The organism is Erwinia billingiae Eb661 (genome assembly GCF_000196615.1).
Classification (GTDB): Bacteria; Pseudomonadota; Gammaproteobacteria; order Enterobacterales; family Enterobacteriaceae; genus Erwinia; species Erwinia billingiae.
The window spans coordinates 2176362-2234032 of record NC_014306.1; the positions used below are offsets into that span (position 1 = coordinate 2176362).

The 57671-nt window shown below is 56.6% G+C and carries 51 protein-coding genes and 1 pseudogene (2 of these 52 cut by a window edge); 26 read left to right on the forward strand and 26 right to left on the reverse strand.

What is annotated here, in order from left to right:
* From EBC_RS11450 to EBC_RS11460, 3 genes and pseudogenes are all read right to left on the reverse strand, one after another.
* Positions 1–1988 (reverse strand): annotated as a pseudogene (locus EBC_RS11450) (FUSC family protein); it reaches 30 nt to the left of the window's first position.
* The gene (locus tag EBC_RS11455; RefSeq protein ID WP_013201947.1) at positions 1985–2842 is read right to left on the reverse strand and encodes an efflux RND transporter periplasmic adaptor subunit; all 858 of its coding nucleotides are present in this window, start codon (positions 2840–2842) and stop codon (positions 1985–1987) included. The pseudogene EBC_RS11450 and the gene EBC_RS11455 overlap by 4 nt, the downstream one beginning before the upstream one ends.
* Before the next feature lie 4 nt (positions 2843–2846).
* A complete protein-coding gene (locus tag EBC_RS11460; protein ID WP_013201948.1) occupies positions 2847–3083 on the reverse strand; it encodes a DUF1656 domain-containing protein in 237 nt (78 codons plus the stop codon).
* Between the two features lie 146 nt (positions 3084–3229).
* Between EBC_RS11460 and slyA the strand changes: the two genes are divergently transcribed.
* Positions 3230–3667, forward strand: a complete 438-nt coding sequence (gene slyA, locus EBC_RS11465; protein ID WP_041692287.1) for a transcriptional regulator SlyA — start codon at positions 3230–3232, stop codon at positions 3665–3667.
* Positions 3668–3699: 32 nt separating this feature from the next.
* Here slyA and slyB read toward each other — a convergent pair whose 3' ends face one another.
* Positions 3700–4167, reverse strand: coding sequence for an outer membrane lipoprotein SlyB (slyB, locus tag EBC_RS11470; protein WP_013201950.1), 468 nt, complete (start codon positions 4165–4167; stop codon positions 3700–3702).
* Between the two features lie 278 nt (positions 4168–4445).
* Between slyB and anmK the strand changes: the two genes are divergently transcribed.
* The 5 genes from anmK (at position 4446) to pdxY (ending at position 8957) form a co-directional block, all read left to right on the forward strand.
* Entirely contained in the window at positions 4446–5567 is a 1122-nt protein-coding gene (gene anmK, locus EBC_RS11475; RefSeq protein ID WP_013201951.1) for an anhydro-N-acetylmuramic acid kinase, read from the forward strand.
* Between the two features lie 21 nt (positions 5568–5588).
* Positions 5589–5900: an MliC family protein gene (locus EBC_RS11480; RefSeq protein ID WP_013201952.1), complete on the forward strand. Its 312-nt coding sequence runs from the start codon at positions 5589–5591 to the stop codon at positions 5898–5900.
* Between the two features lie 65 nt (positions 5901–5965).
* Entirely contained in the window at positions 5966–6622 is a 657-nt protein-coding gene (pdxH, locus tag EBC_RS11485; RefSeq protein WP_013201953.1) for a pyridoxamine 5'-phosphate oxidase, read from the forward strand.
* A 136-nt stretch (positions 6623–6758) separates the two neighbouring features.
* The gene (tyrS, locus tag EBC_RS11490) at positions 6759–8033 is read left to right on the forward strand and encodes a tyrosine--tRNA ligase (protein ID WP_013201954.1); all 1275 of its coding nucleotides are present in this window, start codon (positions 6759–6761) and stop codon (positions 8031–8033) included.
* 63 nt (positions 8034–8096) lie between these two features.
* Complete coding sequence (gene pdxY / locus EBC_RS11495; protein WP_013201955.1) at positions 8097–8957, forward strand: pyridoxal kinase PdxY; 861 nt, start codon at positions 8097–8099, stop codon at positions 8955–8957.
* 53 nt (positions 8958–9010) lie between these two features.
* On the opposite strand, the gene gstA is transcribed toward pdxY, so the two are convergent.
* Complete coding sequence (gstA, locus tag EBC_RS11500; RefSeq protein ID WP_013201956.1) at positions 9011–9613, reverse strand: glutathione transferase GstA; 603 nt, start codon at positions 9611–9613, stop codon at positions 9011–9013.
* Between the two features lie 114 nt (positions 9614–9727).
* The gene (locus EBC_RS11505; RefSeq protein ID WP_013201957.1) at positions 9728–10630 is read right to left on the reverse strand and encodes a LysR family transcriptional regulator; all 903 of its coding nucleotides are present in this window, start codon (positions 10628–10630) and stop codon (positions 9728–9730) included.
* A 96-nt stretch (positions 10631–10726) separates the two neighbouring features.
* Here EBC_RS11505 and EBC_RS11510 point away from each other — a divergent pair, with 96 nt between their 5' ends.
* Positions 10727–11344 carry a glutathione S-transferase gene (locus EBC_RS11510; protein WP_013201958.1) on the forward strand — a complete coding sequence of 206 codons (618 nt, stop codon included), beginning with the start codon at positions 10727–10729 and terminating at the stop codon, positions 11342–11344.
* Positions 11345–11346: 2 nt separating this feature from the next.
* Positions 11347–12237: a pyridoxamine 5'-phosphate oxidase family protein gene (locus tag EBC_RS11515; RefSeq protein ID WP_013201959.1), complete on the forward strand. Its 891-nt coding sequence runs from the start codon at positions 11347–11349 to the stop codon at positions 12235–12237.
* Between the two features lie 54 nt (positions 12238–12291).
* Here the strand turns inward: EBC_RS11515 and dtpA are convergent, their stop codons facing one another.
* Positions 12292–13788, reverse strand: coding sequence for a dipeptide/tripeptide permease DtpA (gene dtpA / locus EBC_RS11520; protein WP_013201960.1), 1497 nt, complete (start codon positions 13786–13788; stop codon positions 12292–12294).
* 662 nt (positions 13789–14450) lie between these two features.
* On the opposite strand from dtpA, the gene betI reads away from it, so the two are divergent.
* The 4 genes from betI to EBC_RS11540 all read left to right on the forward strand — a co-directional run bounded on the left by betI (position 14451) and on the right by EBC_RS11540 (position 19802).
* Positions 14451–15047 (forward strand): transcriptional regulator BetI, encoded by a 597-nt coding sequence (gene betI, locus EBC_RS11525; RefSeq protein ID WP_013201961.1) that lies wholly within the window; start codon positions 14451–14453, stop codon positions 15045–15047.
* A gap of 27 nt (positions 15048–15074) precedes the next feature.
* A complete protein-coding gene (gene betB / locus EBC_RS11530; protein WP_081461053.1) occupies positions 15075–16532 on the forward strand; it encodes a betaine-aldehyde dehydrogenase in 1458 nt (485 codons plus the stop codon).
* A gap of 69 nt (positions 16533–16601) precedes the next feature.
* Positions 16602–18284 (forward strand): choline dehydrogenase, encoded by a 1683-nt coding sequence (gene betA, locus EBC_RS11535; RefSeq protein ID WP_013201963.1) that lies wholly within the window; start codon positions 16602–16604, stop codon positions 18282–18284.
* A 144-nt stretch (positions 18285–18428) separates the two neighbouring features.
* Complete coding sequence (locus EBC_RS11540) at positions 18429–19802, forward strand: MFS transporter (RefSeq protein ID WP_013201964.1); 1374 nt, start codon at positions 18429–18431, stop codon at positions 19800–19802.
* An 11-nt stretch (positions 19803–19813) separates the two neighbouring features.
* Here EBC_RS11540 and nth read toward each other — a convergent pair whose 3' ends face one another.
* The 9 genes from nth to ydgT all read right to left on the reverse strand — a co-directional run bounded on the left by nth (position 19814) and on the right by ydgT (position 26993).
* Positions 19814–20449 (reverse strand): endonuclease III, encoded by a 636-nt coding sequence (gene nth, locus EBC_RS11545; RefSeq protein WP_013201965.1) that lies wholly within the window; start codon positions 20447–20449, stop codon positions 19814–19816.
* Positions 20446–21147 carry an electron transport complex subunit E gene (locus EBC_RS11550; RefSeq protein ID WP_013201966.1) on the reverse strand — a complete coding sequence of 234 codons (702 nt, stop codon included), beginning with the start codon at positions 21145–21147 and terminating at the stop codon, positions 20446–20448. The genes nth and EBC_RS11550 overlap by 4 nt, the downstream gene beginning before the upstream one ends.
* Entirely contained in the window at positions 21140–21769 is a 630-nt protein-coding gene (rsxG, locus tag EBC_RS11555; protein WP_013201967.1) for an electron transport complex subunit RsxG, read from the reverse strand. The genes EBC_RS11550 and rsxG overlap by 8 nt, the downstream gene beginning before the upstream one ends.
* Complete coding sequence (gene rsxD / locus EBC_RS11560; protein ID WP_013201968.1) at positions 21769–22830, reverse strand: electron transport complex subunit RsxD; 1062 nt, start codon at positions 22828–22830, stop codon at positions 21769–21771. Before rsxD ends, rsxG begins: the two co-directional genes overlap by 1 nt.
* Positions 22831–24954, reverse strand: coding sequence for an electron transport complex subunit RsxC (gene rsxC / locus EBC_RS11565; protein ID WP_013201969.1), 2124 nt, complete (start codon positions 24952–24954; stop codon positions 22831–22833).
* Complete coding sequence (rsxB, locus tag EBC_RS11570; protein WP_013201970.1) at positions 24947–25522, reverse strand: electron transport complex subunit RsxB; 576 nt, start codon at positions 25520–25522, stop codon at positions 24947–24949. The genes rsxC and rsxB overlap by 8 nt, the downstream gene beginning before the upstream one ends.
* Positions 25522–26103 (reverse strand): electron transport complex subunit RsxA, encoded by a 582-nt coding sequence (gene rsxA / locus EBC_RS11575; protein ID WP_013201971.1) that lies wholly within the window; start codon positions 26101–26103, stop codon positions 25522–25524. Before rsxA ends, rsxB begins: the two co-directional genes overlap by 1 nt.
* 123 nt (positions 26104–26226) lie before the next feature.
* Positions 26227–26667 carry a DUF2569 domain-containing protein gene (locus EBC_RS11580; protein WP_013201972.1) on the reverse strand — a complete coding sequence of 147 codons (441 nt, stop codon included), beginning with the start codon at positions 26665–26667 and terminating at the stop codon, positions 26227–26229.
* 110 nt (positions 26668–26777) lie between these two features.
* Positions 26778–26993, reverse strand: a complete 216-nt coding sequence (gene ydgT, locus EBC_RS11585) for a transcription modulator YdgT (protein ID WP_013201973.1) — start codon at positions 26991–26993, stop codon at positions 26778–26780.
* A gap of 497 nt (positions 26994–27490) precedes the next feature.
* Between ydgT and ytfQ the strand changes: the two genes are divergently transcribed.
* From ytfQ to yjfF, 4 genes are read left to right on the forward strand one after another with little or no spacing between them, the layout of a single operon-like run.
* On the forward strand, positions 27491–28447 hold the full coding sequence (gene ytfQ / locus EBC_RS11590; RefSeq protein ID WP_013201975.1) for a galactofuranose ABC transporter, galactofuranose-binding protein YtfQ: 957 nt from the start codon (positions 27491–27493) through the stop codon (positions 28445–28447).
* Positions 28448–28501: 54 nt separating this feature from the next.
* Positions 28502–30028, forward strand: coding sequence for a galactofuranose ABC transporter, ATP-binding protein YtfR (gene ytfR / locus EBC_RS11595; protein WP_013201976.1), 1527 nt, complete (start codon positions 28502–28504; stop codon positions 30026–30028).
* A complete protein-coding gene (gene ytfT, locus EBC_RS11600) occupies positions 30021–31040 on the forward strand; it encodes a galactofuranose ABC transporter, ATP-binding protein YtfT (protein ID WP_013201977.1) in 1020 nt (339 codons plus the stop codon). The genes ytfR and ytfT overlap by 8 nt, the downstream gene beginning before the upstream one ends.
* Positions 31033–32019, forward strand: a complete 987-nt coding sequence (gene yjfF, locus EBC_RS11605; protein WP_013201978.1) for a galactofuranose ABC transporter, permease protein YjfF — start codon at positions 31033–31035, stop codon at positions 32017–32019. Before ytfT ends, yjfF begins: the two co-directional genes overlap by 8 nt.
* Before the next feature lie 21 nt (positions 32020–32040).
* On the opposite strand, the gene EBC_RS11610 is transcribed toward yjfF, so the two are convergent.
* The gene (locus EBC_RS11610) at positions 32041–33009 is read right to left on the reverse strand and encodes a LysR family transcriptional regulator (RefSeq protein WP_013201979.1); all 969 of its coding nucleotides are present in this window, start codon (positions 33007–33009) and stop codon (positions 32041–32043) included.
* Positions 33010–33170: 161 nt separating this feature from the next.
* On the opposite strand from EBC_RS11610, the gene EBC_RS11615 reads away from it, so the two are divergent.
* Together EBC_RS11615 and EBC_RS11620 are read left to right on the forward strand one after the other, a co-directional pair.
* Entirely contained in the window at positions 33171–34937 is a 1767-nt protein-coding gene (locus tag EBC_RS11615; RefSeq protein ID WP_013201980.1) for an adenine deaminase, read from the forward strand.
* A gap of 33 nt (positions 34938–34970) precedes the next feature.
* Entirely contained in the window at positions 34971–36320 is a 1350-nt protein-coding gene (locus tag EBC_RS11620; RefSeq protein ID WP_013201981.1) for an NCS2 family permease, read from the forward strand.
* 69 nt (positions 36321–36389) lie between these two features.
* Here the strand turns inward: EBC_RS11620 and araA are convergent, their stop codons facing one another.
* Positions 36390–37898 carry an L-arabinose isomerase gene (araA, locus tag EBC_RS11625; RefSeq protein ID WP_013201982.1) on the reverse strand — a complete coding sequence of 503 codons (1509 nt, stop codon included), beginning with the start codon at positions 37896–37898 and terminating at the stop codon, positions 36390–36392.
* A gap of 12 nt (positions 37899–37910) precedes the next feature.
* On the reverse strand, positions 37911–39593 hold the full coding sequence (locus EBC_RS11630) for a ribulokinase (RefSeq protein WP_013201983.1): 1683 nt from the start codon (positions 39591–39593) through the stop codon (positions 37911–37913).
* Positions 39594–39957: 364 nt separating this feature from the next.
* On the opposite strand from EBC_RS11630, the gene EBC_RS11635 reads away from it, so the two are divergent.
* The 5 genes from EBC_RS11635 to EBC_RS11655 all read left to right on the forward strand — a co-directional run bounded on the left by EBC_RS11635 (position 39958) and on the right by EBC_RS11655 (position 45599).
* The gene (locus tag EBC_RS11635; RefSeq protein WP_013201984.1) at positions 39958–40941 is read left to right on the forward strand and encodes an arabinose ABC transporter substrate-binding protein; all 984 of its coding nucleotides are present in this window, start codon (positions 39958–39960) and stop codon (positions 40939–40941) included.
* A gap of 69 nt (positions 40942–41010) precedes the next feature.
* Positions 41011–42534, forward strand: coding sequence for an L-arabinose ABC transporter ATP-binding protein AraG (araG, locus tag EBC_RS11640; RefSeq protein ID WP_013201985.1), 1524 nt, complete (start codon positions 41011–41013; stop codon positions 42532–42534).
* A gap of 17 nt (positions 42535–42551) precedes the next feature.
* Positions 42552–43541, forward strand: a complete 990-nt coding sequence (gene araH, locus EBC_RS11645) for an L-arabinose ABC transporter permease AraH (RefSeq protein WP_013201986.1) — start codon at positions 42552–42554, stop codon at positions 43539–43541.
* Positions 43542–43553: 12 nt separating this feature from the next.
* Positions 43554–44471: an arabinose operon transcriptional regulator AraC gene (araC, locus tag EBC_RS11650; RefSeq protein ID WP_013201987.1), complete on the forward strand. Its 918-nt coding sequence runs from the start codon at positions 43554–43556 to the stop codon at positions 44469–44471.
* Positions 44472–44558: 87 nt separating this feature from the next.
* Entirely contained in the window at positions 44559–45599 is a 1041-nt protein-coding gene (locus tag EBC_RS11655) for an oxidoreductase (RefSeq protein ID WP_013201988.1), read from the forward strand.
* Positions 45600–45725: 126 nt separating this feature from the next.
* On the opposite strand, the gene add is transcribed toward EBC_RS11655, so the two are convergent.
* The 3 genes from add to malX form a co-directional block, all read right to left on the reverse strand.
* The gene (gene add, locus EBC_RS11660; protein ID WP_013201989.1) at positions 45726–46724 is read right to left on the reverse strand and encodes an adenosine deaminase; all 999 of its coding nucleotides are present in this window, start codon (positions 46722–46724) and stop codon (positions 45726–45728) included.
* 147 nt (positions 46725–46871) lie between these two features.
* A complete protein-coding gene (locus tag EBC_RS11665) occupies positions 46872–48044 on the reverse strand; it encodes a MalY/PatB family protein (protein ID WP_013201990.1) in 1173 nt (390 codons plus the stop codon).
* 85 nt (positions 48045–48129) lie between these two features.
* Positions 48130–49716: a maltose/glucose-specific PTS transporter subunit IIBC gene (malX, locus tag EBC_RS11670; RefSeq protein WP_041691997.1), complete on the reverse strand. Its 1587-nt coding sequence runs from the start codon at positions 49714–49716 to the stop codon at positions 48130–48132.
* A 197-nt stretch (positions 49717–49913) separates the two neighbouring features.
* Between malX and EBC_RS11675 the strand changes: the two genes are divergently transcribed.
* Positions 49914–50945 (forward strand): Mal regulon transcriptional regulator MalI, encoded by a 1032-nt coding sequence (locus tag EBC_RS11675; RefSeq protein WP_013201992.1) that lies wholly within the window; start codon positions 49914–49916, stop codon positions 50943–50945.
* Between the two features lie 43 nt (positions 50946–50988).
* On the opposite strand, the gene EBC_RS11680 is transcribed toward EBC_RS11675, so the two are convergent.
* A complete protein-coding gene (locus EBC_RS11680) occupies positions 50989–52491 on the reverse strand; it encodes a YdgA family protein (protein ID WP_013201993.1) in 1503 nt (500 codons plus the stop codon).
* Positions 52492–52633: 142 nt separating this feature from the next.
* Positions 52634–53806: a mannose-6-phosphate isomerase gene (manA, locus tag EBC_RS11685; protein WP_013201994.1), complete on the reverse strand. Its 1173-nt coding sequence runs from the start codon at positions 53804–53806 to the stop codon at positions 52634–52636.
* A gap of 198 nt (positions 53807–54004) precedes the next feature.
* Here manA and fumC point away from each other — a divergent pair, with 198 nt between their 5' ends.
* On the forward strand, positions 54005–55402 hold the full coding sequence (fumC, locus tag EBC_RS11690; protein ID WP_013201995.1) for a class II fumarate hydratase: 1398 nt from the start codon (positions 54005–54007) through the stop codon (positions 55400–55402).
* A gap of 59 nt (positions 55403–55461) precedes the next feature.
* On the opposite strand, the gene tus is transcribed toward fumC, so the two are convergent.
* A complete protein-coding gene (gene tus, locus EBC_RS11695; protein ID WP_013201996.1) occupies positions 55462–56391 on the reverse strand; it encodes a DNA replication terminus site-binding protein in 930 nt (309 codons plus the stop codon).
* Positions 56392–56559: 168 nt separating this feature from the next.
* Positions 56560–56961, reverse strand: coding sequence for an H-NS family histone-like protein (locus EBC_RS11700; RefSeq protein WP_013201997.1), 402 nt, complete (start codon positions 56959–56961; stop codon positions 56560–56562).
* Positions 56962–57608: 647 nt separating this feature from the next.
* Between EBC_RS11700 and EBC_RS11705 the strand changes: the two genes are divergently transcribed.
* Positions 57609–57671: the beginning of an AbrB family transcriptional regulator gene (locus EBC_RS11705; RefSeq protein ID WP_049789601.1), read on the forward strand. 1014 nt of this gene lie beyond the right edge of the window; 63 of the gene's 1077 nt are visible here — the first part of the coding sequence; the start codon lies at positions 57609–57611; the stop codon falls past the right edge of the window.

A 57671-nucleotide genomic window follows, 5' to 3' on the forward strand; every position in this document is an offset into this window, starting at 1 on the left:
CGCCTGCTGAAGTTGCGATAGCGAACAGAACAACCGCCAGATAATCCCCGCCAGCTCCGTTTCCCGTGCTCCGCCTTCCGCCGCTAACGACGTCACCATCGCCTGCAATTCATCCAGCGTTTCGGTCAATGAACTGTGATGAACGCCACGCTCGCTGATGATTTGATGGAGATCGCGCAGGGTGGCATCGCGCATCGTCAGCAATGTCGGGGAATCGGAATCCCATTCCCGCAGTTGCCAGACAATATGCGAACAGTTAAGCAACACCACACCCCAGCGTAACAGCCACAGCCTGGCCTGATCGTCCCGGCTGCTGTTGAGCTGATTGATGCGGTGATAAATCAACGATTCGAAACTGCTCTGGCTGAGGTGGGGACGGCGGCTAAGCTGGTCGAGAAATTCCCGACGCAGTGCGCGGATATGCCGGCGGCTGCGGCGCTTATCAGAACTGGGACGCAGGATCTGGAACGCCAGCCAGGCCAGCATCACGCCGCACACCTTGGCGATATTGTCATTCAGGAAAGACTGATAGTCATAAGTCGGCGGATTGGTCACGGCGAGGAATGAGCCGCCAACACAATCAGCTGTGCCCACAGGCTGGCCCGTTTCTTTTGCTGCAACTTAAACAGCTGCAGCGTAATCAGCAACGGGAACAGGAAAATCAAAAACTGCCACAGCACGCTGACCTGCACCATCAGACCAAATTTGATGATAAAGCTGAACACGGACAACAGCATCAACGTTTTTAACAGTAAGGAAACGCTGTTGGTAGGCGAAGGCACCGACGAGTAAAGCACACAGCTGATCGCCGCTAAGGTGATGGCGGCATCCCCGGAATCCCATTGCGTGGTGATGGTAAACGCGCACCCGAGCATGATGACCACGAAGGTTCGCAAAGCACTCCAGCTGGCTTCAGCGCTGTCGGTATGGCGGGCAAGGGCAGGCACGGCAGGCGGCGACAGGCTGGTGTCGGCATCTGCCCGTTCAAATAAACGCAGCCAGCGGCTGATATTCAGGTACATCCAGCAGAAGTAGCGCAACCGGTGCCAGAAAGCCTGATGGCGGTAATCGCCTTTATCGCCTGGCGCCGCCGCGCTAAGGATCTGCGCGAGTCGGTATTTACTGCAGTCACTTTTTGCCAGCTCGTTAAGCAATTCATGCATTGCGGTAAACAGCACTTCTGGCGGATCGGGCCAGTTCAACAGCATGCGCCGCAGGCTGGAGATCACGCTGGTCATGCGCAGCTGCTGGTGCAGCACGTAATTAAGCACGTTGTTCTGTCGCCGGAAGCGGTAATGGCTCCAGAACGCCTGAATGCGCAGCAAATTCATGGTCAGGATTTGGCTGATAACACTTTCGTGAGCACTGCGCACATTGTCCGTGGTTTCCTTTTGCAGCAGTAATCCGGCATGTTCCAGCAGCCTGGTGTGCATTTCGTTCAACGACTTAATCAGCGCATCGCCGTCTGAGGTGCTGGGCAGCACCATCATCATCAGCCCGCCGCACAAAATGCCGGAGATCACCTCACACACCCTGGCCTGGGTGATATCCCACAGATCGTTGATGTCGGTGATATTCACCGTAGTGAAGGCAATGATGGCGGCGGTGTAGCCCGCCAGCGAGAAGGCATAGGCGACGTTATTCTGATAATGGTTGGCAATCCAGGTACAAAGCGCCAGCCAGGCGGACATCGCCAGCGCGAACAGCCAGGGCTCATTCAAGGTGTGACCGGCAATCAGTAACGCGGCGCTGGCACCCAGCAGGCTGCCGGCAATACGCCCAAGGCTTTTACTGATCACGCCACCGACGGTAGGAAAGCTGACCACCGCGGCGGAGGTCATTGCCCAGTAGGGTTCATCGAGCTGCAGACCATAAGCTATGCTCAGCGCCAGACACATGGCGATGGCGTTACGTAAGGCGTAGCGCCACTGACCACCGGTGGCTTTTATCCACGGCAGATTCTGCCATTCCAGCCAGCTCAGGTTCATGGCTGAACAGAAACGGTGCAGGTGGTGCCAGCGACCAGCGGCAGATCTTTCGGAACGTCAGTCAGGCGGATACGCACCGGCACGCGCTGCGCCAGGCGCACCCAGGGAACGTTAGGTTTGATATCGGGCACCAAGCCGCTGTCTGTCTCCACGCTCTGGTCATAGATTGCGCGACCAATACTTTCGACTTCGCCCTGCAGTTCGCGATCGTCGCTATACAGCCGGATTGAGGCTTTGTAGACCGGACGAATATGACGCAGTTTGGTTTCTTCGAAGTAGCCCATGACATAGAACGAGTGGCTGTCGACCAGCGCAAAGACCGGCGTACCGCTGGTGGCATAATTGCCCGGGCGGATCACCAGATTGCTGATCCAGCCATCTGTCGGCGCGGTAATTTGGGTCTGTGACAGGTTCCAGTTGGCCTGATCCAGCTCTGCCTGAGCGGCTTTGGCTGCGGCATCCATTCCTTTAGCCGTGAGGTTGGCGGCATCCAGGTCTTCGGCGGAAATGACATTGCGCGGCAGACTCTGGCGACGACGGGCCTCATGCTGCGCTTTGACTAAGTCAGATTGCGCCTTTGCTAATTGAGATTGAGCATTTAACACGGCAATACGAAAGGGTTCATCATCCAGCACTAAGAGTTTGGTGCCTTTGGTAACGAACTGGTTATCTTTCACCAGCAGTTGCTCAATGCGGCCAGACACCTGCGGCGTAATGTTCACCAGTTCGGCGCGGACTTTGCCGTCTCGTGTCCAGGGCGACTGCATATAGTAGTTCCACAGCCACCAGCCGGCGAGCAGGGCAGCAGCAAAGAAAATAACCGTGGAAAAATATTTTAACGTGCTGAATTTCATGCGATCACCAGGAGATAAGCAGCCACAGCGAAGCGCTGACGCAGAGAATAAAAAGGGAGAGGTCTAACAGCGTGGGATGCCAGATTTCGCCTGAATAGATCCAGCCTCGCAGCAGCGGATGGAGCAGCAACCAGATGAAAAAGCCCAGCAGCACGGCCTTAAACAGCGGTGGAAAATAGACCGAAGCACCGAACACTAAATCGGTTAGCGGTGATGGAGATGAAAAATGTGCGTTATCCACGGAAGAAATCCTTCTTGCCTGGCCGTTAACGGCGCCGGGTAATCAATACGTTTCATGACGGATGAATTTGTATTTTGTCCTGTAAACTCGCAGAATAGTCTAAAATGAGGCTTAATAGCTAGCAAGCTAATTATAAGGAGATGAAATTGGATACCCCTTTAGGATCAGACCTCTCGCGATTGGTGCGTATCTGGCGGTCATTGATTGACCAACGCCTTAAACCACTGGAACTGACACAGACACACTGGGTAACGCTGCACAACATACACCAGTTGCCACCGGATCAGTCTCAGATCCAACTGGCCAAAGCGATTGGCATCGAGCAACCTTCACTGGTCCGCACGCTGGATCAGCTGGAAGAGAAGGGGCTGATTACCCGCACAACCTGCGCAAGCGACCGTCGTGCGAAGCGTATCAAACTGACGGTAGAAGCAGCGCCGGTTATCACTCAGGTTGAGCATGTAATTGATGCGACCCGTGATGATATTTTGTCTGGCATCTCACAAAGCGAGATAGACAAGATGGTGACGTTGATTGCCCGTCTGGAAAAGAACATTCTCGAACTGCAAAATCGGGATGAATAAAAAAACCGGCAATTGCCGGTTTTTTTTATCACTTAGCGTGGTGAAACGGTGACCTGGCTACCATTTGACGCCATGGTCACGCGCTGACCAACAGCATAACGGCTGGCCGCTTGTTTCTGAACCACCATGATGGTGTTGCCATCATCCTTACGGATTTCCAGCTCCACACCCTGCGATTTATTGACCGCGCCCTGCACGCCCTGACCCGCAACGCCACCGGCAACAGCACCTGCGGCAGTCGCCAGACTGCGACCCGTACCGCCACCCAGCGTATTACCGAGGAAGCCACCGAGCACGGCACCGCCGATTGCGCCGATCACATTACTGTCATCACCGCCCTGGATTTGTACCGGACGTACGGAAACCAGCGTACCGTAAGTGACGTTCTGCACCTGCTTGGCTTCAGAGGCGCTGTAAACATCGCCAGAAAGCGTGTCAGTGTTGGTGCATCCTGCCAAAGTCACGCCGGTCAGTGCCACGATTAATAAGCGTTTTATCATCGTTAAAACTCCTTAGTTATCCATTAGCTGCCGTCAGCTGTGCAGCGATCAATAGGGTAATTATATGTTACGAGCCGAAGATTCGGGGAAAAAAACTGCTGAGGTAAGTGTACCGCAGCACGAATAAACCCCGACTCAATCAGCTGCAAAATTGACTCAACCACACCAGAAAACGCTACAGGCTCCAAAAATGGCTAGTTAATCATAGAATTGCCTGGTTAATTTTGCGAGGCTATAAGCAGGATCCTTTTTACACCTAAAGCAGGTAAGGCGAAACCATGAGATCAGGACGTTATATCGGCGTTATGTCCGGAACCAGCCTGGATGGCATTGACGTGGTGCTGGCGGCGATAGATGAGCGGATGGTGGCGCAGCAGGCCAGCTATTGTCATCCCCTGCCTGCCGCCTTGCGCCAGGCAATTTTATCCATCTGCCAGGGGCAGTCGTTAACCCTGTCACAGCTTGGACAGATCGATACGCAGTTGGGCAGGGTATTTGCCGAAGCGGTTCAAACCCTCATCCAGCGTGAAGGGTTAGAGCGTGAGGACATCACCGCCATTGGTTGCCACGGACAGACCGTCTGGCACGAACCGCAGGGCGAGGCGCCAAACACGCTGCAAATTGGCGATAATAACCAGATTGTTGCCGCCACCGGGATCACCGTGGTGGGCGACTTCCGCCGTCGCGATATGGCCCTAGGCGGACAGGGCGCACCGCTGGTTCCCGCCTTCCACCAGGCGATCCTGATGCATCCCGAAGAGCGTCGGATGGTGCTGAACATTGGCGGTATCGCCAATCTGTCTCTGCTGATCCCCGGCAAGCCCATCGGCGGCTACGATACCGGCCCGGGCAATATGCTGCTTGATGCGTGGATCTGGCGCCATCAGCAAAAAAGCTACGATAAAGACGGCGAATGGGGCGGTCAGGGCAGCGTGGTCATGCCGCTGTTGCAACAGATGCTGGCCGATCCGTGGTTTGCGTTGCCGGCCCCGAAATCCACCGGCCGTGAGTATTTCAATATGAGCTGGGTAGAACAACAGCTCTCACTGTTCCCGGGTCTGCAACCGCAGGATGTTCAGGCCACGCTGGTGGAACTGACGGCCACCACCATTGCCGAACAGGTGATGCTGAGTGGCGGCTGTGAACGCTTGTTGGTCTGCGGCGGCGGCAGCCGCAACCTGTTGCTGATGTCCCGACTGGGATCTCTGCTGCCGGGAACCGAAGTGGGCACCACCGATGAAGCCGGGATCAGCGGCGATGATATGGAAGCACTGGCGTTTGCCTGGCTGGCCTATCGCACGCTTTCAGGTCTGCCCGGCAATTTACCGTCCGTTACGGGTGCCAGAGAAGCCTCGGTGCTTGGGGCGATCTATCCGGCTAATCCAGGCCATTACCGCTAAACACTGTCCACCGGAGAGAAAATGAAACGCATTTTATTAGTCACCACCGCGGCGTTGTTGTCAGGCTGCAGCTATTTCCACGCTGAGCCGGAACAACTGAAAACCCTGCATTACACCTGCGGCACCTTACCGTTAACGGTCAGCCTTGATAATGCCCGCCAGGAGGTTAACCTTATCCTTGACGGCAATCCGCTGACCTTAAAACAGCAGGAGGCCGCTTCCGGCACGCGCTACAGTGACGGGAAATATGTTTTCTGGTCGAAAGGTGACGGCGCATTTATCGAGCGTAACGATAAAATCATTATCAATGACTGTCGCCTGGACGCCAGTTAAGCCGTTGAAACCCATTGGGATCGGGCGCACAATGTGCCATCCCCCTGTCAGCAGAAGCCTGAGCGATGAACGAGAGTGATAACCTGCAGCAGATTGCCCATCTGCGCCGTGAATATACCCGTGGCGGCCTGCGCCGTAACGATCTGCCTGCCGATCCGCTGGCGCTGTTTGAACACTGGCTGGGCCAGGCGGTGGACGCCCAACTGCCGGATCCGACGGCGATGAGCGTGGCCACCGTTGACGAACACGGCCAGCCTTATCAGCGCATCGTGCTGTTAAAGCATTTCGACCCGCGCGGCATGGTGTTCTACACCAACCTCGGCAGTCGGAAAGCGCATCATCTGGAAGCCAATCCGCGCATCAGCCTGCTGTTTCCCTGGCATATGCTGGAGCGGCAGGTGATGGTGCTCGGCACGGTGGAAAAGCTGTCGATGATTGAGGTGTTGAAATACTTCCACAGCCGTCCGCGAGAAAGCCAGATTGGTGCCTGGGTGTCAAAACAGTCCAGCCGCATTTCTGCCCGTGGCGTGCTGGAAGGCAAATTCCTCGAGCTGAAGCAAAAGTTCCAGCAGGGCGAAGTGCCCTTGCCGAGTTTTTGGGGCGGATACCGCATCAAAATTGACTCGATGGAGTTCTGGCAGGGCGGTGAACATCGCCTCCATGACCGTTTTTTCTACCAGCGTGATGCTGACGGCTGGAAAATCGACCGACTCGCCCCGTAATTCCGCGAAATAATCCCGTTAAGCGCTGGCACAGAGTGCGTCAGCGCTTTATTCTATATGCCTTATTTTTTCTTCCGCGAGTCAGCGGAAAGCTGTGTACCAGCTAAGGTGCAGACTTTTCTACATGGAGTCACAGATGGCCAGCAGTAACCTGATCAAACAATTGCAAGAGCGCGGGCTGATAGCCCAGGTAACGGATGAAGACGCGTTAGCAGAACGACTGGCGCAAGGGCCAATCGCGCTGTATTGCGGCTTCGATCCTACTGCCGACAGCTTGCATTTGGGCCATTTGGTGCCGTTACTCTGCCTGAAACGCTTCCAGGATGCCGGTCACCGTCCGGTGGCGCTGGTGGGCGGCGCAACCGGCCTGATCGGTGATCCGAGCTTCAAGGCGGATGAGCGTAAGCTCAACACCAGCGAAACGGTCGGCGAGTGGGTCGAGAAAATTCGTCACCAGGTTGCACCGTTCCTCGACTTTGACTGTGGCGATAACAGCGCGATTGCGGCCAATAACTACGACTGGTTCGGCAACATGAACGTGCTGACCTTCCTGCGTGATATCGGCAAGCACTTCTCCGTTAACCAGATGATCAACAAAGAAGCGGTTAAGCAGCGTCTGAACCGTGACGATCAGGGTATCTCGTTCACCGAATTCTCTTACAACCTGTTGCAGGGTTATGACTTTGCCTGCCTGAACGAGCGTCACGGCGTCGCGCTGCAGATCGGCGGCTCGGACCAGTGGGGCAATATCACCTCCGGTATCGATTTGACCCGTCGCCTGCATCAGAATCAGGTCTTTGGCCTGACGGTTCCGCTGATCACCAAGTCGGACGGCACCAAATTCGGTAAAACCGAAGGCGGCGCGGTCTGGCTGGATGCCAGCAAAACCAGCCCGTACAAATTCTACCAGTTCTGGATCAACACCGCTGACGCCGACGTCTATCGCTTCCTGAAGTTCTTCACCTTTATGAGCCTGGAAGAGATCAACGCGCTGGAAGAAGAAGACAAAAACAGCGGTAAAGCCCCACGCGCGCAGTATGTGCTGGCGGAGCGGGTCACCCGTCTGGTTCACGGCGAGGAAGGTCTGGCCGCGGCAGAACGTATTACCAAAAGCCTGTTCTCTGGCTCGCTGAGCGAAATGACCGAAGCCGACTTTGAACAGCTGGCGCAGGACGGCATTCCGTTTGTGGCGCTGGATCGCGATCAGGATCTCCAGCAGGCGATGGTCGATGGCGATCTGGCCCCGTCACGCGGTCAGGCGCGTAAGCTGATCGAATCCAAAGCGGTCAGCATCAACGGCGAGCCGCAGTTGAGCGCTGAATATACCTTTGCCGAGACCGACCGCCTGTTTGACCGCTTTACGCTGCTGCGTCGCGGCAAGAAAAACTACTGTCTGATCGTCTGGAAGTAATAAAACAACCTCTATCAGGCCGGCTTGTCCGGCCTTTATTTTTGGCAGGGTTCAGGTTTCGCTATGAAAAACATACTTTCTATCCAATCCCATACCGTTTTTGGTCAGGCCGGAAACAGTGCTTCCGAATTCCCTATGCGTCGTATGGGCGCAAACGTTTGGCCGCTGAACACCGTGCAGTTCTCTAACCACACGCAATACGGCAAATGGGCCGGCATGGTCATGCCTGCCACGCATCTGACGGAGATTGTGAAAGGGATTGCCGATATCGATCGGCTGAAGACCTGCGATGCGGTGTTGAGCGGCTATCTGGGTTCCGAAGAGCAGGGCGAGCAGATTATGGAGATCGTCCGTCTGGTGAAAGCGGCAAATCCGGATGCGTTGTATTTCTGCGATCCGGTGATGGGACACCCGGAAAAAGGGTGCATCGTGGCACCTGGCGTGGCCGGGTTTCATACCAAAGTGGCGATGCCCGCCAGCGATATCATCGCACCGAACCTGATCGAGCTCGAAATCCTCAGTGGCCACGCGGTCAACAACGATGAGGAAGCGGTCGCCACGGCGCGCGAACTGATTGCTCAGGGACCGAAACTGGTGCTGATCAAGCATCTGGCCAGGGCCGGACAGCGCAGCGATCGCTTTGAGATGCTGCTGGTTACTGCGGATGAAGCCTGGCATATCAGCCGTCCGCTGGTCGATTTTGGCGTCCGTCAGCCGGTTGGCGTGGGTGATTTGACCAGCGGCCTGCTGCTGGTGGATATCCTGCAGGGCAAATCGCTGCGCGAGGCGCTGGAGCATATCACCGCAGCGGTATATGAAGTGATGCTGAAAACCCACGAGATGGGCGAGTATGAGCTGCAGCTGGTTGCGGCCCAGGATGCCATTGCCAATCCTCAACAGCATTTTGGTGCGATGAAGCTCTGATGGTTTTCCCCCTCAGCCGCCATCGCTGAGGGGAATGTCTGCTGAATGTCCGATCACATCCCTTCGGCCTTCAGCGCCGCTTCTACCGCCGGACGTTCTGCTACCCGCGTAAACCAGCTTTCCAGCTCCTCAAAACCCGCCAGATCCAGCTTGAGGGCTTTTGCCCAACGCACCATGGTAAACAGATAGGCATCCGCCACGCTGAACTTCAGCCCCATCAACCACTGTTTACCTTCCAGTTGCTGATTCACCCAGCTGAACTTGCCGTGCAGTTTCTCGCGCAGCTGAGTTTTGTACGCTTCGGGAGTCGCCGATCCAAACAGCGGGCTAATGGTTTTATGCAGCTCGGTGGCAATAAAGTTCAGCCATTCGACGGTCTGATAGCGCGTCAGGTGACCGGTGGGGGCCAGAAGATGGCGGTCGGGTTTCAGGTCGGCGAGGTACTGAACGATGGCAACGCCTTCGGTCAGCACGGTGCCGTCATCCAGCAACAGCGCCGGGACCTGGCCCTTCGGATTGGTCAGCAGATAGTCTTCCTGCTGCTCGGTTTTCTTGCTCTGCAAATCGACGGCGACCAGCGTAAAATCGAGGCCTGTTTCCTGCAGGACGATATGCGGAGAAAGCGAACAGGCGCCAGCCTTATAATACAGTTTCATCGGTGCTCCTTTAGCTCAGTGGCGAAAGATCTTCCAAGCTTAATGCTGACTGGTGAAAAAGTCAGCGCCCGGCGGCGCACTTCTGCAAACTATCTGGCTGATTTTAAGCCGACCTCAGACTGAGGGATGAAAACAGGGCAACGCGGGAAGCGTTTCACGCGCCATATCCCAGAAAGCCCGCACGCGGGCAGGCATATACTTCAAATTCTGCGTAACCAGCTGAACCGGCAGGCCTGGCGGCCGGTAATCGGCTAACACCTCACAAAGCAGCCCCTGTTGTAGCTCTTCAAACGCCTGATAGGAGAGCAGACGGGTGATCCCTTTGCCTGCACGCGCTGCAATCAGCTGCGTTTCCACTTCATTCACCATCATTGCCGGCTGGATGCGTACCCGCTCCTGATTTTCCGGTGGGCCAAACCGCCACTCTCGGCTGGAACTGATCGAGGTGCCCGCAATCAGCAGGTGATTAACCAAATCGCCGGGCGATGTCGGCGTGCCTGCTGTTGCCAGATAGGCCGGGCTGGCTAACACAATGCGCTGCACGCTGCCCACCTCAACGGCCACCAGCGAGGAGTCGCGCAGTTGCCCAATGCGGACTGCCATATCCAGCCCCTGTTCAATCAGGTCCTGATAGCTGTCGTTCAGCAGAAGCTCAATCTGAATATCGGGATAGCTGTCGAGAAACTGCATCACCAGCGGCGCAATGTGCTTTCTGCCAAACTGTACGGGTGCCGTCACGCGTAACAGCCCGGTTAGCTGGGTGCGCGCGGCATCCTCGATCGCCAGCGTATAGTCGTTAAGCAGGGTTTTGGCGCGCTCAAACAGCACCAGGCCCGCGGGTGTCGGCGAAAGGTGTCGGGTGGTTCGCTCAATCAGGCTGGCGTCAAAGCGGCTCTCCAGTGACGCCAGCGCGCGGGTAATGGCCGGCGGAGAACGACGCAGCTTTCGCGCCGCGCCCGCCAGGCTGCCCTGCTGAACCACGGCAACAAACACCTCAAGCTCATCCAGTTTGTCCATGATTATTCCGATAAATGAAATTATGAATTGCCATTTTGCAGGTTTTACCTCGTTTATCGCAAGAGTAAGCTTATCTAAACCCTAAAGGAGACGCTCATGACCGCTTTAACGTTGTACACCACACCGCTTTCCGGCCACGGCCACCGCGTTAAGTTACTGCTTACGCTACTGAACTTGCCGTTTGAAGAACGTGAGGCCGGCGCAGAGCAACGTAAAACGGCCGAGTTTCTTGCGGTAAACCCCCTCGGGCAGGTACCGGTGCTGATTGATGACGGCACGGCGATTGTCGACAGCAACGCCATTTTGATTTGGCTGGTGAAGCGCTATGCGCCAGACAGCCAGTGGTTGCCCAAGGATCTCAAACAGGAAGTGGAGGTCCATCAGTGGCTGGCGAAGGCCGCGGGCGAGATCCGCTATGGCGTGGCGTCGGCCAGGCTGATCAAACAGTTTTCCACGCCGGAAAACTATGACTCGGCAAAGAGCGTCGCGGCGAAATTCCTGCCACAGATGGCGCAACACCTCAGCGACAGGCGTTGGCTGGTGGGTGAGCAGGCGACGCTGGCCGATGTGGCCTGTTACGCCTACGTTGCCTGTGCGCCGGAAGGGGGCATCACCCTGACGCCGTTCCCGGCCATTCAACGCTGGATACAGCAGGTGGAGGCACTGCCTGGATTTGTAGGACTGCCTCCGCTGCCGATCCCTGAGGCAGGTTAATCATGTTCCACCCGGGTGAAGGACTGGCGCAGCAGAAGGCGGGGTATGGTGCGGTGCGGGCAGCCGTCTATCCGAACATGCCCGATCAGCACCGGCAATTTTACGCCGGGCTGAATGCCTTTTACTTGTCGGCGCTGGATGAAACGGGCTTTCCCGTCGCGATGCGATTGCAGGGTTCGACCGGTTTTGTTGATAGCAATGATGGGACGCGTCTGGACATTGCCCGGGAAGCGATTAACGACGCGCCACTGTTACCGCTGCTGAAGCCGGGAATGCCCGTTGGCGGGCTGGGGATCGACTTCTCGAACAGAAGGCGCAACCGGGTGAATGGCGTGGTGGAGACGGTTAACGATCGGCAGGTCACTATCCGCGTACTGGAAAGTTTCGGTAACTGTCCGAAGTACATCCAGCGGCGGGACATCCCGGGCGGCAGCGAAGGGCGCATACCGCGCGTGGAGGTTGAACCTTTGCAGGCGTTGGATGCCGATGCCCGCTATCTGATTGCCGCCACCGACACCTTTTTTGTTGCCAGCTATGCCCAGCGCGAGAATGGCGTGGGCGGTGTGGACATTTCGCACCGGGGAGGCCTGCCAGGCTTTATCACCGTGCAGCAGGGTAAATTACGCATCCCGGACTACAGTGGTAACCGCTATATGAACACGCTGGGCAATTTGCTGGTTGAACCGCGATGCGCACTGCTGCTGCTGGACTTTCATCAGGGCGCTGCGCTGCATATTCAGGGACGGGCCGAGATTGAGTGGCAGTCGCCTGTGCAGGGGCTGACCGAACGTTACTGGCAGGTTGAGATTGAAAACGTCACCCGACTGCGTCAGCTGTTTCCTGCTGCCGGACTGCAGGTGGAGTTTGCTGACTCTTCGCTGGCCGCCGGATAACGGGCATAAAAAAGGGCGACATCACGTCGCCCTTATTCGCTTAACCACGTTGGATTAGATCTTGGCTTCTTTCAGCTCAGACTGTTGGTCGTCCTGCGTCATGCGGTTCAGCTTAGGCGCGGTCAGCATCATCAGAATAGCAATCACACCGGTTGCCACCCCAATCTGCAAGAACACATCGCCGTAAACGTGCAGCGACTGCAGCGGATCGGTGATGTTTTCCGGCACCGCCATCAGATTCGCCACCTTACCGGCAATCATCGCAGCACCGGCAGTGGTCAGGAACCATGAACCCATAATAAAGCCCATCAGACGCTGCGGCACCAGTTGCGCCACCATCGCCAGGCCCAGGCCGGAAATCATCAGCTCGCCGACGCTTTGCAGCGCGTAGCTGAGGATCAGCCAGCTCACGGAAACGATGCCCATCTGGTTAGCGAATTTCGCGCCCAATGGCAGCACCAGGAAGGCGGCGGAGCAGAGGATCATCCCCAGCGCAAACTTGTGCGGCATCGGCATCCGATCGCCCATCTTGTTATAGATGGCGGCCAGAATCGGGCTGAAAATCATGATCCAGAACGGGTTCAGGGCCTGGAACTGCTCAGGCTCAAACGCGATACCGAGAATGCTGTGCTCAACGTTGCGGATGGCAAAGAAGTTCAGCGAGGTTGGCATCTGCATATACAGAACGAAGAACACTACCGCCTGAACCATCAGGATGAAAGCGACGATCATCTTACGACGGGCCGGCCCTTTCATGGCGAAGGCTTCTTTGGCAAAAATCAACACGATACCGGCAGCAATGACGGCCAGCACCAGGCGCGCGATGCCCTGGTTATGCAGCAGCCAGGTTGCCAGCACCACCAAAGCCGCGACACCGACCAGCGTTGCCAGCAGTTTACCGATGTGCAAGGGCTGGAAGTCCGGCTTGGAGCCGTAATTCTTCACCCACTTGCGGAACATCATAAAGTTGACCAGCGTCAGCAGCATGCCGACAAACGACAGTGAGAACGCCACGCTCCAGCCAAATTTCGCCGCCAGCCACGGGGTGGCGAGCATAGAGAAGAAGGAGCCGATGTTGATCGCCATGTAATACATGGTGAACGCGCCATCCAGACGGGGATCGTCTTTGTCATAGCAGGTTGAAAGCAGGGCGGATGGGTTGGCTTTAAACAGGCCGTTACCAACGGCAATGGTTGCCATGCCGATATACACCAGGCCGACGTCATGACCTGACCAGGCGACCAGCGCGTAGCCCAGAGCCAAAACCAGCGTACCCAAAACGATAACGCGTTTGGTGCCAAGGACCTTATCGCCCAGCCAGCCGCCGACGGCAACCAGACCGTAAACCAGCGCACTGAACGAGGAGAACAGGGTGATCGAGTCGGCTTCTGACATGCCCAGCTGTTTCACCAGGTAGACGGCCATGATGCCTTGCAGGCCGTAATAACCGAAGCGTTCCCACAGTTCGACTGAGAAGATCAGGTAGAACGATTTAGGTTGCTTGAACGCATTGAGGCTGCTTGCCTCGGGATGTTTGTTTGCAGTTGACACTGGTACCTCTGGAGTTCGTATCCTGATTCGACATAGAAAATAAGTCGTCGTCATTCAAGGTGGGCATTCGCCGCATGATTATAAGAGTGGAAAAGCGGCGATTAATTTCGCTCATCGGGCCACATCAGGCAAGTGTTTTTTCATATGTCGCCCGCGCACCGCCCGGAAGTGTTAAAGATAAGTTAATAGCGGCGGGGCGGATGATTACACTGATAAATTCTACAACGGCGATATAAGTGGCTTAAATAAGACGTAAGTTTATCCAACTGGCGGAGTAACCAACTTAGCGCATAAAGATAGAGCAATCTGTCGCCAGAGATTAACCCGGCAATATTAATGACCATTCGGGCGGTTTTAATCAGTCTTACAGACCCGAAAGCATCGAAAAGCGCAATTTTAGCGCAGGCGGAACGCCTGAATGTGATTTAGATCACTTTAAAATCACATATTAATTCTTGAAAAATAAGCCTGAACCTTCCCGAGCGGCTTTACAGCTGAAATCACACATTTTTTTTGCTCTCGCAGTGATTTTTCACCGCAATGTGATTTTTATAACATTTTACCCACGCGCGTTTTAAGCCCTGTGATTTTTTATTGATTGAACGTTCAATATAAAAAGTCTATAATCCCTGTCATTCAATAGCTAAAACCGATGAAGCACGATGCCAAAAGTGGGAATGAAAGCCATACGTCAGGCGCAACTGATCCGCGCAACGCTGACGGTAATCGACAGGGTGGGACTGGCCGATGCCAGTCTGGCCTTGATTGCCAAAGAGGCCGGCGTCTCGACCGGGATTGTCAGCCACTATTTTGGCGACAAGAATGGTTTGCTGGATGCCTGTATGCGTCAGATCCTTTCCGACTTATACCTGGCGGTCGATCATCATCGGAAACAGGCGGATGACCAGCCGGCGTCGCAGATCCGCGCCATTATTGATGGCAACTTTGACGTCTCGCAGATTGCCGGGCCGGTGCTGAAAACCTGGCTGGCCTTCTGGACCAACAGCCTGCATCAGCCGGATTTGCAGCGGTTGCAGCGGATTAACGATCGTCGCCTTTATTCGAACCTGACCGCGCAGTTTGCCCGGGTTCTCCCGGCGCAGCAGGCCCGCGATGCGGGTGCCAGCCTGGCGGCACTGATTGACGGCTTGTGGTTGCGTATGACCTTAGCGCCACAGCCGATGGCAAACGGCGTAGAAAATGCCCGTGAGCTCTGTTATCAAAATCTCGCGTTGTGGCTAAACGCCGCAGCACACTAACCCCCCAAAGGAGGATGCATGGCAGATATGCAACGCCGTGGACTTTATATTAATGGCCGTGAAGAATCCGGTCATGGCGAAACATTCACCACCATCAATCCCGCCAATGGCGAAGTGCTGGCTGAGATCACCTCTGCCAGCCAGCAGGATATTGACCGTGCCGTGGCCTCGGCAGAAGCCGGCCAGCGTATCTGGCGTGGCTACACACCGGTTGAGCGTAGCCGTGTGCTGCTGAAAGCGGTTGCGCTGCTGCGTGAACGCAATCAACAGCTGGCCGAGCTGGAAACTGCCGATACCGGTAAGCCCATCAGCGAAACGGCGGCGGTCGATATCGTCACCGGTGCTGACGTGCTGGAATACTACGCCGGTCTGGCGGTTGCAGTAGAGGGCGAATCCATTCCTCTGCGCGACAGCGCGCTGGTTTATACCCGCCGCGAGCCGCTGGGCGTCTGTGCCGGTATTGGCGCGTGGAACTACCCGATTCAGATTGCCCTGTGGAAAAGTGCCCCGGCGCTGGCCACCGGCAACGCGATGATCTTCAAGCCAAGCGAAGTCACGCCGTTAAGCGTGCTGGAACTGGCCAAAATCTTCACCGAAGCCGGTCTGCCGGATGGCGTGTTTAACGTGGTTCAGGGCGCAGGCCCGGTCGGCCAGGGTCTCAGCCAGCATCCAAAAATTGCCAAAGTCTCCTTCACCGGGGAAGTGAAAACCGGTAAACGCGTCATGGCGGATGCGGCACTGGCGAACCTGAAATCCGTCACCATGGAACTCGGTGGCAAATCACCCCTGATCGTGTTTGAAGATGCCGAGCTTGAGCGTGCCGTCGACGGCGCGATGATGGCCAACTTCTACAGCAGCGGTCAGGTGTGCACCAACGGCACCCGCGTCTTTGTTCACCGTTCGCTGCTGCCGGCCTTTGAAAAACGCCTGCAGGAAAAAATGGCCGGCATCAAAGCCGGTGACCCGCTGGATCCCGAGGTCAACTTTGGACCGCTGGTCAGCGAAGGGCACTGCCAGAAGGTCGTCTCTTACCTCGATATCGGTAAAAAAGAGGGCGCGCGCGTATTGGCAGGCGGTTCACGTATGACTGACGGCGCGTTCGCCAAAGGGTGCTACGTGGAAGCCACGGTCTTCACCGACTGCACCGATGATATGCGCATCGTGCAGGAAGAGATCTTTGGTCCGGTGATGAGCGTGCTGGTATTTGATGACGAGCAGGAAGTGATCGACCGCGCTAACAACACCGAATACGGTCTGGCAGCGGGTATTTTCACCACCTCGCTGAACCGCGCACATCGCGTGATCCATCAGATGGAAGCGGGGATTTGCTGGGTGAATACCTGGGGCGAATCACCGGCACCTATGCCTGTCGGTGGCTATAAGCAGTCTGGCGTCGGCCGTGAAAACGGACTGGAAACGCTGCACCACTATACCCGCACCAAATCCATCCTGATTGAGATGGGCGAGTATCCTTCCGCGTTCTGATGCGCGCGCTTTTTTTCGCAGTCTGATTTTTTTGCCGCGGCAGTACTGTCGCGGCTATCTGGAGGCTTAATGCAGAAATTTGATTATATTATTATTGGCGCTGGTTCAGCAGGTAACGTACTGGCCACGCGACTGACTGAGGATGCTGACGTATCGGTACTTTTACTGGAAGCGGGCGGGAAAGATCACCGCTGGGACTTCCGTACCCAAATGCCAGCCGCTTTGGCTTACCCGCTGCAGGGTAAACGTTATAACTGGGCGTTTGAAACCGATCCTGAGCCGAAGATGAACAACCGCCGCATGGAGTGTGGTCGTGGTAAAGGTCTGGGTGGCTCTTCCCTGATCAACGGCATGTGCTACATCCGCGGCAACGCGATGGATTACGACAACTGGGCCAGCAAGAAAGGGCTGGAAAACTGGTCGTATCTGAACTGCCTGCCGTATTTCCGCAAGGCAGAGAAACGCGACATCGGCGAGAACGACTATCACGGTGGCGAAGGTTACCTGAGCGTCACCACGCCAAAAGCCGGCAATAATCCGTTGTTCCGTGCCTTTATTGATGCGGCCACTCAGGCCGGTCACCACGAAACGGATGACCTTAACGGTTATCGCCAGGATGGCTTCGGCCCGATGGACCGCACCGTGACCGCCCAGGGCCGCCGTTCCAGCACCGCCAGAGGCTATCTGGACGTGGCCAAGCAGCGTTCAAACCTGACCATCGTCACCCATGCGCAGACGGACCGCATTCTGTTCAGCGGCAAAACCGCCACGGGCGTCAGCTGGTTACGCAACGGCAAAGAAGAGCAGGCGCACGCCACGCGTGAAGTGCTGCTGTGTGCCGGTGCGATTGCCTCGCCACAGATCCTGCAGCGTTCCGGTGTCGGCCCTGAAGAGTGGCTGCGCGAGCTGGACATTGACGTGGTGCATGCGTTGCCGGGCGTCGGTCGCAACTTACAGGATCACCTGGAAGTGTATATGCAGTTCCGCTGCAAAAAACCGGTCAGCCTGTATCCGTCGTTACAGTGGTGGAACCAGCCGGCTATCGGTGCCGAATGGCTGTTTAACGGCACCGGCATTGGCGCCAGCAATCAGTTTGAAGCCGGCGGCTTTATTCGCAGTGATGACAAGCCAGACTGGCCGGATCTGCAATACCACTTCCTGCCCGTTGCCATCAACTACAACGGCAGCAGCCCGGTAAAAGAGCACGGTTTCCAGGCACACGTGGGCCCAATGCGTTCGATGAGCCGTGGCCGCGTCAAGCTGACCTCGAAGCATCCGTATGCCGCGCCGTCGATCTTCTTCAACTACATGTCTGAAGATCGTGACTGGGAAGAGTTCCGCAACGCGGTGCGTCTGACGCGTGAAATCATGCAACAGCAAGCGCTTGCCGAGTATTGCGGTGAAGAGATCCAGCCGGGTGCACACGTGCAGAGCGATGAAGATATCGATACCTTTATCCGCGAGCATGCAGAGACCGCCTATCACCCTTGCGGTAGCTGCGCGATGGGTAACGACGAGATGGCCGTGGTCGATGCCCAGGGCCGCGTACACGGTATGCAGAACCTGCGAGTGGTCGATGCGTCGATCATGCCGCAAATCACCACCGGTAACCTCAATGCGCCAACGGTAATGATTGCCGAGAAAATGGCGGATCTGATCCGTGGCAAAACGCCGCTGGCGCTGTCCACCGCGGAATATTACCAGCTGCAGCGTGAACAGACCGAAGTGGCGATTGAAGAAGGCATTAAATAATCACTGACTGTCGGAGCAGGGAACACTCCTGTTAGGTAAAGCCGATAGCGAAGAGGGCGGAATGAAAATTCCGCCCTTTTTTTTAACCCGCCCGCGATCATTTTTTCCTATAGTAAACCTTTAGTCCATGGACCGACGCTTAACATGACCAAAGCCACCGCCTTAGCGCTGCTTGTTGCAGTGACCTTTTTTATGGAAAACCTCGACGCCACGGTGATCACCACCGCCATCCCGCAAATGGCGAAAGAGTTCAGCGTCAGTCCGGTGTCGCTGAACATCGGTATTAGCGCCTACCTGCTGGCGGTGGCGATATTTATCCCGATCAGCGGCTGGCTGGCGGACCGTTTCGGCGCGCGAACCATCTTTACCGCCGCCATCCTGATTTTTACCTTCGCCTCGATTCTCTGCGGCCTGAGCCAGGACCTGATGCTGTTTACCCTCAGCAGGATCCTGCAGGGAATCGGTGGTGCGCTGATGGTGCCGGTCGGGCGGATGGTGGTGCTGCGGGTGACGGAAAAGAAGGACATGGTCAAAACCATCGCCTTTATCACCTGGCCGGGTCTGATTGCGCCCGTTATTGGGCCGTTGCTCGGCGGAATGATCGTCAGCTACGGTCACTGGCCGTGGATTTTTTGGCTAAACATCCCGTTGGGAATAGTGGCAATTATTGTCACCCTGTACCTGATGCCGCAGTTTAAAGCTGAAGAGAAACGGCAGTTTGATGTTAAGGGGTTCCTGCTGATCTCCTCGACCTGCACCCTGATTATCATTGCCATTGAATGCATGGGCGGCCTGTCGATGTCGCTGGGCATTCTGCTGCTGGCGCTGGGCGTGGTGTGCAGCCTGCTGGCGTGGCGTCACAGCCTGCAACATGCAACGCCGTTGCTCTCGCTGTCGATGCTACGAATTCCGACCTTCAGAAGTGCGGTGGTGGGAGGATCCTTCTTCCGGGCGTCGATTAATGCCATTCCGTTCCTGTTACCGCTGCTGTTCCAGCTGAGTTTTGGCTGGAGTGCCGCGCAGGCAGGGTCAATGGTGCTGTGGGTATTTGCCGGTAATCTGGCGATGAAACCGGCGACCACCTGGCTGATGTTCAGATTTGGTTTTAAGCGAATTCTGTTTCTTAACGGGGTGCTCAGTGTCCTTTCGATTCTGAGCTGCCTGTTTATCACCCCGGCGCAGGGATATATGTTGATCGCCGCCATCCTGTTTATTGGCGGACTGTCGCGGTCGTTGCAGTTCAGCTGTTATAACAGCATGGGATTTGCCGATGTGCCGCGTGAAAAACTGAGTGAAGCCTCGGTGATTTTCAGCATCCTGTTCCAGTTCAGCATGAGCTTTGGCATTGCCATTTCGGCGATGATCCTGCGATTTTCCATGCAGCTTGCCGGGCAAACCTCACCCAGCCAGCAGGATATTCATATCGCCTTTGCGGCGATTGCCATGCTGGTGGTGATGTCGCTGGTGGATGTCTGGCGGCTGGAAAAGAATGCGGGAGAGAAGGTGCTGGCACGATAAACCGGGGCCGTTCAGACCTCGGTTTTCTCACCAAACTCGCAGAGATCTTCAATCAGACAGGAGCCGCAGCGCGGCTTGCGCGCCACGCAGGTGTAGCGGCCATGCAGGATAAACCAGTGATGGCAGTCGACCTTGAACTCGTTCGGCACCACCTTCAGCAGCTTATCCTCGACCAGCTCAACGTTCTTGCCGGGGGCAAAGTTGGTGCGATTGCAGACGCGGAAAATATGGGTATCGACAGCGATGGTCGGCCAGCCAAAGGCGGTATTCAGCACCACGTTAGCGGTTTTGCGTCCCACACCGGGCAGCGCTTCCAGCGCGGCACGATCTTCCGGCACCACGCCCTGATGCTGCTCGTGCAGGATGCGGCAGGTTTTGATCACGTTCTCGGCTTTGGTGTTAAACAGGCCGATGGTTTTGATGTACGCCTTAACGCCCTCCACGCCTAACGCCAGCATCGCTTCCGGCGTATTGGCCACCGGATAGAGTTTGGCGGTGGCTTTATTGACGCTGACATCGGTCGCCTGCGCGGAAAGCAGTACCGCAATCAACAGCTCAAAAGGGGAGGTAAATACCAGTTCCGTGGTGGGATGCGGGTCATTGTCCCGCAACCGGCTCAAAATTTGCTGACGTTTGTCCTTATTCACAGCGCGCTCGCTTTCCCTTCAGGCAGGCTTTGGGCTTCCTGAGCGGCTTTCAGCGCCGCACGTGCCTTCAGCTTGTTGTCGATAACGTATTTGGCGGCCAGCAGCATACCGAGACCAATAAACGCGCCCGGTGGCAGCATTGCCAGCAGCATTGGCGAATCAAAATGGAACACCTGAATGCGCAGCACTTTCGCCCACGGGCCTAACAGCTGGTCTGCGCCATTGAAAATGGTGCCGTTACCGATGATCTCGCGCAGTGAACCCAACACCACCATCACGCTGGTGGCACCCAGTCCGATGAAACAGCCGTCGAGCGCCGACAGCGCAACGCTGCTTTTCGAAGCAACCGCCTCGGCGCGTCCCACCACGATGCAGTTGGTGACGATCAGCGGAATAAAGATCCCTAACGACTGATACAGGCCGTAGGCATAGGCATTGATCAGCATCTGTACGCAGCTCACCACCGCCGCAATGATCATCACGTAGATAGGAATGCGGATATCAGCAGGCACCCAACGACGTGAAGCCGAGATCGCCGAGTTGGTGCAGGTCAGCACCAGGGTCGTTGCCAGGCCGAGGCCAAGGGCGTTGGTGGCGGTCGAGGTGACTGCCAGCAGGGGACACAGCCCCAGCAGCTGAACCAGCGCGGAGTTATTCTTCCACAGGCCGCCGACAATCAGCGTTTTTGCTTCACTCATTGGACTCTCCACAAGGTGACAGGGAAGCGAGCTTACCTGGCAATGTTTCAATATATAGCGTGGTGCGTTTAGAGGCGTTGACCACCGCGCGTGGGGTAATGGTCGCCCCGGTGAACTGGTCGAAGGTGCCGCCATCTTTCTTCACCGCAAACTGGGTGTCGTCTTTGCCTTTCAGCTGCACGCCGTTAAAACTGTTGATCCAGTTCGAAATGCGCAGCTCAATTTTATCGCCAAGGCCCGGCGTTTCATGGTGTTCAACCACGCGCACGCCCAGTACTTTACCGTTAAAGTCGGCGCCAACAATCATCTTAATGGCTCCAGAATAGCCGTCCGGTGCCGTAGTCTCAACCGCAGCGGCCACCGGCTTGTCATCTTTACGCGCCAGGTAGACGTGCTGAGGGCCCGCGCCCAGCGCCGGATCGGTGACAATGTAACATTCCTGCTGAATGTGGTTATTGTACAGATCGGTCGGAACCACCTGATCCAGCAGGATTTTTTGCTGAAGTTCGGTCTGATGATCGATGGTTGGCTTGGTGACATTATTAATTATCGCCGTCACGCCGGTGGTCACGGCAGCGAAAACCGCCAGCGTGACGCCGTTTTTACGAATCGCATCCAGCATTATTTTTCCTTCCGGTGGCCGTAAACGCGCGGCTGCGTGTAGTAATCAATTAACGGCACGGTGATATTTGCCAGCAACACCGCAAAGGCCACGCCATCCGGATAGCCGCCAAAGCTGCGGATCAGCCACACCAGCAAACCAATTAACACGCCATACACCAGGCGGCCTTTATTGGTGGTTGATGCGGTGACCGGATCGGTGGCGATAAAGAACGCGCCCAGCATGGTGGCACCGGAGAAAAGATGCACCATTGGCGACACCAGGCTGTCCGGCGAGAAGAACCAGCCCACAAAGGAAAACAGCGCCAGCGAGAGCAGGATGCTGACCGGGATGTGCCAGCGAATGCTGTTGGTAAACAGCAGGAACAGGCCGCCGACCAGATAGCCGACGTTGACCCACTGCCAGCCCAGACCGGCAATCACGCCGCTGTAAATCGGCTGTGCCCGCAACTGTTCAGCGCTGTGCCCGGCACGCAGACCGGTTTTAAAGGTATCCAGCGGCGTGGCCTGACTGATGCCATCCACGCCAATCTGCAACTGCTGCATGGTATGGCCAGCCAGCGTATGACCCTGGAAGATCATGCTAAGGGTGTCCATAAAGCCCGGCGTGATCGACTGCAAAGTATCCGGCGGCAACCAGCTGGTCATCTGCACCGGGAATGAAATCAGCAACACCACATAACCGACCATCGCCGGGTTAAACGGGTTCTGGCCCAATCCGCCATACAGCTGTTTGGCGATCACCACCGCAAACACCGTACCAATGACGATCAGCCACCAGGGGGCCAGCGGGGGAATACTGATCCCCAACAGCAGCGCGGTCAGCAGGGCGGAATTATCGCCGAGGGTTTTAGACAGCGGCAGTTTACGCATTTTCAGGATCGCCGCTTCCGCAGCGACCCCGGCGACGGCGGCAATCAGCACCTGAATCAGGTTACCCCAGCCAAAAAAGTACAGCTGGGCGGCAATGCCCGGTAAGGCAGCCAGCAACACCAGCAGCATGATGGTGCTGGTGCTGCGGCGGTTGTGGGTGTAGGGCGAACTTGCGATACGAAAAGCCATTTAATCCTCTTGCGTCGATTGCTGCGCCTTGCGCGCTTTTACACGTGCGATGGCCGCCGCCACTGCCGCTTTGCGGGGATCGTCTGAAGGTTCAGACGGCCCTGCGGAATGCGTGTCGTCATGAGCGGCAGTCTGTTCTGGCGCAACATCAGCCTGTTTTACTGGCTCAGCTTCAGCCGCCTGCGCCGCTTTCTTTGCTTTAGCACGGGCAATAGCGGCCGCAACCGCCGCTTTACGTGGGTCGACCGGTGCTTCAGTCGGCTCCGGCGCAGCGGCTTGCGCCACCGGCTCAGCATCGGCTTCTTTATCAGCGGCCATCGCGGCTTTTCGGGCTTTCGCCCGCGCCACGGCGGCTTCTACTGCGGCTTTACGCGGATCGACCGCCGGTTCGGCATCAGCTGACGCCGGTTCAACCTGCGCGGCTTTTTTGGCTTTCGCGCGCGCAATGGCGGCTTCAACCGCCGCTTTACGCGGATCGCCCACCTGACGGGTCGCCGGTTCGGTTTCAGACTGGCGTTCTGCGCCATGCGCCAGTGCCTGAGCATGGCGTGCATTGCGTTGGGCGGTCTGAACCGGATTGTCAGCGTCTGCCAGCTGCTGCGCCTCAGCCTCTTTTTTCGCCTTCACGCGGGCTAACGCTGCTTCAACGTTGTCGGCATCGCTGCGGGTGACCGGGCGTTTAGCCTGCTGATGGCGCGCTTCACGGGCCAGCTTTTCACGCTCAAGGCGTTCCTGACGCGCTTCAAACCGGGCCTTGGCCTGCGCATTCCGCTCGGCTTCAAGGTCGATGGCGCGGATCTCGGCTTTTTCCTGACGGTAATACTGCACCAGCGGAATATTGCTTGGGCAGACGTAGGCACAGGCGCCGCATTCAATGCAGTCGGCGATATTGTGCTCGCGCGCTTTATCGTGATCCTTACCGCGGCTGTACCAGTACAGCTGCTGAGGGAGCAGGGCGGCCGGGCAGGCATCGGCACAGGCGCTGCAACGAATACAGGATTGCTCTGCTTCGTTGTCGCCCATTTCGTTGGCCGCCGGGGCCAGAATGCAGTTGGTGATCTTCACCACCGGCACATCGAGCGTGGGCAGCGTAAAGCCCATCAACGGGCCGCCCATCACCACCATCTGGCCGGATGCCGGACTGAAGTCGGCATTGTGCAGCAGATGGCTGATCGGGGTGCCGAGACGACCCCAGACGTTGCCGGGTTTCCCGACCGATTCGCCGGTCAACGTCACCACGCGCTCGGTCAGCGGTTCGCCGTTGACGATCGCCCGTTTAACCGCAAAGGCGGTGCCGACGTTCTGCATCAGCACGCCAATATCGGTTGAGCGGCCGCCGTGCGGCACTTCCAGCCCGGTCAGAATCTTGGTCAGCTGCTTGGCGCCGCCCGACGGATATTTGGTCGGCACCACGCGGATCTGGATATCTTTGGCTTCACCCAGCGCTTTTTTCAGCGCGGCGATGGCCTCAGGCTTGTTATCTTCGATGCCAATCAACACCCGGTCGGATTGCAGCACCCAGGCGAGAATGCGGCTGCCTTCGATCACTTCGTCCGCGCAGTCCTGCATCAGACGATCGTCAGCGGTAATGTAGGGTTCGCACTCGGCCGCGTTAATGATCAGCGTGCTGACCCCGCGCAAACCGCCTTTAAGCTTGGTGGCAGTAGGGAAGCCTGCACCACCGAGACCGGCCACGCCCGCCTGGTGGATCAGGTTCACAATCTTACTGCGATCGGCCTGACGGTAATCCGCCACCGGCTGAAGTTCGCACCAGCGGTCTTCACCGTCAGGCGTCAGATAAATGCACATTTCAGCCAGCGCGGAAGGATGCGCGGTGATATGCGGCCCAATCGCTTCGATGGTGCCGGAGCTGGGCGCATGCACCGGCAACATCCGGCCACGACCAAAGGTCAGCGGCTGGCCGCGCAGCACGTTATCGCCAGGGCTCACCAGCAGTTCACCTTCATGGCCGATATGCTGCTTGATCGGAATGATAAAGCGCGCGGGCAAAGGAAGCTGGCGTAACGGCGTGCCGTTAGACTGGGTTTTCATTTCAGGAGGATGAATGCCCCCTTTGAAATCCCAGATTGGCTCTTTCTTTAAGAATTTGAACAGATTACGCATGACGTTCCACAGGAATAACTTTGATCGGGATAGTGTTTAAATCCCACTTCCAGCTGGCGGTGGTTGGCGCAACCGGACGCATCTCAATACAGTCAGTTGGGCAAGGGGCCACGCAAAGGTCGCAGCCGGTGCAGACGTCGCTCAGCACGGTGTGCATCGCGCGGGTCGCGCCAACGATGGCGTCAACCGGGCAGGCCTGAATGCATTTGGTACAGCCGATACAGTTCTCTTCATCGATCCAGGCGACCTTGCGCTCTGGCTCCAGCACCGCTTCGTCACCGAGCGGTTGCGGCTCAACGTTCAACAGCGCCGCCAGCTTCAGCATGGTCTGCTCGCCGCCTGGCGCACACTTGTTGATCATCTCACCGTTGTTGCCCACCGCATCAGCGTATGGACGGCAGCCAGGATAGCCGCACTGGCCGCACTGGCTCTGCGGCAAAATCGCATCGATCTGCTCAACAATCGGGTCTTCTTCCACTTCAAAACGGCGTGAGGCGTAGCCCAACAGGCCACCAAACACGAGGCCCAGCACGCTCAACACAGCAATAGCAATCCACACCGCAGTCATCAGAATTTTACCAGCCCGGTGAAGCCCATAAAGGCCAACGCCATCAGACCCGCCGTCACCAGCGCAATCGAGGAGCCCTTAAACGGGGCAGGGACTTCAGCCAGCACCAGACGTTCGCGGATGCCGGCAAACAGCACCATCACCAGCGAGAAGCCCAGCGCGCCGCTAAAGCCAAACAACGCGGCCTGCAGGAAGGTGTGATTGAGGTTAACGCTCAGCAACGGCACGCCCAGCACCGCACAGTTGGTGGTGATCAGCGGCAGGAAAATCCCCAGCAGACGATAGAGATCCGGGCTGGTTTTGCGCACCACCATCTCGGTGAACTGCACCACCACCGCGATCACCAGGATATAGGCCATCGTGCGCAGGTAAACGAGATCCAGCGGCAGCAGAATAAAGTGGTTTACCAGCCAGGCGCAGATCGAGGCCAGGGTGATAACGAATGTGGTGGCGAGTCCCATGCCAATCGCCGTCTCCAGTTTTTTGGAAACGCCCATAAAGGGACAGAGGCCGAGAAACTTCACCAGAACGAAGTTGTTCACCAGCACTGTGCCAACAAAAAGAAGCAGGTATTCGGTCATGTTTTGGCCTGATAAAAAGAAAGCCGCCTATTATCGAACATTGGCGGCTTTACGACAACATACCAGCAGTAAGGATATTCCCTAAACGCACGGAGGATTAAATTTTTGCTGGTTTTTTCAGCTTCACGGCTCAATAAAGGTGGTTTTCACCCGCTGGGAGCGTTTGAAGTACGGCACCAGCACCGCTGCGGCCAGCAGCGCAATCAACAAAGTTCTGATCGCCGCCGCATCGCTGACCGGCGAAAACGCGAAGGTCTTGATCGCCAGCAGTACGGTAATCAGCAGCCAGATAATGTAATGACGGGGCAGCCGACGTGAGCGTTTGCAAAAAATCCATGTCACCCAAATGCTGTAGGCCCAGACCACCAGAGAGGTCAACAGTGAAATACTCCACTGCAGCGTAAACGCATGGGTGTTATTAAACAGGGCGCTGCGCAGTTCTGGCGTTAATAACGCGCTCAAATACATGGCCACCACAACGGCACTGGTCAGCATGGTCATAATTAACCAGGCGAGCGGTACCAGAAGCAGTCCGGCAATGCGTGGGGGTGAAGCTGTAGCCACTCTTTAATCCTTTTAAATCGGGTAATAACGACCGTTTGTGATCCAAACCTGTCACGCACCTTGAGGACCAAAGAGTATACGGAAGGCCAGTTCATTATTGAACGGAAAATTTAGACCACATAGCGCCAGACCGATTTTGGCACGCAACCCAAATCAAACAGACGACCGCCAGAGGTCAGCTCTGCGCGGCGGTGATCGGCAGCGCGATACATATTCGAAATCTCATTATCATCGGTAAGAGAATAATTCAGATGATCGAACAGCTTTTCCAGCGTTTCAAGCGAGCTCACTTTACGAAACTTCAAAAGATAATCTTCGACTGTCATGATGGCCGTTAGGGATAGGGATCAGGAGGCCCAAGTATATGGCTGGCAGGGTTTCTGTCCAGAGGACAAACGAGTAACTGACTGTAAATTCAGACTATAGCCCAGGAATTTTGCGTATTTTTAATCCCATTCGGTCATTCTGCCATCAGCTTTTCTGCTGCTGGTCTTGTGCAGATGTGGTGTGAGTCACAAAACTGTTAATTACCTTCGCCGCTAAAACCGCCGCAGCGCGTGACAGAACCTGACGCGGTGTTGTAATCGCTTCCATTGAGGCAATTGTTAAGCGCTTATGTTTATTACAGTTATTTAACATGTCCTGAAAACCCTCCGCGCGTTTTATCCATATCAGCCGCCTGCCGTTGCCAGCGGTCAAATCGCGTAACCTCTTTTAATTGTTGTGTTTTGTGAGCGTTGTCGTAAATGTTTGCTTCAGGATAGTCCAGGATTTAGTGGCGTTTGACCCTACACAACCAAATCCCATCAGAGGAAAAATGATCATGTGGAAGCGTTTACTTTTAACCACCCTCATCAGTGCAAGCCTCTCCGGCGCCGCACTGGCTGAATCCATGACGGTCGGTTTCTCGCAGGTTGGCTCCGAATCAGGCTGGCGTGCAGCGGAAACCAGCGTGGCGAAAAGCGAGGCCCAGAAGCGCGGGATCACCCTGAAAATTGCTGATGGTCAGCAGAAACAGGAGAACCAAATCAAGGCCGTGCGTTCGTTTATCGCGCAGGGCGTGGATGCGATCTTTATCGCTCCGGTGGTGCAGACCGGTTGGGAGCCGGTGCTTGAAGAAGCGAAAGACGCCAAGATCCCGGTGTTCCTGTTAGACCGCGCCATCGTGGTAAAAGACAAGTCACTGTATATGGCGGTGGTCACCGCCGATAACGTTTACGAAGGTAAGCTGATTGGCGACTGGCTGGTCAAACAGCAGAATGGTAAGCCGTGTAACGTGGTTGAGCTGCAAGGCACCGTTGGCGCCAGCGTCGCCATCGACCGTAAAAAAGGCTTTGCTGAAGCGATCTCCAGCGCGCCTGGCATCAAGATTATTCGTTCCCAGTCCGGTGACTTTACCCGCAGCAAAGGTAAGGAAGTCATGGAAAGCTTTATTAAAGCTGAGAACAACGGCAAAAATATCTGCATGGTTTATGCCCACAATGATGACATGGCCATCGGTGCTATTCAGGCCATCAAAGAAGCCGGCCTCAAGCCAGGCAAAGATATCCTGACCGGTTCAATCGACGGCGTGCCGGATATCTATAAAGCCATGCAGGCTGGCGAAGCGAATGCCAACGTCGAGCTGACGCCAAATATGGCTGGCCCGGCGTTCGATGCGTTGGAGAAATTCAAGAAAGACGGCACCATGCCGCCAAAAATCATCAAAACCGAATCGAAGCTATATCTGCCTGCCGATGCGCAGTCTCAGTTAGACAAGAAAAAAGGCATGGGTTACTAACCACCGCGCCGCCTGCTCTTCAGGCGGCTTTTTTCATGGTTGAGGCGAAGTCGTATGAACTCCCAGAACACCTCAATGACGCCACTGCTCACCATCAGTGGCGTCAGCAAAGCCTTTCCTGGCGTTAAAGCGCTGGATAATGTCTCTTTTGATGTCCGCCCGGGCGAAATTATGGCGCTGCTGGGGGAAAACGGTGCCGGTAAATCCACCATTATCAAAGTGCTGACCGGCGTCTATAAACGCGACAGTGGCAGCGTGACGCTGGACGGCCAGGCAATCAATCCGCAAAACACCGCTGAAGCGCAGAGCATCGGCATTGGTACGGTGTATCAGGAAGTTAACCTGCTGCCGAATATGTCGGTGGCGGACAATTTGTATATTGGCCGTGAACCGCGCCGCTTTGGTCTGATCGATCGCAAAACGCTGGTGCGCAAGGCCGAGGCGTTACTGCACAGCTACGGTTTCGAACTGGATGTCACCCGGCCATTAGGGCAGTACTCGGTGGCGATGCAGCAGATTATTGCCATCTGCCGCGCGGTGGACCTGTCGGCCAAAGTGCTGATCCTCGATGAACCGACCGCCAGTCTCGATGCCAGTGAAGTGGAGATGCTGTTCACGCTGATGAATCAGCTGAAAGCTAAAGGCATGGGGCTGATCTTCGTCACCCACTTTCTCGACCAGGTTTACAAAGTCAGCGACCGCATCACGGTGCTGCGTAACGGCCAGTTCGTTGCCACGCGTGATACGCGGGCGCTGCCGCAAATTGAACTGATTAAGCTGATGCTAGGACGTGAACTGCTGGAAACCGCATTGCAACGCGCCGGCAGCACCCTGAAAAGCAATCAGCCGGTGGTGGAATTTAAGGATTACGGCAAGAAAGGGACCATTGAACCCTTCAGCCTGAGCGTCCGTCCGGGCGAAGCGGTCGGTCTGGCCGGATTACTCGGTTCCGGCAGGACAGAAACCGCCGAACTGCTCTTTGGCATCCGCCGGGCCGACAGCGGCACGGCCTGGATCAAAGGCAAAAAGCGCACTATCCGCACGCCGGCGCAGGCCTCGCACCTCGGCATGGGCTTCTGCCCGGAAGATCGTAAAACCGACGGCATCGTCGGCGCGGCATCGGTGCGGGAAAACATCATCCTCGCGTTGCAGGCCCAGCGCGGCTGGCTGCGTCCCATTAAGCGCCGTGAGCAGCAGCAGATCGCCGACCGCTTTATCAAAGCGATGGGCATCCGCACGCCGAATGCCGATCAGCCGGTCGAGTTGCTGTCGGGGGGAAATCAGCAAAAAGTCCTGCTCTCCCGCTGGCTGGTGACAAAACCGCAGTTCCTGATCCTCGATGAGCCCACGCGCGGGATCGACGTCGGCGCGCATGCCGAAATTATTCGCCTGATTGAATCCTTGTGTGCGGATGGGCTGGCGCTGCTGGTGATCTCCTCTGAACTTGAAGAACTGGTGGGCTATGCGGATCGGGTGGTGATCCTCAGAGATCGTCAGCAGGTGGCGGAAATTCCGCTTGAGCAACTCTCCGTCGCCGCCATTGTTAATGCTATCGCCGCTGGGGGAACCCAACATGCTTGAGTCACATCTGGTGCCGGGGAAAACGCGCATGTTCAAACGCAAACTGCCCGCAGGGATGCCGCAAATCGCGGCGCTGGTGCTGGTGCTGATTATCGACAGCCTGGTGGCCAATAATTTCTTTGCCATTCATATTCAGGACGGCCGTCTGTTTGGCAGCCCGATCGATATCCTTAACCGTGCGGCGCCGGTGGCCATTCTGGCGATCGGCATGACGCTGGTGATCGCCACCGGCGGCATCGATCTGTCGGTGGGCGCGGTGATGGCGATTGCCGGTGCCACGGCGGCCACGCTGACCGTCTCCGGACACAGCCTGCCGGTGATCGTTCTGGCCACGCTGGGCACCGGCATTCTCTGCGGTTTATGGAATGGGGTGCTGGTGGCCCTGCTGAAGATCCAGCCGTTTGTCGCCACGCTGATCCTGATGGTGGCGGGGCGCGGCATTGCGCAGCTGATCACCCAGGGGCAAATCGTCACCTTCGACAGTGATTCGCTGGCGCGGCTGGGCAGCGGCACGCTGTTTACCCTGCCGGTGCCGGTGTGGATCACCCTGGTGATGGCGCTGCTGGTCTGGCTGCTGACCCGTAAAACGGCGCTGGGGATGTTTATCGAAGCGGTGGGCATCAACCTGCGCGCCGCACGCAATGCCGGGGTGAATGGCTGGCTGATCGTGATGACCACCTATGTAATCAGCGGCTTATGCGCGGCGGTGGCCGGGCTGATTGTGGCCGCCGATATTCGCGGTGCCGACGCCAATAACGCCGGGCTGTGGCTGGAGCTGGATGCCATCCTCGCGGTGGTCATCGGCGGCGCGTCGTTGATGGGCGGGCGATACAACCTGCTGCTGTCACTGATTGGCGCGCTGATTATCCAGGCAATGAACACCGGGATCCTGTTGTCAGGCTTCCCGCCTGAACTGAATCAGGTCGTGAAAGCGGTGGTGGTGATGGCGGTGCTGTTGATTCAGTCGCCACGGTTTATTCAACTGTTCAAGCGAGGACGCAAAGGTGCTTAAACGTCATCTCCCCCTGATGATTACCCTGCTGGTATTTGTTGCCGGGTATTTGTTCTGCCTCAGTCAGTTTCCCGGCTTTGCCTCCACGCGGGTGATCGCCAATATTCTGACCGATAACGCTTTCCTCGGCATTATTGCGGTCGGCATGACCTTTGTGATCCTCTCCGGCGGCATCGATCTGTCCGTTGGCGCGGTGATCGCCTTTACCGGCGTGTTTCTTGCCCGCGCCATCGGCGATTTCCATCTTGATCCCTGGCTGGCGTTCGCGCTGGTGATGGTGATGGGCTCGGCGTTTGGCGCCTTTATGGGCTGGCTGATCGACGCGCTGAAAATCCCGGCGTTTATTATCACCCTCGCCGGGATGTTCTTCCTGCGCGGCAGCAGCTTCCTGGTCTCCGAAAGCTCGTTGCCGATCGATCATCCGCTGTATAGCACGCTGTCCAGCCTGGCCTGGAAAATTCCAGGCGGCGGGCGGCTCAGCCTGCTGGCGGTAATCATGCTGGTGGTGGTGGTGTTCGGCATCGTGCTGGCGCACCGCAGCCGCTTTGGTAATCAGGTGTATGCCATCGGCGGCAACGTCACTTCCGCCCAGCTGATGGGGATTTCCACCCGCAGCACCACCATCCGTATCTATATGCTGTCGTCTGCGCTGGCTACCCTGGCCGGCATCGTGTTCTCGATCTACACCTCTTCCGGCTATGCGCTGGCGGGGATGGGCGTCGAGCTGGATGCCATCGCGTCGGTAGTGATCGGCGGTACGCTGCTGTCCGGCGGGGTTGGCACGGTGTTGGGTACGCTGTTTGGCGTGCTGATCCAGGGGCTGATCCAGACCTGGATTAACTTTGATGGCACCTTAAGCTCCTGGTGGACCAAGATTGCCATCGGCATCCTGCTGTTCGCCTTTATCGCGCTGCAGCGGCTGCTGACCGTGATGTGGGACCGCCAGCAGAATGCGCCGGTGAAGCGTCTGGCAGAATAAAAACCCCGGCGCTGGGTGGCCTCAGCAGGTCACCCACTGCCGGTGAAACCAGATTGCCGCTTGCCCGGCGATTTGCCGATGGAAGGAGTGCAGCAAAAACTGGAAACAGTGCTCAATTTTGGGCGATCGCAGTGGGGCAGGTTTGCGCATCATGGCAACGGTGCGGCTCAGCGTCGGCTGCTGTAAATGGATCACCCTCAGTTCGTTATCGTTTAAGGTCGCGGTGTACAGCTCGGGCAGGATGGCCAGCGCCAGACGTGACCGCACCAGTCCATACAGCGTTTCCTGAAAATCGACCCGATACCCCACCCGCAACTGCAACCGGTGACTCTCAATCATTGAGGTGACCAGTCTGCTGACGTTCCCTTTAGAAAACAGCGCGAGTTCCCGTTTGGCCAGCTGTCGCCACGGAATGTTATGGCCTTCAGCCAGCGGATCGTCACGGCGGATCACCGCGACAAAAGGATCCTCAAGCAGCGGATACACGGCGATGGTGTCCGGCACCGTGCTGTCCGTGGCGCCAATGCCAAAGTCGACCGAGCCGTTTTCTACCGCCAGCAGTAAAGCGTCGTTGGTCAGATCGTGGAACTCCACCCGCATCGCCGGAAAGTGCGCCGACAAGAGTTGCGGCACCACCGGAAAAAGCAGCGTGCTGACCGACGGCACCAGGCCAATGCGTAAGGTGCCATCGCCGCCCTGATGCATAATTTGCTGCATATCATCAAACGCGCTGTGCGCGGTATTCAACAGCCGCTCGGCATAGGGCAGCACCGCTTCTCCCTGTTCGGTCAGGCTCACGCCCTGCGCGGTGCGCTTCAATAACTTGCCGCCGAGCACCGACTCAATCTGCCGTAATGCGCTGCTTAACGCCGGCTGACTGATGGCCAGGCGGTTGGCGGTTTCGGTAAAGCTGCGCAGCTTCGCCAGCGCGACAAAGTACTGAATTTGCTTCAGGGATAACGCCGGAAGCCGACGCCAGGGTTCAGACATAATGGCCAGCCAATTCACGAAACAGGGAAAACGATTGCTCAGCATAACCGCATCTTATAAACGGATAAAATAATTCATCTGGGCAAAGCCTCGTCCGCTGCCTACATTAGCCTCAACCTTCCGCCACTGTGGACACCGACTTGAACGAGACAACCGCGCCCATGCCCCTGCGTCAACGGGCTATCCAGGCCGCGCTGGGCAAAATCCCCTTCGACCGCCTGCTGATTAACGCGGCGATCGTCGATATGGTCACCGGCGAGATCCGTGACGCCGATGTCGGCCTGATCGGCGGCATGATTGCCAGCGTGCATCCTCGCGGCAAATTTACCCAGGCTACCCACACCGATGACCTGTCCGGCCATTTTCTCTCTCCCGGCCTGATTGACACCCATGTGCATATCGAAAGCTCGCATCTTCCTGCGGAAAAATACGCGGAGATCGTGGTAGCGCAGGGCACCACCACGGTGTTCTGGGATCCGCATGAGCTGGCAAACGTGCTGGGCGTGGCCGGCGTGCAGTATGCCGTGCGGTCCAGCCGCAATCTGCCGCTGCGGGTGATTTGCGCCGCGCCGTCCAGCGTGCCGTCGACGCCGGGACTGGAAATGTCCGCCGCAGACGTTGGCGGTAAGGAGATGCAAACCATGCTCAGCTGGCCCGAAGTGGCGGGCGTGGCGGAAGTGATGGATATGGCTGGCGTGCTGAACGGCAGCGAAAAGATGATGGCGATCCTTGATGCGGGCCTGAAAAGCGGCAAGCTGATCGAGGGCCATGCGCGCGGTCTGAAGGATGAGCAGTTGCAGGCCTACCTTGCCGCGGGCGTCACCTCCGACCATGAACTGACCTCGGCAGAAGACGCGCTGGAAAAGCTGCGCGCCGGATTAACCCTGCAAATTCGCGGCTCCCATCCTTATCTGCTGCCCGACATTGCCCAGGCGCTGCTGGCCTTACCGCATCTCTCTTCACAAATTACCCTTTGCACCGACGACGTGCCGCCGGACCATCTGCTGGAGAAAGGCGGGATGATAGCACTGGTGAAACTGCTGGTGGCCGCGGGCATGCGTACGGAAGACGTGCTGAGAATGGCGACGCTGAACGCGGCAATCCGGCTGCAACGGGCGGATTTGGGGCTGATCGCCGCCGGTCGCACCGCCGATATTATTGCCTTTGATTCACTGGAAAACCTCAATCCGGCCTGCGTCTACGTCGGTGGTGACTGCGTTGCCCGCGAGGGAAAACTGCTGTTTACGCCGGCTGCGGCAAGCGATGTCAGCCCGCCGCGCGATACGCTGCGCATCGATGCGCTGACAGAAGCGGACTTCCAGCTGCGGGTGCCAGGCCTGCAACAGGGCACCGCCCGCCTGCGTAACATCAAGGGCGCGCGGTTCACCCAGTGGAGTGAAGTGACGGTGCAGGTGCGTGATGGCGGGGTGAAACTGCCGGATGGCTTCAGCCTGATTTGGGTCAAGCACCGTCACAGACGCCACGCGGCCACGCCACAGATGGCCCTGCTGGAAGGCTGGGGCGAATTGCGCGGGGCGATTGCCACCTCGTATTCGCATGACTCGCATAATCTGGTGGTGATAGGCCGGGATCCGCGGGATATGGCGCTGGCCGCCAATCAGCTGATCGCCTGCGGTGGCGGGATGGCGCTCAGCCAGCACGGCAAGCTGCTGGCAAAGGTGGCGATGCCGATTGCCGGCATGCTGTCTGAGCTGCCGGCAGAAACGCTGGCGGAGCAATTTAAAAATCTGCGTGAGCTGAGCGGTCAGGTTGCCGACTGGGAGCCGCCGTATCGCGTATTTAAGGCGATAGAGGGCACCTGTCTGGCCTGTAACGCCGGGCCGCACTTAACGGATCTCGGCCTGACCGACGGCGCAACGCGCGAAATTGTCGATCCGGTGCTGGCCATCTGGCCGGACGCGCTTTAACACAACAATAACAACATTCAGGGGAAGTGAAGCATGGCCGAAAGTGAGGTAAAAAATAGCGTCGCCGTCGCCGGAGACAACTGGCTACAGCGCCGTTTCCAGCTGCGTCAGCGCCAGACCAAAAGCAAAACCGAGTGCCTGGCGGGCATCACCGGTTTTCTTGCCGCAGCCTATCTGCTGGTGGTGATCCCCAGCCTGCTGGCGGCGGGCGGCATGGATAAGGGCGCGGCCACCACCGGGGTGATCCTGGTGTTCGTGCTGGGCTCGCTGCTGATGGCGTTTTACGCCAATCTGCCGTTTATGGTCGGGCCGGGCATCGGCGGCTCGGTGCTGGTTGGCATTACCCTGGCAGGCGATGGCATCAGCTGGCCCATCGCGCTGGGCATCGCCTGCTGGTCAGGGATTGTGTTTTTTGTGATGACGGTGTTGGGGCTGCGCGAGGTGGTGACCCGCTCGGTGCCGCAGTCGATCAAGCTGGGGCTGACCGCCTCAATCGGGATTTTTGTGGCGCTGCTGGGCTTTCGTAATGCCGGACTGGTGCTTGCCAATGCTAAGACGCATGCGCTGGCGCTGGGCGATTTTACCGCGCCCGGCGCGCTGATTGCGCTGCTGGGCCTGCTGGTGGCGGTGGGATTGCAGGCGCGCAAAGTGCCGGGCGCGATACTGTGGGCGATTTTGCTGGCCACTGCCGCCGGTATCCCGCTGGGCGTTACCCATCTGCCGGAACACGGCATGTCGCTGCCGCATTCGCTTGCGCCGCTGTTTGGCCAGGTCGATCTGTGGGGCGCGCTGAATATCGCCTTCCTGCCTTTCCTGTTTATCTTTTTCGCCTCGGAGTTCTTCTCCACCATGGGCACCACGCTGGCGGTCGGCGGCGAAGCGGGGCTGCTGGATGAGCACGGCAATATGCCGCAGATCAACCGGCCGTTTATCGTAGACTCGATTGCGGCGGCACTGGGGCCAATTGTTGGCATTCCTGCGGCCACCGCGCTGATTGAGTCCTCGGCCGCGGCTGACGCGGGCGGCAAAACCGGGCTGACCGCGCTGGCTGCCGCGGTGATGTTTTTGCTGATGCTGTTCTTTACGCCCGTGGCGCTGATGATCCCGAAAGAGGCGACCGCGCCTGCACTGATGCTGATTGGCCTTAACATGTTCAGCAACCTGCGCAAGGTGGATTTAGCGGATTTCACCGAAGCCTTGCCGGTGTTGATGATGGTGATGATTACGCTGATTTCCAACAGTTTCGGTACCGGGATCGCCGGTGGGTTGCTATTTTATATCCTGATCAAACTGGTGGCCGGTAAGATCCGCGAGGTGCCGCTGGGGCTGGTGATCCTCGCCATCCCGCTGGTTTATTACTTTGCCACCCTGGTTCACCATTAATAAAAAAAGCCCTTCTGCAACCAGAAGGGCTTTTCGTTTAAGGCCTTAGGAATGCAGGCCGTTACTGACTTAGTAGCGCTGATTCAGGCGGTAATAGGCCTCGTTCCAGCGCAGCGCATCCTTAAAGCCGTGCAGGGTGGTTTCATCGTCAATCACCAGCACTTCAATGCCATGCATCTCACCATACTGTCGCATATCGTCAACCGTCAGCGCCTGGCTGAACACCGTATGGTGCGCGCCGCCGCCAAGGATCCAGGCTTCGGACGCGGTGGCCAGTGATGGCTGTGCATGCCACAACGCCCGCGCGACCGGCAGCTTAGGCAGCGGTTTAGGCTGTTCAATGGCATCCACCACGTTGACCAGCAGGCGGAAACGATCGCCCATATCGATCACGCTGGCGTTCACCGCGCGGCCCGCAGGAGTGGAGAAGATCATCCGCGCCGGATCGGCCTTACCGCCGATGCCCAGATACTGCACATCAATTAACGGGCGGCTCTCTTTGGCGATCGAAGGACAGACCTCGAGCATATGGGAACCCAACACCAGCTCATTGCCCGGGGAGAAGTGATAGGTGTAATCCTCCATAAACGAGGTGCCGCCCGGCAAGCCGGTGGCCATCACCTTAAACACGTGCAGCAGCGCGGCGGTTTTCCAGTCGCCTTCACCGGCAAAACCGTAGCCTTGCTGCATCAGGCGTTGCACCGCCAGGCCCGGCAGCTGGGTCATGCCATGCAGCGTCTGGAAGTTGGTGGTGAATGCCATGCAGCCTTCATGTTGCAGAAAGCCCTTAATGCCCAGCTCGATTTTCGCCGCATCCAGCACGTTCTGGCGCTTCTCGCCGTTGACGGCGGCCGCGGCGGTGAAGTCGTACAGGCTCTCGTACTCATCAACCAGCGCGTTGACGTCGCCGTCGCTGACGCCGTTAATCACTTCAACCAGATCGCCGACGCCCCAGCCGTTGACCGAATAGCCGAACTGGATCTGCGCCGCCACTTTGTCGCCTTCGGTTACCGCCACTTCACGCATGTTGTCGCCGAAACGCGCCACTTTCAGATTCTGGCTGGCCTGCTTCGCCGCCGCCGCACGCATCCACTGGCCCAGGCGCTCCTGCGCGACCCTATCCTGCCAGTGGCCGGTGATCACGCTGTGCTGCAGACGCATACGTGCGCCGATAAAGCCGAACTCGCGGCCGCCGTGCGCGGTCTGGTTCAGGTTCATAAAGTCCATATCCATGCTGTCCCACGGGATCTCGGCATTGAACTGGGTATGGAATTGCAGCAGCGGCTTGTTGAGAATGCTCAAGCCGCCAATCCACATTTTGGCCGGCGAGAAGGTATGCAGCCAGGTCACGATGCCCAGACAGTCTTCCGCATGATTGGCCTGACGGCACAGCGCCAGCGCTTCGTCCGGGCTTTTCACCAGCGGCTTCAGTACCAGGTTAAACGGCAGACGACCGTCACGATTAAGCCCGTCCACGACCTGCTGACCATGCTGTTCCACCTGACGCAAGGTTTCCGCGCCGTAAAGATGCTGAGTACCAATCACAAACCAGACGTTAAGCGCATTAGGCTGAGTCATTTTTCATTCTCCTTAAATTTTGGACGGTTGAGCGGCAAACTGCGGTTCGGCCACTTCACACCACTGAAGGTAACGTTGATAAAGCTGTTGATAGCGATCGACGCGGCTGGCGTCGGGCTGCAAGGTGGTGGCAATCGGGCTGGCCATCTTTTGTTGCGCGGACGGGACGTCCGGGTAGACACCGGCGGCGACGGCGGCAAAAATCGCCGCACCCAGCGCGCAGCACTCGTCAGAGGCGACAATATCCAGCGGGCGGTTCATCACATCGCAACACACCTGCATAATTGCCGGCGATTTACGGGCAATGCCGCCGAGGGTCAGAATGCTTTCGACCGGGATATCCTGCTGCTCGAAACACTCCATAATGGCGCGCGCGCCAAAAGCGGTGGCGGCAATAAATCCACCAAACAGCGCAGGGGCGTCGGTGCCCAGATTCAGGTCGGTGATCACCCCCTGCAGACGCTGATTCGCAAACGGCGTACGGCGACCGTTAAACCAGTCCAGCACCACTGGCAGATGCTCAAGCTGCGGATCGTCAGCCCAGGCTTTGGTGAGGTCGTTGAGCAGGTTCTTACGGATGGCGGCCAGGCTCGGAGCCAGCTCAGGGCTGTTTTGTGCCGCCTGATCCAGCGGCCAGCTCAGCAGACGGCTGAACCAGGCATACATATCGCCAAAGGCAGACTGGCCGGCTTCCAGACCGATCATCTCCGGCACCACGCTGCCGTCCACCTGACCACAAATGCCTTTAATGGCGCGATCGCCCACGCGCTGCGGGTCGGCAATCAGAATGTCGCAGGTCGAGGTGCCAATCACTTTCACCAGCGTATACGGACGTGCGCCCGCGCCGACGGCGCCCATATGGCAGTCAAAAGCGCCGCCGGACAGGGTCACGGTGTCGGGCAGGCCCAGGCGTTCGGCCCATTCAGCGGTGATCTGGCCAACCGGTAAATCGGCGGTCCAGGTCTGGTTAAACAGCGGGGTATCCAGCTGTTCAGTGAGCATCGGGTCCAGCGCGTCAAGGAACTCGCGGGTCGGCAGGCCTTGCCATTCCGGGTGCCACAAGGATTTATGCCCCGCCGCACAGCGCCCGCGACGGATATCCTGCGGTGCCGTGGTGCCGCTCAGTAAGGCCGGCACCCAGTCACACAGCTCAATCCAGGAGACCGCCGCTTCGCGCACCGCGCGATCTTCACGGCTGACGTGCAGGATCTTCGCCCAGAACCATTCGGAAGAGTAAATACCGCCGATAAAGCGCGAATAGTCCTCGAACTTTCCGCCATGACACAGGACGTTAATCTCTTCGGCTTCTTTTATCGCGGTGTGATCTTTCCACAACACGAACATCGCGTTGGGGTTTTCGGCAAACTCAGGCAGCAAGGCCAGCACGTTGCCGTGGCGATCGATTGGGGCAGGGGTTGAACCGGTGGAATCCACGCCGATGCCCACCACATTCTGGCGCTGCCCGGGGGTTAGTTTAGTGACAACGTCACGAATGGCCTGTTCAAAGGCGTCGATATAGTCCTGAGGATGATGGCGGAACTGGTTGATGCGGCTCTGACAATAAAGCCCGGCTTGCCAGCGAGAGTAAGCCACTACCTGTGAATGCAATTCCTGTCCGCTGGCACAATCCACCGCCAGAGCACGAACCGAATCACTGCCAAAATCCAGACCTATTGTTATGGCTCCCAACTGCATGTTCTTCTCTCCAGACGGTATGTATAAACCTGTCTGACTACCCTAAGAAGTGGCGCGCTTTGCCGTTAGGTTAAGGAAGCTGCAAATATGCACTTTTCTGTCATGGTGCGGGATTCTGTGATGTAGCTCAAAGGTTACATGAAGGTTAATTTAGCTAAATGTATGGACAGAATAACTGTAATCTCAGGGTGTGATACCGCTCTCCCTTTCTCACGTAAGTTCCCGTTAAAACTAGCGCTCATCGGCACAGGTCCTGCTGTCCTGACCGAAAAACTTGCTGTTTTAAGCCCTTAAGTGGGCAGCATTCCGAATGATACCGTTTACATCACACCGCCGAAAAGCGGGAACTGAGCCGGAGAGCCTCATGCACAAAATACCCTACGCGCTTGCTGCCATTGGCCTTGCAGCCGTTATGTCACAATCAGCTATGGCCGAGACCATGAAACTTGGTTTCCTGGTCAAGCAGCCGGAAGAACCGTGGTTCCAGACCGAGTGGAAATTTGCTGACAAAGCCGGGAAAGAGATGGGCTTTGAAGTGATTAAAATTGCCGTGCCGGATGGTGAAAAAACCCTGAATGCCATCGACAGCCTGGCGGCGAGCGGCGCCAAAGGCTTCGTTATCTGTACGCCCGACCCGAAACTCGGTTCTGCCATTGTTGCCAAGGCCCGCAGTTACGATCTGAAAGTCATCGCCGTGGATGACCAGTTTGTGACCGCCAAAGGCAAACCGATGGACACCGTGCCGCTGGTGATGATGGCCGCCACCAAAATTGGCGAGCGTCAGGGGCAGGAACTGTATAAAGAGATGAAAAAACGCGGCTGGGATGCGAAGGATACCGGCGTGATGGCGATCACCGCGGATGAGCTGGATACCGCGCGTCGTCGTACCGGCGGCTCAATGGATGCCCTGAAGGCCGCAGGCTTCCCGGCTAACCAGATCTACAAAGTGCCCACCAAATCTAACGATATCCCTGGCGCGTTCGATGCCGGTAACTCCCTGCTGGTACAGCATCCCGGCGTGAAACACTGGCTGGTGCTGGGCATGAATGACAACACCGTATTGGGTGGCGTGCGTGCGACGGAAGGTCAGGGCTTCAAGGCACCGGACGTGATTGGTATCGGCATCAACGGTGTCGATGCGGTGAACGAACTGTCAAAAGGCCAGGCGACCGGCTTCTACGGCTCGCTGCTGCCAAGCCCGGACGTGCATGGCTATAAGAGCATCCAGATGCTGTACAACTGGGTGAACAAAGGAGAAGAACCACCGAAGTTCACGGAAGTGACTGACGTGGTGCTGATCACCCGTGACAACTTCAAAACAGAACTGGCGAAAAAAGGCCTGATGTAACAACACCGTGGGCAACGGCGCGGATGGCGCCGTTGCCCTGCGAAGGTCGGTAACCGGTCAGGAGATAACATGAGTACGCAACCCGCATATCTGAGCTTTCACGGCATCGGAAAAACCTTTCCAGGCGTGAAGGCGTTGCAGGACATCAGTTTTGAATGTGGCGCGGGCCAGATCCACGCCCTGATGGGCGAAAACGGCGCGGGCAAGTCCACGCTGTTGAAAATTCTTAGCGGCAGCTACCAGCCAACCAGCGGCGAAATCCGTCTGAAGGGGCAGCCCGTCAATTTTACCCACACCACCGACGCGCTGGATGCGGGGGTAGCCATTATTTATCAGGAGCTGCATCTGGTGCCGGAAATGTCGGTAGCGGAGAACATCTACCTTGGTCAGTTGCCGCAGCGGGCGGGCTTTGTAAACCGCAAACTGCTGCGCTATGAGGCCGGAGAGCAGCTGAAAAACCTGGGGATGGATATCGACCCGGATACCCCGTTGAAATCTCTGTCGCTCGGCCAGTGGCAGATGGTGGAAATCGCCAAGGCACTGGCGCGTAACGCCAAGGTGATCGCCTTTGATGAGCCAACCAGTTCGCTTTCCGCCCGCGAAATTGAACACCTGTTCCGGGTGATCCGCCAGCTGCGCCAGCAGGGCCGCGTGGTGCTTTACGTCTCGCACCGTATGGAAGAGATCTTTGCCCTCAGCGATGCCATCACCGTATTTAAGGACGGGCGCTACGTGCGCACCTTTGACGACGTGCCCAACACCTCCCACGACGAGCTGGTGCAGGCGATGGTCGGCCGCGAAATCGGCGACATTTATGGCTATTCGCCACGCGAAACCGGCGCGGTGCGCTTGCAGCTGGATAACGTGCAGGCCAAAGGCGTACGTCAGCCGATCTCATTAAAAGTGCATGCCGGTGAAATCGTCGGTCTGTTCGGCCTGGTCGGTGCCGGTCGCAGTGAGCTGATGAAAGGGCTGTTTGGAGCCACCAAACTGACCGGCGGCGAACTGCGTCTGGATGGCGAAGTGATTGTGATCAAGGAGCCGGCCCACGCCATTCGCGCCGGGATCCTGCTTTGTCCGGAAGATCGTAAGGCGGACGGCATCATTCCCGTTCACTCGGTGCGCGACAACATCAATATCAGCGCAAGGCGCAATAACCTGACCGCCGGCTGTCTGATCGACAACCAGTGGGAAAGCAAAAATGCCGCCTCGCACATTAAATCGCTCAACATCAAAACGCCGTCAGCCGACCAGCTGATCATGAACCTCTCCGGTGGTAACCAGCAGAAAGCCATTCTTGGCCGCTGGCTCTCTGAAGAGATGAAAGTAATCCTGCTGGATGAGCCGACGCGCGGCATCGACGTTGGGGCGAAAAATGAAATTTATAACCTGATCTATGCGCTGGCAGAAAAGGGCATTGCGGTGCTGTTTGCCTCCAGCGACCTGCCTGAAGTGATGGGGCTGGCCGATCGCATCCTGGTGATGAGAGAGGGCGAAATCGCCGGTGAACTGAGCCATACCGAGGCCACCGAAGCGCTGACCCTTGGTCTTGCCATGCCGAAAACGACTCAACGCGCCGCAGCTGTGGCCTGATAAGAAGGAGTATTTAAATGTCATCTCACACCACGTCACCCGCGACGCCACCGAAACAAACCCAGCGTATTAATCTGGGCCGCATCTGGGATCACTTCGGTATGCTGGTGGTGTTTGCCGTGCTGTTTATCGGCTGCACTATTTTCGTGCCGAACTTCGGTTCACTGATCAATATGAAAGGCCTGGGGCTGGCGATGTCGATGTCCGGCATGGTGGCCTGCGGCATGTTGTTCTGCCTCGCCTCCGGCGATTTTGACCTGTCGGTGGCGTCGGTTATCGCCTGTGCCGGCGTCACCACCGCGGTGGTGATCAATATGACCGAAAGCCTGTGGATTGGCATCTTCGCCGGTCTGCTGTTGGGCGTGGTTTGCGGCTTTGTGAACGGTTTCGTTATCGCTAAGCTGAAAATCAATGCGCTGATCACCACCCTGGCGACGATGCAGATTGTGCGCGGGCTGGCCTATATCTTCTCAAATGGTCAGGCGGTAGGTATCGAAGACGAGCGCTTCTTTGCGCTGGGTTACACCAACTGGTTCGGCGTGCCTGCACCGGTCTGGCTGACCATCGGCACCATGATTATCTTTGGTTTCCTGCTGAATAAAACCACCTTTGGCCGCAACACGCTGGCGATTGGCGGTAATGAAGAAGCGGCGCGTCTGGCCGGGGTTCCGGTGGTGCGCACCCGCATTATCATCTTTATTCTGTCCGGCCTGGTCTCCGCTGCGGCGGGCATTATTCTGGCCTCGCGTATGACCAGCGGCCAACCGATGACCTCACTGGGCTATGAGCTGATTGTGATCTCCGCCTGCGTGTTGGGTGGCGTGTCGTTGAAAGGCGGAATTGGCAAAATTTCCTATGTGGTTGCCGGGGTATTGATCCTCGGAACGGTGGAGAATGCGATGAATTTATTGAATATCTCGCCTTTCTCACAGTATGTGGTGCGCGGTTTGATACTGTTAGCGGCGGTGATTTTCGACCGTTACAAACAGAAAGCTAAAGCAGCCTGATCAGGAGGCGTTATGTACCATCGCTTAGCGCCCGTGGCGCAATCTAACCCGCTGTTACCTGGCTATCAATTCAATGCCTGGCTGGTGGCGGGACTGACGCCGATTAACGCCGGGGATGGTCTGGACTTCTTTATCGACCGTCCGCTGGGCATGAAAGGCTTTATCATTAACCTGACCACCAAAGGGCGGGGCCAGGTGTTTAACGGTGAAGATGCCTTTGACTGTGAACCTGGCGATCTGCTGCTGTTCCAGCCAAAAACCCAGCATTACTATGGCCGATCGCCAGAAAGCGACTGCTGGCACCACCGCTGGATTTACTTCCGTCCACGCGCCTACTGGAGCGACTGGCTGGTGTGGCAGGATGAGAAGAAGGGCGTTGGCCGGCTGCGGCTGCCGGAACGTCTGCGCGGCGAGTTTGAACGCCTGTTTGCCAACATCGAACAAACGCACACCTCCGGGCGACGCTTTGCCGAAGAGCTGGCGATGAACCTGCTGGAGCGGCTGCTGCTGCGGGCGGTGGAAGAGGATCCGCGTAGCCATCAGCAAATTCGCGATCCGCGGGTGATTGAGGCCTGCCAGTTCGTCACCAGCAACCTGGCCGGCGAGCTGAAAATTGACGAAGTGGCCAACCATGTCTGCCTGTCGCCTTCGCGGCTGGCACACCTGTTCCGCGAGCAAATGGGGGTCAACCTGCTGCGCTGGCGGGAGGATCAGCGGGTGATCCGCGCCAAGCTGCTGCTGCAAACCACCCAGGAGCCGATCGCTACCATCGGCAGGATTGTCGGCTACGACGACCAGCTCTATTTTTCCCGCGTGTTCCGCAAACGCGTTGGCGTCAGTCCGAGCGATTTCCGCCGCCGTTCGCTGGACGCACACGATGCGCTGGTGGCGCAGGAAAGCTGGGATTTGCCCAGAAGTGCCAATAGTTAAGCGAAACGGATAATTCAGGTAATTCCCGCTTGTCCTTACCCTGCTGATAGTCTTAAATCATCAGGGTAAGTGACAAGAGGAATGCAAATGAGCGACAAAATTCGTGTAGGGCTGGTCGGTTACGGCTTTGCCAGCAAGACCTTCCATGCGCCACTGATCGCCGGTACGTCGGGCATGGAACTGTCCGCCGTCTCCAGCAGTGATGCAAGCAAAGTGCACGCTGACTGGCCATCCACTCAGGTAGTCTCCGATCCACAAACGTTATTTGACGATCCTGGGCTGCAACTGATCGTCATCCCAACCCCCAATGATACCCACTTCCCGCTGGCCAAAGCCGCGCTGAACGCCGGTAAACATGTGGTGGTGGACAAACCTTTCACCGTGACGCTGTCGCAGGCGCGCGAGCTGGACGCGCTGGCGAAAGCCAAAGGGCTGATGCTGTCGGTGTTCCACAACCGCCGCTGGGACAGTGATTTCCTGACGCTGAAAACGCTGCTGGCCGAAGGCACGCTGGGTGAAGTGCGTTACTTTGAATCGCATTTCGACCGCTTCCGTCTGGAAGTGCGTAACCGCTGGCGCGAGCAGAAGGGTGCAGGCAGCGGCATCTGGTACGATCTGGGACCGCATCTGCTAGACCAGGCGTTGCAGCTGTTCGGCTCTCCGGTCGCCATCAATGTCGATACCGCCGAGCTGCGTCAGGGCGCGCAAACCACCGACTATTTCCACGCCGTGCTGACCTATCCTCAGCGTCGTGTGGTGTTGCATGGCAGCATGCTGGTGGCGGCGGAATCTCCGCGTTACCAGGTTCATGGCACCAAAGGCAGCTATGTGAAATACGGCCTGGATCCGCAGGAAGACCGTCTGAAAGCGGGCGCACGTCCACCGCAGGAAGACTGGGGTTACGATATGCGTGATGGCGTATTGACGCTGGTGAATGGTGAGATGATGGCAGAAGAGACGCTGCTGACCATTCCAGGCAACTACCCGGCGTACTATGCGGGCATCCGCGATGCAATCACCGGTGACGGCAGCAACCCGGTAACCGCTGAAGAAGCGATTCAGGTGATGGAACTGATTGAACTGGGCCTGCAGTCGGCCGAGAAGCGTCAGACCCTCTCTTTGAAGTAAACGCTTTACGCTAAAAAGTCGCTGCAGTAACGGCCTGAATAGTCCAGGCCATAAAAAAGCCCCGCGGGATATCCGTGGGGCTTTTTGTTGCGGTCGCCGTCAGGTCGACCTGATATTACTTCGTCTCTATGCCGCCACGCGGGCGCGCACCGCGTCTTTCTCCGCGTCGGTCAGGAACGCAATCTTCAGACCGTTTTCCTGCGCCGTGCGGATTTGCGCCAGGCTCAGACCCGCCTGTGGCGCCGCGACTTCATACTCATACGGCAACTCGATGCCCTGAACCGCCGGATCGTCGGTGTTAATGGTCGCCAGAATGCCGTGATCGAGGAATTTCGCCAGCGGATGCTGTGCCAGCGAAGCCACGGTGCTGGTCTGAATATTTGAAGTCAGGCAGGATTCCACGCCAATCTTATGCGCCGCTAGGAAATCCATCAGCGCCGGATCGTCAACGGCCTTCACGCCGTGACCAATACGCTCGGCGCCCAGTTCACGAATGGCCTGCCAGATGCTCTCCGGGCCTGCAGCCTCACCCGCGTGAACGGTGATGCGGAAACCGGCATCGCGCGCGCGGTTAAAGTGGCTGAGGAACTGGCTGCCCGGGAAGCCCAACTCATCACCGGCCAGATCCAGCGCGGTAATGCCATCACGGTGAGCCAGCAGGCCTTCCAGCTCGCGCAGGCAGGCTTCTTCACCGAAGGTACGGCTCATTATGCCAATCAGGCGCACGTCAATATTGTGCTGCTGACAACCGGCGCGCACGCCGTCGATCACCGCTTCCACCACGCCCGCCACCGGCAGGTTGTGGGTCATTGCCATATAGCCCGGCGAGAAACGCAGCTCGGCATAATGGATCCCGGCACGGGCGGCATCTTCCACGTTTTCCTGCGCAATACGGCGGCAGGCCTCCAGTGAACCCAGTACCTTGACGCCCCAGTCCAGCTTGTTTAAAAAGCTGACCAGATCCGGCTCGGTTTGGGTGACCTGAACGTGCGGACGCAGCAGTTCCAGGGTAGTGGCGGGCAGGGTAAGGTTAAACTCGCGGCCTAAATCCAGAATGGTTTGTGCACGAATATTGCCGTCAAGGTGGCGATGAATATCGGTGAGGGGAAGCTGGGTATCAATCATGTCGGCGCACTCATGTAGTTTTAATAAGTGCATAGCAGTATAAAAACATTTTGCGCAACACCGCCAGTGAATTGCGCAAACGACGCGTCAAGTGCCGATAATTTGTGCTCAGGCTGGCCTGTCGGCCGCAGATTCAGGGATGGCAGGCTAAAGCAGGCTCTCAATTGCTGCTATCAGCCGATCGAGGCCATCATCCAGTTTGCTGCGTGGGCAGCCGACGTTCAGCCGCAGATAACCGTTGCCCTGCGGACCGTAGGTGTAGCCCGGCATGATCGCCACTTTTTGCTGTTCGATCAGCGCCTTTTGCAGTGCCTTATCGTCCAGTCCCAGTGGATTAAGGTCAATCCACGCCAGATAGGTGGCCTGCGGCGGCTGCCAGTTCAGCTGTGGAAACGCCTGATTCAGCCGGCGGGCAACCTGCTGCAGATTAGCCCGCAGATAGTCCCGTAAGGCATCCAGCCATTCCGCCCCTTCGCGGTAGGCGGCGATGTGTGCGGCAACGGCCATCACCGCCGGGGAAGAGAGGCCATCGGCACTTTTTAGCGCGTGGAACCAGGCCTCGCGATCGCTCTCGTCGCTGATAAAGCCATAGGCACCGGTCAGCGCCGGTACGTTAAAGCTTTTGGAGGCGGAGGTGAACAGCGCCCAGCGCCCGCGCGCAACGGCTATCCACGGCACATGCGGCTGGTCGCTCATCACCATATCCATATGGATTTCGTCGCTGATCACCTGCACGCCATGGCGCTGGCACAGATCGGCCATCTGCTGAAGCTCTTCGCGACGCCACACTTTGCCGGTCGGATTATGCGGGCTGCACAGCAGCATGATTTTGCACTCGTCGCGGCTCAGCAGGCTCTCAAGCGCCGCCATATCGCACTGCCACTCTGCACCGTTGCGAACCAGCGGCAACGACAGGACCTGACGATCGTTGCCTTCAATCGCTTTATAAAAGGCATCGTAGGCCGGTGTGTGGATCAGCACCGCATCGCCCGCGGAGGACCAGTGGCGGATCAGCTGCGCCACCATATAGATCACCGACGGTCCGTAGATAATCTGCTGCCGATCGACGCGCAGCGCAAACCGCTGCTGATACCAGTGGTCGATGGCGGAGAGGAAATCATCATGCTGCCAGCGGCTGTAACCCAGCACGCCATGCGCCACACGGTGCTGGAGCGCCGATAGAATGCAGGGCGCGGTAGCGAAATCCATATCCGAAATGGTGAAGGGCAGTAAATCATCGCGGCCAAAGCGGTCGGCCACAAAATCCCACTGGGTACACCAGCTGCCGTGGCGATCGATTACCCGGTCAAAATCAAACATAAAAGCCTCAACTCTGTTAATGACGGCAAAATAAAGCGGGGCTGAAATTGGCTTCAGCCCCGCGTTGCTCAGGTTCAGCGTGCGATTAGCCCGGAACCGTCGCCATCATGCTGGCCATCTCATCTTTCACCGACTGCACCTGTGGCCCAATCACCACCTGCAAACTGTGTTCGTTAAGGTGGACCACGCCAATCACCCGGTTAGCTTTCAGCGCCGCATCATCCACCAGGCTCATATCGTTGATGGTCAGACGCAGGCGAGTCAGACAGTTATCCAGCGAGGCGATATTGTCCATGCCGCCAAGCGCTGCAAGGATCGCTGGCGTGTTGTAACCCGATTTGCCGACGGTGGCCGAGATATTCTTCTCTACGGTGGTGGTGTCCAGATCGCGTCCCGGCGTTTTGATATTAAAGCGGGCGATCGCGAAGCGGAAAATCACGTAGTAACCGACAAACCAGATGGCGGCAACCACCGGCACGAAATACCATTTGGTCGACAGACCGTGCAGGATTCCAAACACCACAAAGTCGATCACGTTGCCGTCAGTATTGCCGATGGTCACGCCCAGCACCGCCATCACCGTGAAGCCCAGGCCGGTTAACAGCGCATGGATCACGTACAGCATCGGCGCCACAAACAGGAACAGGAACTCAATCGGTTCGGTGGTGCCGCCCACCACGCAGGCCACCACACCCGAAATCAGCAGGCCCTTAATCTTGTGACGATTTTCCGGACGGGCGCAGTGATACATCGCCAGTGCCGCACCCGGTAAGCCGCCGAGGAAGGCCGGCATTTTGCCCTGTGACAGGAAGCGCGTGGCGCTTTCAGAGAAACCAGCAGAGGTTGGGCAGGAGAGCTGGGCCTGGAAGATGGTTAACGCCCCGCTGACGCTGTGACCACAGACATCCATGGTGCCACCGGCATCGGTGAAGCGGATAATCGCCACCAGGATATGCTGCAGGCCGAAAGGCAGCAGCAGGCGCTCGCCGGTGCCGAAGATCATCGGACCGAACTCGCCAGCACCGTTAATCACCCAGCCCAGGCCGGTAATTGCCGCGGCAAACCACGGCCAGATCAGCGGGATCGCCAGACCGACCAGGCCCATCACCAGCGTGGTGATAATCGGCACAAAGCGGGTACCGCCGAAGAACGCCAGCGCATCCGGCAGGCGAATGGTGTTGAAGCGTTCATGCAGATAAAACACGATAATACCGACGATCACCGCGCCGAGGATGCCGGTATCGATGGACTGAATGCCAATAATATTCTGGATGTTATTGGCTTTCAGCACCGCAGCATCGGTGGATGGCAGGATGCCTTTGGCGTTAAGCCAGAAGTTCACCGCCAGGTTCATCACCGCGAAGCCGACAAAGCCGGAGAAGGCGGCAACGCCCTTGTTCTCGCGCGCCATTCCCAACGGAATAGCGATGGCAAACATCACCGGCAGATAGCTAAAGGCGAAGGAGCCGACTTTGCTCATCCACATAAAGATCAGCTGCAGCACCGAATTACCGAGGAACGGGATCAGGGTAATCACATCATGGCTGCTCAACGAGCTGCCGATACCCATCATAATGCCGCAGAAAGAGAGCAGCGCGACGGGGAGCATAAAGGTTTTGCCTAAGCTCTGGAAAAACTCCCAAAGCGTAATTTTTTGTTTGGTGGCCGACATGGTCTCTCCTGGCATAAAAATGCTCAGCCGCTGCTGAGGTAAAAAATGATAAAACGTTTTACCACCCATTAATGCGCGACATGTCACACTCTTCCCGGCCACGAAGGTTTTATTTATCGGCCTGCAGGTGTAACGTTTTACCCTGCTGTTTCGATCATGTTGTACGAACAGGTCAGCCAGGGCTGACTGGACAAAATATGTCGCTGAAAAAAATCACCATTAATGATGTTGCCGCCGAAGCGGGCGTCTCTGTGACCACGGTTTCGCTGGTGCTTTCCGGCAAGGGACGCATTTCGTCTGCCACCTCTGAACGGGTTAATCTGGCTATTCAGGCGCTGGGCTTCGTTCCCAATCGTTCTGCCACCATGCTCAGAGGCGGAGGCAGCGGCGTCATCGGCTTGATCGTGCGGGACCTGTGCCAGCCGTTTTATGCCGAGATGACCGCAGGGTTAAGTGAAGGGCTGGAGAAAAACGGCAAGGTGCTGTTTCTGACCCAAAGCGGGCCGAAAGGGCAAAAACTCGATCGCTGCTTCGACACGCTGGTGGCGCAGGGCGTGGAGGGCATCGTATTGGGTGGCGGCGCAGATAATGCCTCGCATCTGGTGGAAAAAGCGCGGGAGCAGGGCATCGCCATTATCTGTGCTTCGCGAGCCAGCAGCCTGGAGAACACCGACTCTATCCGCCCCGACAATATGCATGCGGCAAAAATTGCCACGGAATACCTGATCAAGCGCGGGCATCACTGCATCGCCTGGCTGGGCGGATCCGGTTCATCGCTGACGCGGGCCGAACGGATTGGTGGCTACTGTTCCACGCTGATGCAATACGGTCTGCCGTTTCGCAGCGACTGGATTATTGAAAGCGGTCGCCATCAGCGGGACGTGGCGGAGGTGACCGAGAATCTGATCCATCATCATCCAACCATCACCGCCATTCTCTGCCATAACGCCTCGGTGGCGCTGGGCTGCTATTTCGGCCTGCAGCGCACCGGCCGAACCATTGGCAAAGGGGGCATGGACAGCTATTACGGACAGCAGATGGCGTTAGTGGGATTTGGCGATTCGCCGGAGGCCGAGCTGACCGATCCGCCGCTGACCTTTATCACCAGTTCAGCACGCGAGATAGGGCGAAGCGCCGCACAGCGCCTGTTACAGCGTATGGCCGACCCGGAAGGCGCGGTGCAGAACGTGATCCTGCCGCCGGTGCTGATTGAACGCGGATCGGCATAAAAAAAGGGCGCGATAATCGCGCCCCTTATTACTGCTAATCAGGTTACTGCGGCATCCCTTGCGGGGCCGCACCGCCACCCAACATATAGCGGGCCAGGAACTGATCCAGCGCCATTTTGTCGCCGTTCATGGTGACCTGTCCGGTCGCGTACTGCAGGCTGGTGACAATGTTATTGTCCTGCTGGGTGGTGAGCTTAAACATCTGGCCCATTGCCGCCACGCCTTTAACCTGCTGATCGGCCAGTTTGGCGGCATCTTCCTGCTTATAGCCTTCCGCCATCGCCACGTGAGTCATCATTTCGGTGGCCATAGGCATATTGATCGACAGCTTACCGTCCAGGGTTTTCAGCACGCTGTCCACGGCCTGACCGATGTTCTGCGGTGGGGTGGTGTTGGCGGCCGGATCTTTGAAGTGGACGGAAAGGTTAAAGCTGCTCTCACCTTTATCGTTCTTCCAGCTGAATGGCGCGATGTTGACAATCGGATCGCCTTTCAGCAGCAGCGGCAGGTTTGCCGAGAAGATCTGGCTCATCCGCTGCTGGTAAAGCGCTGGATTATCGCTGATACCCGGTTCGTTCATCAGTGCCTGGACCTGACTGTTGTAGTTGTCAGAGAACGCTTTCATGCCGTTGGCGTCAAACTGGGACAGCTTGATAGCGAGTTTACCCTGGCCAAAGTTCTGGTCCTGCAGCTTCAGGGAATCCAGTGCGTAATCGATGTTGCCGGAAATCAGGCTTTTCTCTGAGTTAAACGACGATTTGCCGTTCAGGCCTTCAGCGGTAAAGGCTTCTTTGCCATCCACCACGGCAGTCAGTTTCTTCAGGTTGATGCTCTGATCGCCAATGCGCATCCCTTCCGGGCTGAGATGGGTGCTGGCATCCAGTTTCAGGCCGTTAGCGGTAAACATCACCGGCATATCCAGTTGGTTTTTGGTGGTCAGCACCAGGCTGTCCAGATCGCCACTGAAATTGACCTTGTCGCCTTTGTTATCGGCGTCGATATTGACCGTACCGCCGTTAGACGCAAAGCGCTCGCCGGTTTGCGCATTGTTATAATCCACCGGCAGCAGGTTGATGGCAGACGCGGTTGCGCCGCTGTATCCGACGCGGGTATCAGCCTGAACGATCGACTGACCTTTGGTCATTTCAAACAGCTTCTTCACGGCATCGGTGTTCTCAAGCTGGGTATGCACCGACGCCATGCTTGGGATCAGGTTGAATTTTTTCAGCTGGGCGAACGGGAAAGGACCGTGATCGATTTTTTCATTAAACACGATGCTCTGGCCCGGCTTGATCAGCGAGTTGTCTTCAGTCTGCGAGTTGGACTGCAGGACAAAGCGGGCGGTACTGGTGAACACACCGCGCTGGAAATCCTGATAGCTCAGCTTGAGACGGTTTTCCGGCGCCATGTTGTTCATCTGGGCATTCGCATTTTGCACCAGCTCATCCATGTGCGATTCCAGTTGTTTGCCGGTAAACCACGCGGCTCCGGTCCAAATCACGCCGAGTGCGACTACTACGCCAATCGCTATCTTTGTCTTCTTCATCTGTCAGTCGTCCTTTTAGTCACTGGCGCCGGCAAATCGATCCTGTGGGCAAATGCCTGGCGAAGAAAAAACGCCCTGAGGCGTTTTGCTTAATAATTTGATTAATAATAGCAATTGTGGCGCTTAACGTCAGCCGTAAATCCTACAGCAGGTTACAGACGCGCGCCACCCGACCATTGCCTGCCAGCGTCACCGGGGCGTCCGTGGCCGGAACAAAACAGGACTCGCCGGGTTTGAGCGTCAGCTGCTGGTCGTTATGGCTGATGACCGCCTGGCCATCCACGCAGAACAGTATCGCAGCGCTTTGCTGCTGAACGACGGTTGGCTGGGCGCTGAGCTGGTGGAGGGAGAAAGCAAAATCGTCCACCGGTACCGGGAAATTAAGCGTATCGCCTTGCTGCACCGGCTGAGTCAGCAGGTTGGCATACGGCTTGGCATCAAATTTCAGGTTAGCCATCAGTTCGGGAATATCGATATATTTCGGCGTTAATCCCGCGCGCAACACGTTATCCGAATTGGCCATCACTTCCAGCGCCACCCCTTGCAGATAGGCGTGTGGCGTCTCGGCAAACAGGAACATCGCTTCGCCAGGTTGCAGCTCAATCACATTCAGCAGCAGCGGGGAGAACAGCCCACTGTCATCAGGATAGAAGGTCTCAATCAGCGAGATGGTGGCCCAGGGTTCGCCCTGTTGACGCGGGATTTCGCTCTTCAGCACGTCCAGCGCCAGGCTCTTCTCTTCACCATCCATCGACAGCAGCGCGGTAAATAGCGCCTCAAGGCCACTCATCTGCGGGTTCTGCAGGAAATGGGCAATCGCCGGATGTGCACCCGCGACCGGCTGCAGCAGGGAGATGATTTCGTGAAGCTCACGAAAACCGTTGATGGCCTTAAACGGCGTCAGTGCAAACACCAGCTCGGGCTTATGGTTGGCGTCTTTGTAGTTACGGTTTGGCGCATCTAAAGGAATGCCAGCCGCATTCTCTTTGGCAAAGCCGACTTCGGCTGCCGCTTTGCTTGGGTGAACCTGAATCGACAACGGCTGATCGGCGCAAAGCACCTTGAATAAGAACGGCAGTTCACCAAAGCGCGCAGCGACGGCTTTGCTGAGGATCGCCTCTTTATCGGCATCAATCACCGCACGTAATGACTGCTTGTGACCCTCAACGTCTATAAAGGAAGGGCTTTTGGGATGCGCACCCATCCAGAGTTCCGCCATCGGCAGGTTATCCGGGTTAGGAATGCCATACAGTTCGGTCAGGGCAGTGGGGCTACCCCAGGCATAATTTTGCAGCGAATTGATTAATTTTTGCATATTAACTCACACATAATCGGATAATAACTGCGTGTATTAAAGCAGAAAACCACGTCAAAAAGACAATGCGGAGTGCAAGAAGGTCGAATGAGTCGCATAATGTTAAATTCTTGTATGCCAGAATATCGCCCGCGCTTTTGGCCCTTCAGGGCAAAGTAACGGTTCAAAATCATATTATTGTGCAAAAAGGAGAGAGTCATGGCTGCCAACCGCATTGAGAAAGATTCAATGGGTCCCATCGAAGTTCCTGCTGATAAACTGTGGGGCGCGCAAACGCAACGCTCACTGGAACACTTTCGTATCTCCACCGAAAAAATGCCTGTTGAACTGGTGCACGCTCTGGCGCTGACCAAGCGCGCTGCGGCAAAGGTGAACAGTGATTTAAGCCTGTTGCCCAACGAGCGGGCCACGGCCATTATTTCCGCCGCGGATGAAGTGCTGGCGGACCAACACAGTACAGAATTCCCGCTGGCAATCTGGCAGACCGGTTCCGGTACCCAGACCAACATGAATATGAATGAAGTGCTCGCCAACCGCGCCAGTGAAATCCTTGGCGGCGTGCGGGGCATGGAACGCCTGGTGCATCCAAACGACGATGTGAATAAAAGTCAGAGCTCCAACGATGTCTTCCCGACCGCGATGCATGTCGCGGCGGTACTGGCCATTCAGGAGCATCTGCTTCCTCAGCTTAAAATCCTGCAAAAAACCCTGAACGATAAAGCCGACGCCTTTAAGGATATCGTCAAAATTGGCCGAACCCATCTGCAGGATGCCACGCCATTAACCCTCGGCCAGGAGATCTCCGGCTGGGTGGCGATGCTGGACCATAACCTCAGGCATATTGAACAGAGCATTCCCCATGTCGCGGAACTGGCTTTAGGCGGTACGGCGGTGGGGACGGGGCTGAATACGCACCCGGAATATGCGGTACGCGTGGCGAAAGAGCTGGCTGAACTGACCAAACAGCCTTTTGTCACCTCGCCAAATAAATTCGAAGCTCTGGCAACCTGTGATGCGCTGGTCCATGCCCACGGTTCACTGAAAGGGCTGGCCGCATCATTGATGAAGATCGCTAACGACGTGCGCTGGTTATCGTCGGGTCCGCGTTGTGGTATCGGCGAAATTGCCATTCCTGAAAACGAGCCAGGCAGCTCAATCATGCCAGGTAAAGTCAATCCGACCCAGTGTGAAGCGATGACCATGCTCTGTTGCCAGGTGATGGGTAACGATGTGGCGGTCAATATGGGCGGTGCATCCGGCAACTTCGAACTGAATGTTTATCGTCCGATGATCATCCATAACTTCCTGCAATCGGTGCGGATGCTGGCTGACGGGATGGACAGCTTCAATCACCATTGCGCCGTCGGTATTGAGCCGAATCTCGATCGTATCAGCCAGCTATTAAATGAGTCACTGATGCTGGTGACGGCATTAAATACGCATATTGGCTACGATAAAGCGGCAGAAATTGCCAAGAAAGCGCATAAAGAAGGCTTAACCCTGAAAGGATCGGCGCTGAAACTGGGTTATCTTACCGAAGACGAGTTTGATGCCTGGGTTCGACCGGAAGATATGGTTGGCAGCATGAAGTCTTAATGACAGATTGATGAAGGAGCGGCATTTATTCCGCTCTTTTTTTTGCCGCCAGTAACCTGTTACAGGTTTGTATCACTATATAAATGCAACCTCGGGATCACCGCAAACAGCGGCGTGGCCTGAGGTTTAAATTTATGGGCCACGTTCGCCGCATCATAATTGCGTAATTCGCCAAGCTTCGGCAGCTGGTGCGCATCTTCGCAGAGCACCAGTAAAGGAGAAGGGCAGGCCAGCTGCGTTTGCTTTTGCTGTTGTTTATTCCATACGCGGGCAATCGGCTGCACCTTTACCGGGCGCTTAATCTTTAACTTTGCTTCCTTTGGCAGAGAATTAATTATCGCCATCTCCTCCTCCAGTTTTTCCGCCCACTGTTCACGGGTCCAGGGTGCCATTGCCCGTCCCGACGCCACGCTTTTTTTCAGCTTTTCCAGCATCTCTTCCCGGCTGACATTTTTTATAATGTGCTTATTTGCCCAGCCAAATCGCAGCGAATCGGGCGATTCCAGCAGGGTAATAGCGCGGTAGGCATTCAGCGTTATTAATCCTCTGAGATGGGTATGGACAAATTCAAAGCGTTCTTCAGCCTCTACCCCAGACTCAACGGTAATAATCTGTTCAAGGCGGTATTTCAGGCTATTAATCGCCTCAACGTGCTGACGGATAAGCGCCGATTGCTCCGGGTTGGCTTCAAAGCAAATTGCGCCAGGCAAGCGTACCGCAGCTTTAGTGCTTAATGACTCAGACTGATGTTGGATAAACAGGCGGGAATAATGACTTAGTGCCAGATTTAATGCTGATTGTGCCAGGTGCTGGGTAACGTTAATTTCCAGCAGCGGTTGATGCTCCTGGCCTTTATGCACCGGCGGCAATTCAAAAACCCGTGCCATCAGCAGACGCAGTTGAGGAAGCTGCTGGGTTAAGGCTGCCAACGCGGTCTGCAGCGCTTCCACACAGCGGTGCAGGTTATCTACGGCATCATATCGGCTCATCAGAAGTCACTCTTAGTTACAACATACTCATTATTGTCGCGCGCTTCAGGGATCAACAATCGGTCAGGCTGTTACGGGAGAGAATTATAAAGCGACAAAGAAAAGAGTCGTGAGATAAAAAGGGAAGGGAAGGTAGCCACGCCAGCGAAAACTGACGTGGCAGGAAGATTAAATCAGGAAATCTTCCAGTTTTTTACCCTGGTCCAGCGCCTGCTTAATTACCGCAGGAGTACGGCCCTGGCCAGTCCAGGATTTAGTTTCACCGTTTTCATCGGTGTACTGGTATTTGGCCGGGCGTGGAGCACGCTTAGCACGAGATTTACCGGTAGAAGTCTCTGCAGAAGTCAGTTCGCTTAAATCGATGCCGTCGTCCAACAGCATCTGACGGTATTTAGCCAGCTTCTCTTCTTTTTCCTTAACTTCAGAAGCGATAGCCGCTTCTGCATCACGACGTTCATTAACAACCGCTTCGAGTTTTTCCAGCATCTCTTCAAGTTCAGTTAAAGAAACTTCACGAGCCTGAGCACGAAGGGTTCGAATGTTATTTAATACTTTCAGAGTTTCGCTCATAAGGAATCCGTAGCGTTGAGTGGTTTAAAATTAATCAGTGTATGTATCGAGGACCAGTGTACAGAGAAAATTGACGGTAAAAAACACCTAATCATGAAAATGTTTATTTATTTTCGCTATTTTTACGCTGTTTAACTACCGGGGTCTCAATTCTGACAAGCTTATATTTACAATATTGAGACAAATCTTAACATCTGCCAGGGCATTACGTTGGGCAATTGAACAACTCCCATTCTGGCGGATAGCAATAATTGCGCTATTTTTGTCGATTTCTTATATTCAAATAAATACTTTACAGCGCCAGCATTAATATGAGTGGGCCTCCACAGGTTGGCTTAGTTAACCTGGCCTCGGGGACAGCCGTTATAACCACTCTGCCAGTGAGTATTCAGGGACGATCGTCCGGTTGATAAGGTGAACGCTCAGGCAATACGTCGTAAATTCGCGTCCACCCGGCACGCAGTCAAAGAACCACCAAGGTTAACTGCTCACTTTAGTTACAACATACTAAATCCTTTTGAGAATAATAGCGTGGCTTTGAGCTCTGGGTCAGACTTATCACCGATATCGCGGTTAAAAAGTCAGGCAGGGCAGAATGAGCTGATAAAATGGAATGCGTATCTGTCAGGCACTTTATGGAGTCGTTGATGAAAATACCTCCCCTGCGTTGGTTCTGGTTGATTCTGTTTTCCACTCTGGCTGTCGTTGGC

What these genes read in the sequence shown, in the direction of transcription:
- anmK (WP_013201951.1), top strand. Translation starts at nt 4,446, where the DNA reads ATGAGATCAGGACGTTATATCGGCGTTATGTCCGGAACCAGCCTGGAT.
- araC (WP_013201987.1), top strand. Translation starts at nt 43,554, where the DNA reads ATGTACCATCGCTTAGCGCCCGTGGCGCAATCTAACCCGCTGTTACCT.
- betA (WP_013201963.1), top strand. Translation starts at nt 16,602, where the DNA reads ATGCAGAAATTTGATTATATTATTATTGGCGCTGGTTCAGCAGGTAAC.
- EBC_RS11675 (WP_013201992.1), top strand. Translation starts at nt 49,914, where the DNA reads ATGTCGCTGAAAAAAATCACCATTAATGATGTTGCCGCCGAAGCGGGC.
- EBC_RS11700 (WP_013201997.1), bottom strand. Translation starts at nt 56,961, where the DNA reads ATGAGCGAAACTCTGAAAGTATTAAATAACATTCGAACCCTTCGTGCT.
- betI (WP_013201961.1), top strand. Translation starts at nt 14,451, where the DNA reads ATGCCAAAAGTGGGAATGAAAGCCATACGTCAGGCGCAACTGATCCGC.
- EBC_RS11510 (WP_013201958.1), top strand. Translation starts at nt 10,727, where the DNA reads ATGACCGCTTTAACGTTGTACACCACACCGCTTTCCGGCCACGGCCAC.
- pdxH (WP_013201953.1), top strand. Translation starts at nt 5,966, where the DNA reads ATGAACGAGAGTGATAACCTGCAGCAGATTGCCCATCTGCGCCGTGAA.
- EBC_RS11615 (WP_013201980.1), top strand. Translation starts at nt 33,171, where the DNA reads ATGCCCCTGCGTCAACGGGCTATCCAGGCCGCGCTGGGCAAAATCCCC.
- manA (WP_013201994.1), bottom strand. Translation starts at nt 53,806, where the DNA reads ATGCAAAAATTAATCAATTCGCTGCAAAATTATGCCTGGGGTAGCCCC.
- EBC_RS11635 (WP_013201984.1), top strand. Translation starts at nt 39,958, where the DNA reads ATGCACAAAATACCCTACGCGCTTGCTGCCATTGGCCTTGCAGCCGTT.
- rsxG (WP_013201967.1), bottom strand. Translation starts at nt 21,769, where the DNA reads ATGCTGGATGCGATTCGTAAAAACGGCGTCACGCTGGCGGTTTTCGCT.
- tyrS (WP_013201954.1), top strand. Translation starts at nt 6,759, where the DNA reads ATGGCCAGCAGTAACCTGATCAAACAATTGCAAGAGCGCGGGCTGATA.
- rsxC (WP_013201969.1), bottom strand. Translation starts at nt 24,954, where the DNA reads ATGCGTAATCTGTTCAAATTCTTAAAGAAAGAGCCAATCTGGGATTTC.
- malX (WP_041691997.1), bottom strand. Translation starts at nt 49,716, where the DNA reads ATGTCGGCCACCAAACAAAAAATTACGCTTTGGGAGTTTTTCCAGAGC.
- rsxB (WP_013201970.1), bottom strand. Translation starts at nt 25,522, where the DNA reads ATGACTGCGGTGTGGATTGCTATTGCTGTGTTGAGCGTGCTGGGCCTC.
- ydgT (WP_013201973.1), bottom strand. Translation starts at nt 26,993, where the DNA reads ATGACAGTCGAAGATTATCTTTTGAAGTTTCGTAAAGTGAGCTCGCTT.
- araG (WP_013201985.1), top strand. Translation starts at nt 41,011, where the DNA reads ATGAGTACGCAACCCGCATATCTGAGCTTTCACGGCATCGGAAAAACC.
- EBC_RS11480 (WP_013201952.1), top strand. Translation starts at nt 5,589, where the DNA reads ATGAAACGCATTTTATTAGTCACCACCGCGGCGTTGTTGTCAGGCTGC.
- EBC_RS11610 (WP_013201979.1), bottom strand. Translation starts at nt 33,009, where the DNA reads ATGTCTGAACCCTGGCGTCGGCTTCCGGCGTTATCCCTGAAGCAAATT.
- ytfQ (WP_013201975.1), top strand. Translation starts at nt 27,491, where the DNA reads ATGTGGAAGCGTTTACTTTTAACCACCCTCATCAGTGCAAGCCTCTCC.
- EBC_RS11665 (WP_013201990.1), bottom strand. Translation starts at nt 48,044, where the DNA reads ATGTTTGATTTTGACCGGGTAATCGATCGCCACGGCAGCTGGTGTACC.
- ytfR (WP_013201976.1), top strand. Translation starts at nt 28,502, where the DNA reads ATGAACTCCCAGAACACCTCAATGACGCCACTGCTCACCATCAGTGGC.
- EBC_RS11680 (WP_013201993.1), bottom strand. Translation starts at nt 52,491, where the DNA reads ATGAAGAAGACAAAGATAGCGATTGGCGTAGTAGTCGCACTCGGCGTG.
- EBC_RS11620 (WP_013201981.1), top strand. Translation starts at nt 34,971, where the DNA reads ATGGCCGAAAGTGAGGTAAAAAATAGCGTCGCCGTCGCCGGAGACAAC.
- EBC_RS11630 (WP_013201983.1), bottom strand. Translation starts at nt 39,593, where the DNA reads ATGCAGTTGGGAGCCATAACAATAGGTCTGGATTTTGGCAGTGATTCG.
- EBC_RS11655 (WP_013201988.1), top strand. Translation starts at nt 44,559, where the DNA reads ATGAGCGACAAAATTCGTGTAGGGCTGGTCGGTTACGGCTTTGCCAGC.
- fumC (WP_013201995.1), top strand. Translation starts at nt 54,005, where the DNA reads ATGGCTGCCAACCGCATTGAGAAAGATTCAATGGGTCCCATCGAAGTT.
- EBC_RS11540 (WP_013201964.1), top strand. Translation starts at nt 18,429, where the DNA reads ATGACCAAAGCCACCGCCTTAGCGCTGCTTGTTGCAGTGACCTTTTTT.
- tus (WP_013201996.1), bottom strand. Translation starts at nt 56,391, where the DNA reads ATGAGCCGATATGATGCCGTAGATAACCTGCACCGCTGTGTGGAAGCG.
- pdxY (WP_013201955.1), top strand. Translation starts at nt 8,097, where the DNA reads ATGAAAAACATACTTTCTATCCAATCCCATACCGTTTTTGGTCAGGCC.
- EBC_RS11550 (WP_013201966.1), bottom strand. Translation starts at nt 21,147, where the DNA reads ATGAGTGAAGCAAAAACGCTGATTGTCGGCGGCCTGTGGAAGAATAAC.
- rsxD (WP_013201968.1), bottom strand. Translation starts at nt 22,830, where the DNA reads ATGGCTTTTCGTATCGCAAGTTCGCCCTACACCCACAACCGCCGCAGC.
- EBC_RS11505 (WP_013201957.1), bottom strand. Translation starts at nt 10,630, where the DNA reads ATGGACAAACTGGATGAGCTTGAGGTGTTTGTTGCCGTGGTTCAGCAG.
- EBC_RS11515 (WP_013201959.1), top strand. Translation starts at nt 11,347, where the DNA reads ATGTTCCACCCGGGTGAAGGACTGGCGCAGCAGAAGGCGGGGTATGGT.
- rsxA (WP_013201971.1), bottom strand. Translation starts at nt 26,103, where the DNA reads ATGACCGAATACCTGCTTCTTTTTGTTGGCACAGTGCTGGTGAACAAC.
- add (WP_013201989.1), bottom strand. Translation starts at nt 46,724, where the DNA reads ATGATTGATACCCAGCTTCCCCTCACCGATATTCATCGCCACCTTGAC.
- gstA (WP_013201956.1), bottom strand. Translation starts at nt 9,613, where the DNA reads ATGAAACTGTATTATAAGGCTGGCGCCTGTTCGCTTTCTCCGCATATC.
- araA (WP_013201982.1), bottom strand. Translation starts at nt 37,898, where the DNA reads ATGACTCAGCCTAATGCGCTTAACGTCTGGTTTGTGATTGGTACTCAG.
- araH (WP_013201986.1), top strand. Translation starts at nt 42,552, where the DNA reads ATGTCATCTCACACCACGTCACCCGCGACGCCACCGAAACAAACCCAG.
- EBC_RS11455 (WP_013201947.1), bottom strand. Translation starts at nt 2,842, where the DNA reads ATGAAATTCAGCACGTTAAAATATTTTTCCACGGTTATTTTCTTTGCT.
- ytfT (WP_013201977.1), top strand. Translation starts at nt 30,021, where the DNA reads ATGCTTGAGTCACATCTGGTGCCGGGGAAAACGCGCATGTTCAAACGC.
- slyB (WP_013201950.1), bottom strand. Translation starts at nt 4,167, where the DNA reads ATGATAAAACGCTTATTAATCGTGGCACTGACCGGCGTGACTTTGGCA.
- betB (WP_081461053.1), top strand. Translation starts at nt 15,075, where the DNA reads ATGCAACGCCGTGGACTTTATATTAATGGCCGTGAAGAATCCGGTCAT.